This window comes from Pauljensenia sp. UMB1177 (assembly GCF_030217965.1).
GTDB lineage: Bacteria > Actinomycetota > Actinomycetes > Actinomycetales > Actinomycetaceae > Pauljensenia > Pauljensenia turicensis_A.
The window spans coordinates 1-57,671 of sequence record NZ_JASOOV010000007.1; the positions used below are offsets into that span (position 1 = coordinate 1).

The 57,671-nt window shown below is 56.7% G+C and carries 49 protein-coding genes and 1 tRNA gene (1 of these 50 running past the window's edge); 25 read left to right on the top strand and 25 right to left on the bottom strand.

All coding sequences use genetic code 11. The features are described from left to right. The coding region (locus QP442_RS08080) for a hypothetical protein (protein ID WP_285069767.1) at positions 1-344 on the top strand (344 nt) is incomplete at its 5' end. A gap of 61 nt (positions 345-405) precedes the next feature. Here QP442_RS08080 and QP442_RS08085 read toward each other — a convergent pair. Continuing rightward, complete coding sequence (locus QP442_RS08085) at positions 406-1,830, bottom strand: NAD(P)-dependent malic enzyme (RefSeq protein WP_006681802.1); 1,425 nt, start codon at positions 1,828-1,830, stop codon at positions 406-408. A 321-nt stretch (positions 1,831-2,151) separates the two neighbouring features. Continuing rightward, positions 2,152-3,354: a sugar ABC transporter permease gene (locus QP442_RS08090; protein WP_006681803.1), complete on the bottom strand. Its 1,203-nt coding sequence runs from the start codon at positions 3,352-3,354 to the stop codon at positions 2,152-2,154. Positions 3,355-3,505: 151 nt separating this feature from the next. Between QP442_RS08090 and QP442_RS08095 the strand changes: the two genes are divergently transcribed. Both QP442_RS08095 and QP442_RS08100 read left to right on the top strand, forming a co-directional pair. Further along, the gene (locus QP442_RS08095; protein ID WP_040318749.1) at positions 3,506-4,693 is read left to right on the top strand and encodes an ROK family transcriptional regulator; all 1,188 of its coding nucleotides are present in this window, start codon (positions 3,506-3,508) and stop codon (positions 4,691-4,693) included. Continuing rightward, a complete protein-coding gene (locus tag QP442_RS08100; RefSeq protein WP_006681805.1) occupies positions 4,690-5,439 on the top strand; it encodes an ATP-binding cassette domain-containing protein in 750 nt (249 codons plus the stop codon). The genes QP442_RS08095 and QP442_RS08100 overlap by 4 nt, the downstream gene beginning before the upstream one ends. A 182-nt stretch (positions 5,440-5,621) precedes the next feature. Here QP442_RS08100 and QP442_RS08105 read toward each other — a convergent pair whose 3' ends face one another. The 6 genes from QP442_RS08105 to gatC form a co-directional block, all read right to left on the bottom strand. Beyond that, a complete protein-coding gene (locus tag QP442_RS08105) occupies positions 5,622-6,749 on the bottom strand; it encodes a substrate-binding domain-containing protein (RefSeq protein ID WP_006681806.1) in 1,128 nt (375 codons plus the stop codon). A 156-nt stretch (positions 6,750-6,905) separates the two neighbouring features. Beyond that, positions 6,906-8,162, bottom strand: coding sequence for an ABC transporter permease subunit (locus QP442_RS08110; RefSeq protein WP_006681807.1), 1,257 nt, complete (start codon positions 8,160-8,162; stop codon positions 6,906-6,908). A gap of 17 nt (positions 8,163-8,179) precedes the next feature. Further along, positions 8,180-9,748 (bottom strand): sugar ABC transporter ATP-binding protein, encoded by a 1,569-nt coding sequence (locus QP442_RS08115; protein WP_103632418.1) that lies wholly within the window; start codon positions 9,746-9,748, stop codon positions 8,180-8,182. A gap of 343 nt (positions 9,749-10,091) precedes the next feature. Next, positions 10,092-11,588, bottom strand: a complete 1,497-nt coding sequence (gatB, locus tag QP442_RS08120; protein ID WP_103632417.1) for an Asp-tRNA(Asn)/Glu-tRNA(Gln) amidotransferase subunit GatB — start codon at positions 11,586-11,588, stop codon at positions 10,092-10,094. After that, positions 11,588-13,093 carry an Asp-tRNA(Asn)/Glu-tRNA(Gln) amidotransferase subunit GatA gene (gatA, locus tag QP442_RS08125; protein WP_103632416.1) on the bottom strand — a complete coding sequence of 502 codons (1,506 nt, stop codon included), beginning with the start codon at positions 13,091-13,093 and terminating at the stop codon, positions 11,588-11,590. Before gatA ends, gatB begins: the two co-directional genes overlap by 1 nt. Next, positions 13,093-13,389 carry an Asp-tRNA(Asn)/Glu-tRNA(Gln) amidotransferase subunit GatC gene (gatC, locus tag QP442_RS08130; protein WP_040318742.1) on the bottom strand — a complete coding sequence of 99 codons (297 nt, stop codon included), beginning with the start codon at positions 13,387-13,389 and terminating at the stop codon, positions 13,093-13,095. The genes gatA and gatC overlap by 1 nt, the downstream gene beginning before the upstream one ends. Before the next feature lie 129 nt (positions 13,390-13,518). Here gatC and QP442_RS08135 point away from each other — a divergent pair, with 129 nt between their 5' ends. Then, positions 13,519-14,736 carry a phospholipase D-like domain-containing protein gene (locus QP442_RS08135; protein ID WP_219810907.1) on the top strand — a complete coding sequence of 406 codons (1,218 nt, stop codon included), beginning with the start codon at positions 13,519-13,521 and terminating at the stop codon, positions 14,734-14,736. Positions 14,737-14,777: 41 nt separating this feature from the next. On the opposite strand, the gene QP442_RS08140 is transcribed toward QP442_RS08135, so the two are convergent. Next, a complete protein-coding gene (locus QP442_RS08140; protein ID WP_103632414.1) occupies positions 14,778-17,339 on the bottom strand; it encodes an NAD-dependent DNA ligase LigA in 2,562 nt (853 codons plus the stop codon). Positions 17,340-17,478: 139 nt separating this feature from the next. On the opposite strand from QP442_RS08140, the gene QP442_RS08145 reads away from it, so the two are divergent. Both QP442_RS08145 and QP442_RS08150 read left to right on the top strand, forming a co-directional pair. Continuing rightward, complete coding sequence (locus QP442_RS08145) at positions 17,479-20,646, top strand: FtsK/SpoIIIE domain-containing protein (protein ID WP_181002128.1); 3,168 nt, start codon at positions 17,479-17,481, stop codon at positions 20,644-20,646. A gap of 117 nt (positions 20,647-20,763) precedes the next feature. After that, positions 20,764-21,012, top strand: a complete 249-nt coding sequence (locus QP442_RS08150) for a WhiB family transcriptional regulator (protein ID WP_006681815.1) — start codon at positions 20,764-20,766, stop codon at positions 21,010-21,012. 92 nt (positions 21,013-21,104) lie between these two features. Here QP442_RS08150 and QP442_RS08155 read toward each other — a convergent pair whose 3' ends face one another. Next, positions 21,105-22,565: a sensor histidine kinase gene (locus QP442_RS08155; RefSeq protein WP_006681816.1), complete on the bottom strand. Its 1,461-nt coding sequence runs from the start codon at positions 22,563-22,565 to the stop codon at positions 21,105-21,107. Between the two features lie 44 nt (positions 22,566-22,609). Here QP442_RS08155 and QP442_RS08160 point away from each other — a divergent pair, with 44 nt between their 5' ends. The 7 genes from QP442_RS08160 to fumC all read left to right on the top strand — a co-directional run bounded on the left by QP442_RS08160 (position 22,610) and on the right by fumC (position 28,651). Next, positions 22,610-23,089, top strand: a complete 480-nt coding sequence (locus tag QP442_RS08160; protein WP_219585713.1) for a DUF2505 domain-containing protein — start codon at positions 22,610-22,612, stop codon at positions 23,087-23,089. A 121-nt stretch (positions 23,090-23,210) separates the two neighbouring features. Further along, positions 23,211-23,657 (top strand): OsmC family protein, encoded by a 447-nt coding sequence (locus tag QP442_RS08165; protein ID WP_103632423.1) that lies wholly within the window; start codon positions 23,211-23,213, stop codon positions 23,655-23,657. 1 nt (position 23,658) lies between these two features. Then, positions 23,659-24,408 carry a VPDSG-CTERM exosortase interaction domain protein gene (locus QP442_RS08170; RefSeq protein ID WP_285067983.1) on the top strand — a complete coding sequence of 250 codons (750 nt, stop codon included), beginning with the start codon at positions 23,659-23,661 and terminating at the stop codon, positions 24,406-24,408. Positions 24,409-24,618: 210 nt separating this feature from the next. Continuing rightward, positions 24,619-25,377, top strand: coding sequence for a thymidylate synthase (locus QP442_RS08175; protein WP_218840569.1), 759 nt, complete (start codon positions 24,619-24,621; stop codon positions 25,375-25,377). Then, complete coding sequence (locus tag QP442_RS08180) at positions 25,374-25,904, top strand: dihydrofolate reductase (RefSeq protein ID WP_285067982.1); 531 nt, start codon at positions 25,374-25,376, stop codon at positions 25,902-25,904. The genes QP442_RS08175 and QP442_RS08180 overlap by 4 nt, the downstream gene beginning before the upstream one ends. A 65-nt stretch (positions 25,905-25,969) precedes the next feature. After that, positions 25,970-27,196, top strand: coding sequence for an MFS transporter (locus QP442_RS08185; protein WP_285069772.1), 1,227 nt, complete (start codon positions 25,970-25,972; stop codon positions 27,194-27,196). A 48-nt stretch (positions 27,197-27,244) separates the two neighbouring features. Beyond that, on the top strand, positions 27,245-28,651 hold the full coding sequence (fumC, locus tag QP442_RS08190; RefSeq protein ID WP_103632409.1) for a class II fumarate hydratase: 1,407 nt from the start codon (positions 27,245-27,247) through the stop codon (positions 28,649-28,651). A 722-nt stretch (positions 28,652-29,373) separates the two neighbouring features. Here fumC and QP442_RS08195 read toward each other — a convergent pair. Further along, positions 29,374-29,565 carry a hypothetical protein gene (locus tag QP442_RS08195; protein ID WP_285069768.1) on the bottom strand — a complete coding sequence of 64 codons (192 nt, stop codon included), beginning with the start codon at positions 29,563-29,565 and terminating at the stop codon, positions 29,374-29,376. Between QP442_RS08195 and QP442_RS08665 the strand changes: the two genes are divergently transcribed. The 4 genes from QP442_RS08665 to QP442_RS08210 all read left to right on the top strand — a co-directional run bounded on the left by QP442_RS08665 (position 29,532) and on the right by QP442_RS08210 (position 33,559). Continuing rightward, positions 29,532-29,720 carry a DIP1984 family protein gene (locus QP442_RS08665; protein ID WP_336619956.1) on the top strand — a complete coding sequence of 63 codons (189 nt, stop codon included), beginning with the start codon at positions 29,532-29,534 and terminating at the stop codon, positions 29,718-29,720. The genes QP442_RS08195 and QP442_RS08665 overlap by 34 nt on opposite strands. Positions 29,721-30,100: 380 nt before the next feature. Beyond that, positions 30,101-31,768 carry a ribulokinase gene (locus QP442_RS08200; RefSeq protein WP_103632408.1) on the top strand — a complete coding sequence of 556 codons (1,668 nt, stop codon included), beginning with the start codon at positions 30,101-30,103 and terminating at the stop codon, positions 31,766-31,768. Positions 31,769-31,771: 3 nt separating this feature from the next. Continuing rightward, positions 31,772-32,470 (top strand): L-ribulose-5-phosphate 4-epimerase, encoded by a 699-nt coding sequence (locus QP442_RS08205; RefSeq protein ID WP_006681633.1) that lies wholly within the window; start codon positions 31,772-31,774, stop codon positions 32,468-32,470. Between the two features lie 27 nt (positions 32,471-32,497). Continuing rightward, positions 32,498-33,559, top strand: coding sequence for an NAD(P)H-dependent glycerol-3-phosphate dehydrogenase (locus QP442_RS08210; protein ID WP_285069769.1), 1,062 nt, complete (start codon positions 32,498-32,500; stop codon positions 33,557-33,559). Between the two features lie 226 nt (positions 33,560-33,785). Here the strand turns inward: QP442_RS08210 and QP442_RS08215 are convergent. Together QP442_RS08215 and QP442_RS08220 are read right to left on the bottom strand one after the other, a co-directional pair. Next, positions 33,786-33,862: transfer RNA gene (locus QP442_RS08215), tRNA-Met, on the bottom strand. Between the two features lie 121 nt (positions 33,863-33,983). Then, entirely contained in the window at positions 33,984-37,031 is a 3,048-nt protein-coding gene (locus tag QP442_RS08220) for a UPF0182 family membrane protein (RefSeq protein WP_442953380.1), read from the bottom strand. Positions 37,032-37,225: 194 nt separating this feature from the next. On the opposite strand from QP442_RS08220, the gene QP442_RS08225 reads away from it, so the two are divergent. Beyond that, positions 37,226-37,792 carry a PPA1309 family protein gene (locus QP442_RS08225; protein WP_219585709.1) on the top strand — a complete coding sequence of 189 codons (567 nt, stop codon included), beginning with the start codon at positions 37,226-37,228 and terminating at the stop codon, positions 37,790-37,792. Positions 37,793-37,808: 16 nt separating this feature from the next. Here QP442_RS08225 and QP442_RS08230 read toward each other — a convergent pair whose 3' ends face one another. Beyond that, a complete protein-coding gene (locus QP442_RS08230) occupies positions 37,809-39,020 on the bottom strand; it encodes a YlbL family protein (protein ID WP_285069770.1) in 1,212 nt (403 codons plus the stop codon). A gap of 132 nt (positions 39,021-39,152) precedes the next feature. Here QP442_RS08230 and QP442_RS08235 point away from each other — a divergent pair, with 132 nt between their 5' ends. Together QP442_RS08235 and QP442_RS08240 are read left to right on the top strand one after the other, a co-directional pair. After that, the gene (locus QP442_RS08235; RefSeq protein WP_103632403.1) at positions 39,153-40,685 is read left to right on the top strand and encodes a zinc-dependent metalloprotease; all 1,533 of its coding nucleotides are present in this window, start codon (positions 39,153-39,155) and stop codon (positions 40,683-40,685) included. A 140-nt stretch (positions 40,686-40,825) separates the two neighbouring features. Beyond that, positions 40,826-41,734: a hypothetical protein gene (locus QP442_RS08240; protein ID WP_103632402.1), complete on the top strand. Its 909-nt coding sequence runs from the start codon at positions 40,826-40,828 to the stop codon at positions 41,732-41,734. 15 nt (positions 41,735-41,749) lie between these two features. Here the strand turns inward: QP442_RS08240 and QP442_RS08245 are convergent, their stop codons facing one another. Together QP442_RS08245 and nudC are read right to left on the bottom strand one after the other, a co-directional pair. Beyond that, positions 41,750-43,786, bottom strand: coding sequence for an ATP-dependent DNA helicase UvrD2 (locus QP442_RS08245; RefSeq protein ID WP_103632401.1), 2,037 nt, complete (start codon positions 43,784-43,786; stop codon positions 41,750-41,752). A gap of 40 nt (positions 43,787-43,826) precedes the next feature. Further along, complete coding sequence (nudC, locus tag QP442_RS08250; protein WP_103632400.1) at positions 43,827-44,834, bottom strand: NAD(+) diphosphatase; 1,008 nt, start codon at positions 44,832-44,834, stop codon at positions 43,827-43,829. Between the two features lie 55 nt (positions 44,835-44,889). Between nudC and rph the strand changes: the two genes are divergently transcribed. After that, positions 44,890-45,657 (top strand): ribonuclease PH, encoded by a 768-nt coding sequence (gene rph, locus QP442_RS08255; protein WP_103632399.1) that lies wholly within the window; start codon positions 44,890-44,892, stop codon positions 45,655-45,657. Continuing rightward, the gene (gene rdgB, locus QP442_RS08260; protein WP_103632398.1) at positions 45,657-46,280 is read left to right on the top strand and encodes an RdgB/HAM1 family non-canonical purine NTP pyrophosphatase; all 624 of its coding nucleotides are present in this window, start codon (positions 45,657-45,659) and stop codon (positions 46,278-46,280) included. Before rph ends, rdgB begins: the two co-directional genes overlap by 1 nt. A gap of 123 nt (positions 46,281-46,403) precedes the next feature. On the opposite strand, the gene QP442_RS08265 is transcribed toward rdgB, so the two are convergent. Further along, on the bottom strand, positions 46,404-46,532 hold the full coding sequence (locus QP442_RS08265) for a hypothetical protein (RefSeq protein ID WP_006681843.1): 129 nt from the start codon (positions 46,530-46,532) through the stop codon (positions 46,404-46,406). 140 nt (positions 46,533-46,672) lie between these two features. On the opposite strand from QP442_RS08265, the gene QP442_RS08270 reads away from it, so the two are divergent. Beyond that, a complete protein-coding gene (locus tag QP442_RS08270; protein WP_103632397.1) occupies positions 46,673-47,605 on the top strand; it encodes a LysR family transcriptional regulator in 933 nt (310 codons plus the stop codon). A gap of 18 nt (positions 47,606-47,623) precedes the next feature. On the opposite strand, the gene QP442_RS08275 is transcribed toward QP442_RS08270, so the two are convergent. From QP442_RS08275 to clpS, 4 genes are read right to left on the bottom strand one after another with little or no spacing between them, the layout of a single operon-like run. Beyond that, positions 47,624-48,430, bottom strand: a complete 807-nt coding sequence (locus QP442_RS08275) for an MBL fold metallo-hydrolase (protein WP_006681845.1) — start codon at positions 48,428-48,430, stop codon at positions 47,624-47,626. After that, positions 48,427-49,263 (bottom strand): glutamate racemase, encoded by an 837-nt coding sequence (murI, locus tag QP442_RS08280; protein WP_006681846.1) that lies wholly within the window; start codon positions 49,261-49,263, stop codon positions 48,427-48,429. The genes QP442_RS08275 and murI overlap by 4 nt, the downstream gene beginning before the upstream one ends. 9 nt (positions 49,264-49,272) lie before the next feature. Then, positions 49,273-49,848, bottom strand: coding sequence for a DUF2017 family protein (locus QP442_RS08285; RefSeq protein ID WP_006681847.1), 576 nt, complete (start codon positions 49,846-49,848; stop codon positions 49,273-49,275). Beyond that, complete coding sequence (clpS, locus tag QP442_RS08290; protein ID WP_006681848.1) at positions 49,845-50,132, bottom strand: ATP-dependent Clp protease adapter ClpS; 288 nt, start codon at positions 50,130-50,132, stop codon at positions 49,845-49,847. The genes QP442_RS08285 and clpS overlap by 4 nt, the downstream gene beginning before the upstream one ends. Positions 50,133-50,213: 81 nt before the next feature. On the opposite strand from clpS, the gene QP442_RS08295 reads away from it, so the two are divergent. Beyond that, positions 50,214-51,554 (top strand): nicotinate phosphoribosyltransferase, encoded by a 1,341-nt coding sequence (locus QP442_RS08295; protein ID WP_006681849.1) that lies wholly within the window; start codon positions 50,214-50,216, stop codon positions 51,552-51,554. Positions 51,555-51,644: 90 nt separating this feature from the next. On the opposite strand, the gene QP442_RS08300 is transcribed toward QP442_RS08295, so the two are convergent. The 3 genes from QP442_RS08300 to QP442_RS08310 form a co-directional block, all read right to left on the bottom strand. After that, entirely contained in the window at positions 51,645-53,420 is a 1,776-nt protein-coding gene (locus QP442_RS08300; protein WP_424133820.1) for a DEAD/DEAH box helicase, read from the bottom strand. 35 nt (positions 53,421-53,455) lie between these two features. Beyond that, the gene (locus QP442_RS08305; protein WP_040318748.1) at positions 53,456-53,788 is read right to left on the bottom strand and encodes a DUF3039 domain-containing protein; all 333 of its coding nucleotides are present in this window, start codon (positions 53,786-53,788) and stop codon (positions 53,456-53,458) included. A 195-nt stretch (positions 53,789-53,983) separates the two neighbouring features. Continuing rightward, complete coding sequence (locus tag QP442_RS08310; protein WP_006681852.1) at positions 53,984-54,265, bottom strand: HU family DNA-binding protein; 282 nt, start codon at positions 54,263-54,265, stop codon at positions 53,984-53,986. A gap of 461 nt (positions 54,266-54,726) precedes the next feature. Here QP442_RS08310 and QP442_RS08315 point away from each other — a divergent pair, with 461 nt between their 5' ends. Beyond that, positions 54,727-56,691 (top strand): solute carrier family 23 protein, encoded by a 1,965-nt coding sequence (locus QP442_RS08315; RefSeq protein ID WP_103632396.1) that lies wholly within the window; start codon positions 54,727-54,729, stop codon positions 56,689-56,691. 331 nt (positions 56,692-57,022) lie between these two features. On the opposite strand, the gene QP442_RS08320 is transcribed toward QP442_RS08315, so the two are convergent. Continuing rightward, positions 57,023-57,671, bottom strand: the 3' portion of a protein-coding gene (locus QP442_RS08320) for a bile acid:sodium symporter family protein (protein WP_103632421.1). It continues 317 nt past the right edge of the window; 649 of the gene's 966 nt are visible here — the last part of the coding sequence; its start codon lies beyond the right edge, outside the window; the stop codon is at positions 57,023-57,025.

A 57,671-nucleotide genomic window follows, 5' to 3' on the forward strand; every position in this document is an offset into this window, starting at 1 on the left:
AGCTTGCAACCACTCGGCGCAACAACAGAAACAATACCCACCCCCCACCACACCGTCAAATCAGCGCAAGCTTCAATCCGAGCGACACCACACCGCAAAAAATCCCTAAATTTCAACGAATACAGGCCAGCACCAGCATCAAAACACTAAAATGTGACCTGCGTTTGTTTCGCAACACACAAGAATTCGGACAAAAAGCGACGCAGGTCTCGCCAGATTATCCGGTAATCTGCGCACGTCAGAGCAGGTTTATAGACGAAAACAATCCGGGTGGGCGCAGCCTTTATGTCTGCGCCCACCCGGACCTCGTCAATTATTCAGCGAACGCGCCGCGCACTACGTGACACGCACACCCACGTTGCAGCGCCTTGCTGTAGGCACGTTCAGCCGACAGGGTGCAGGCCCTCAAGCATCTATGTCCTCTTGGACGGGAATATTCAGCGTCGGCAGATCACGAACCGCGGTGCGGACCGCGCGCGAAACCGCTGGAGCAACACGTCCATCGAAAACGCCGGGGATGATGTAGCTGGATGACAGCTCTTCTTCCTCGATGACGTCAGCGATAGCAACTGCTGCGACGCGCAAAACCTCGGTGGTAATTTCCTTGACCTTTGCATCCAGCAGGCCTCGGAATAAACCTGGGAATGCCAGCACGTTGTTGATCTGGTTCGGGTAATCGGAGCGGCCCGTCGCAACAACCGCCGCGTACTCCCCCGCACCAATCGGGTCAACTTCGGGCGTCGGGTTGGCTAGGGCGAACACGATTGCCCCGTCAGCCATCGTGGCAATATCGCCGGGATCCAAAATGTCGCCGTGCGAGACACCGATGAAGACATCGGCATCCTTCAGACCTTCCTTCAGATTTCCGTGAACGAGGCGCGGATTCGTTGCCTCGGCAAGAGCCTTGCGCGAGGGGTGCATGCCCTCAGTATCGTCGGCGGCAAGTGCACCCGTGCGACCGTAACCGACGATGTCTTTAGCCCCCTGCGCCAGAAGTAGACGAATAATCGCATTGCCTGCAGCACCCACGCCGGACACCACGATGCGAACGTCTTCAATCTTCTTATTGACAATCTTCAGCGCGTTGATCAGTGCGGAAAGCACGACGATAGCGGTGCCATGCTGGTCATCGTGGAAGACCGGGATATCGAGTTCTGCACGCAGGCGTTCTTCGATTTCAAAGCAACGAGGCGCGGAGATGTCTTCAAGGTTGATACCACCGTATGCGGGGGCAATCGCCTTAACAATCGAAATGATTTCTTCAGTGTCCTTCGTGTCAAGAACGACCGGCCATGCGTCCACACCGCCGAATTCCTTAAACAGAGCCGCCTTACCTTCCATGACAGGAAGAGCCGCTTCCGGGCCAATATCTCCTAAGCCGAGGACCGCAGTGCCATCAGAAACGACAGCAACCGTATTCGCCTTGATCGTCAGAAGGTGAGCCTTCTGAGGAACGTCATGGATTGCGGTGCAGACGCGGGCCACGCCGGGCGTGTACGCACGAGACAGGTCGTCGCGATTACGGAGCGGAACCTTCGAGTTGATTTCGATCTTGCCACCGACGTGAGCAAGGAAAGTCTGGTCTGCAGTAGACGACAGTGTGACACCTACCAGCCCCTTCAGCAGATTGCGAACCTCGCGACGGTGCTCCGAATCGCGCAGGTCGCAGGTGAGGTCGAGAACCATTCGGCCTCGGTTGGAATCGGCGACGTCGAGGCCTCTCACCTGAGCACCGGTTTTTGATACCGCTTCGACAAGCGATCCAATAGATAGTTTCGCTTCGTCGATTTCAACGCGGTATGAGGCGGTGTATGACGGAGAAGTTCGCATGGTGCTCTCTCTTTTCGATCGGCGCTGGCCGTAGATCAATCGTTGTTCCCATAGTACGTACGTGCCGACAGAACGGATAGTGCGCATCACCAGGTGGACAATTGTCAACAATTAGCTACGTAACGCCAGCGTGATTTCCTACCTTCGCGATCGTCCCGTTTTAGTTGGGCGCTAAGGAGTTCCCACTGTTCCGCACGCACAACTCTCGATTCACGAGGCCGGGCACACCAACGAATCGATGACACCGACACGTGCCCGTTCATCGTTGCTCTTGGCAGAGATAGCAGGCGAGAAGGTGACAGAGGCATAAACGAACAGGCTCTAGAAGCTGAATTGCGTTCGCGAAAGCTCGTGGAGCGGAGACTGTTTCTTCCCGTAGACATCAAGGGTCACAGCAGCAAGAAGAACGATGCCCTTCACTACCTGAGCACGATCAGAGCCGAGTCCAACAAGCAACAGCCCGTTCGAAAGAACCGCCATCAGCGTGGCACCAAGGACAGCACCGAAAACCGACCCGCGACCACCGGCAACTGCCGCTCCGCCGATGAACACGGCAGCGATAGCTTCAAGCTCCCATAAGAGACCATCTTGAGGCCCCACAGCCGTCGCCCGGCCTGCGAACATCATGCCCGCGAGCGCCGACAGCATCCCCATATTCACCATGACAAGGCATTGAATCTTCGTCACGCGCACACCGGAAAGGGATGCCGCCTGAATGTTTCCGCCGACAGCTTGAAGATGGCGACCAAATTGGGTCCTCGTCAACATGAAGTGGTAGATGAAAATCAGAACAAGAACCACCACACCCGGAACGGGGAAAGATGTTCCTTCACGTCCCGTACCAAACAGCCAGGTGAAGACCCCCACCAGCACGACGACAATCGCGGACTTCACCCAGGGTCGATAATCAACTCCCCGCAGTCCTAGCCGAGCGCGCCGGCGAAAATAGGTACGAACAATCGAGGTAACCGCTACCACGGCAGTAATGACACCCACGATCACCGTTGCCGTATCGATGCCGAATATGCTCCCCCAAGAAGGCAGATAACCCGAACCTAGCGTTTGAAATCTGTGAGGAAGTGGCACCGACAATGCCTGAGATTCCCACTGGACTCCACCGCGCAGAATGATCATTCCACCAACGGTGACAATAAAAGCAGGCAAACCGACCTTCGCAACAAACAGGCCTTGAATCAAGCCAATAAAAGTTCCGATCAGCATGCCAAGAAGAAGGCCAACCCACCAGGGCAAGCCAAGATTGGCAATGATGATCGCCATGGACATTGATGAGAACGCCGCGACGGAGCCAACTGACAAATCCAGCTGACCGATCGTCACCACCAGGACCATGCCGATAGCGAGGACAAAGATATGAGCGTTACCGGTGACGATATTCTGCAAGTTCGCAGACGCCAGCATGTGCGATCCCGTGATGAACTGGAAGAAGATCATCAGGGCAAGAACGAGGATTCCCATGATTCCCGCTTGACCTAAGCGTGAAGCGTCAAAGGGTAGTCGGCTCACTTCGCTCTCCTCGTTGAGTGGAATATGAACGCACAAAGGCTCGTGTTGTTTTCCTATAGTGCACCATCTTGACAGTTCAACGCACATTTTTGAACCGATTCGCCCAGCGGGCATCCACGCATCAGCCCACTTCACTGACTATCCTAGAAACGTGCCACGTTTGAACGCCCGATCCGGATCTCAATCCTCGCTCCGCGAGGCAAATTCCGCGCGCGTTCTTGACGCGATCCGAAAGTACGGGCGTATCACCCAGGTCGAGCTATCGGCAGCAACAGGTCTTGCTCCCGCAACCATTTCGAACATCATTAAACAGCTCTCGGCACAAGGAAGCGTTGAACTCACGTCAACGATTCGTTCGGGCAGGCGCGCTCAACTGGTTTCGCTCACACAATCGTCAACTCTTACCGCGGGTATCTCAATCGGACGCAGAGCACTGGATATTTACATCTCCGACGAGTCCCGCACCAGCGAATTCACGAAAGTTCTGCCACTACCGGTCGACCATAAGGCTGATACGACGCTCGACCGAGCAACGCTTCTGGTTCTTGACCTTCTTGAACAGGCAGGGCAATCGCTGGATGATCTTGCTGGTATCGGTGTTGCTTTACCTGCCCCTATTAACCCGAAAACGGGCACTCTGACCCGAAAGGGAATCATGCGAGGCTGGGAAGACATCAACATTGCTGAGGTCTTCCAACGCAGACTTGGACGCGACACGATCGTGATGAACGACGCGAACGCTGCTGTTGCCGCTGAAAACCGATTTGGTTCGCTACGCGGGTTCTCATCGTGCGCCTATATCCGAGCCTCGTATCAAACCGGCGCGGGAATTTTGGTCGACGGAAAAGCCTATTCCGGTGCCACCGGTATTGCCGGGGAAATCGGGCACGTTATCGTTGATCCTCACGGTCCTATCTGCACGTGCGGTGCTCGTGGCTGTCTGAACACGGTTGTTGGGGCGGACTACCTTGTTGACCTTCTTCGCCTGTCACGAGGTCCCATGACACTGCGTGACCTACTGTCACACGCGAATGAAGGTGACCCCGGATGCCAGCAGGTTCTTTCTGACGCAGGAAGCGCAATCGGACGAGTCATCTCTGACCTTGTCACGGTATTCGATCTCGAAGCCGTCGCTGTCGGTGGTGAGCTGATGAATGCGGGAGACACATTCTTGTCCCCTATTCAAAACGCTCTCTTCGAACGCCCCTACCTGCGCGACGAAGGAATCACGGCCTATCCGTCGAAGCTCGGCGCTGATGCCGAAGCCATCGGCGCGATGATCCTTGCACAAGACGCTTTTGTTCCCAGCTATTCAACTCACCGCCAGGAGGACCAATGACGATCCAAGGCGCTCCCCTTCTTGAAGTACGGGGACTTACAAAAACGTTCGGCGGTGTTGAAGCACTCGTTAACGTTGATTTCATCGTGAACCGTCACGAAGTCGTTGCCCTTGTCGGCGACAATGCGGCAGGGAAGTCAACGCTCGCCCGCATGCTCTCAGGAGTTTTTCCTCCGGATGAGGGAACGATCGCGCTCGACGGGGAAGAAATCAGCATCGATTCCCCGCAGCACGCATTGAAACTCGGTATTGCCACCGTCTTCCAAGAAACTGCGCTCTGCGACAACTTGGACGTTGTATCGAATATTTTCCTTGGGCGTGAAGTGTTCTCGCACCGCGCCCTTGATGACGAGGGCATGGAACTCAAAGCACGCCAATATCTTGATCAGTTGGGTTCGCATATCCCCGACGTGCGAGTCCCCCTTTTCCAGCTCACCGCCGGACAGCGTCAATGCGTTGCAATCGCGCGCACCCTGGTGACTCACCCGCGTCTGGTGATCCTCGACGAGCCCACGGCCTCTATGTCCGTGGCACAAACTGCGGAAGTACTCATCCTGATTGAGCACCTGCGCGATATGGGAATGGGGGTCATCTACATTTCCCATAATCTGACCGACGTTCAAGCTAGTGCCGACAGGGTCGAAGTTCTCCGTCACGGACACAACAACGGTTCCTTCAACTCGCGTGATACCTCAACCGACGAACTCATAGCCGCTATCACTGGCGCTTCACATATCGCGCTGTAAACGCTCCCGGCCTCGTCACTTCTTTTCGGCGACCAACTGGCCGTTATACCCCTGTCACGGCGCGCAACGTGTTTGCGCGAACGACGCTTGAGCGCCTTGGCATACACGAGTTTCGCCCCCGCCGAAAAACCGACGAGGGCGAAACCAAAGGTGAGAAAACTAGGCGATACCTAGCGGGTCAATCACTTGGCAGCGTTGACGAGCTCCATGCGGTGCGAGTCATCCTTGTAGACGTCTGCAGCGTTGTCCTTGGTGACAATCTTCGGGGTCAGCAGGAAGGACTTGACCGGGTTGCCTTCCATCGACTCGTACTGGGAATCGTCGAGGGTTGCGCCGTCGACCTTCGGGGCTGCCTCGCCCTTGGCGAGCTGGATAGCAAGATCAACAGTTGCCTTCACCAGCGGACGAGTGTCCTTGAAGATGGTGGAGTACTGCTTGCCCTGGGTGACCCAGGTGACCGACTCGTCTTCGGAGTCCTGACCAGTCACAACCGGAACCGGCTTGCCGGCCTGCTCAACAGCGGTGATGATTGCGCGGCCAAGGGTGTCGTTCGGGGAAAGAACGCCATCCGGAACCGCGTCGCCCTGGTAGGTCGAGGTCAGCAGTGCTGCCATGCGGTCCTGAGCATTCTTCGGCAACCAGCCCTGGGTGGCGACCTGCGTGAATTCGGTCTGCCCGGACTTCACAACCAGCGTGCCATCATCAATCTTCGGTTGGAGGACGTCCATTGCGCCACCGAAGAACTTCAAGGAGTTCGAGTCATCCGGGGAGCCACCGAAGAGCTCGATATCCCACGGGCTCTCGCCAGCGTTGGCTTCGAGACCTTCAAGCAATGCCTTGCCCTGAAGCTGACCAACACCGAAGTTGTCGTAGGCGATGTAGTAGTCAAGGTCGGTCGTGTTCGTCAGCAGACGATCGTATGCGATGACCTTGATGCCGGCATCCTTGGCTGCCTTCAGCTGGGTACCCAGCTGCGAACCGTCGATTGCGCCGATCACCAGAACCTGCACGCCATTTTCGATCATGGCTGCAACCTGGTTCTGCTGCTCAGCAACGCCACCGTTTGCGAACTGAATGGTGCATTCAATGCCCTGCTCTTCGCAGCTGGCCTTGAACATGTCTTCAGCCTCAACCCAGTTCTGCGAGGTCTTCTGTGGCATTGCGATGCCGACCGACATCTTGTCAGCCGAGGCCGCTGCGCCGGACTGATCGCCCGATGAGCTACCCGTATCACGGGCACCACAAGCTGCCATAGAGAATGCCATCGCTGCCGCTGCGCTGATGGCAACCGCACTCTTCAGAGTCTTCATTGTCTCTTCTTTCGTGTGTTTGTTTGGTGATTCTTGATGATTCATTCGATGTTCCCCAGCTGGCTTGCTTGGGAATATCTACGCTTTGTGGATGACTCAACGTTTGTTGAGCCCGTTGTTGACATGGCGATACGGTTTCTCCTTACCGCCCGATCATCACTTGGAGGGAGTCTTTGTTTCGCTTTGCCGAACTGCCTTTTGATTACTCAAGGCATTTTGGAAGGTGCCAATGATGGAACGCTTGCCCTGGCGCTTCGAGTAGACGTCAACGGCGACTGCGATCAAGAGGACGAGGCCCTTAATGATCTGCGTCCAGTCGGAGCCCACGCCCATCAGCTGAAGGCCATTGTTCAGGAAGGCCATGACAAGTGCGCCAACCATGGTGCCCATGATCGTGCCAACACCACCGGAAACGGCGGCACCGCCGATGAACACGGCGGCAATGGCGTCGAGTTCCCATGCATTACCGTCAGCAGGACCCGAGGCCGTCGAACGGCCGATGAACAGCATTCCCGCAACTGCGGCGAGGAATGCGGAGTTGCAGATGACGAAGAAGTTCGTTTTGATGACCTTCACACCGGTCAGTTCTGCAGCAGCCTTGTTGCCACCGATGGCGTAAATCGAGCGACCGAGGACCGTGCGGTCAGCGATGAACGAGTAGATCAGAGCCAGGATGACGACGATAACACCGGGGATTGGGAACGAGGTGCCGGGGCGACCCGTTGCAAAGATCCAGGCGACGATCAGGATTGCGCCACCGAGGACAACCATGCGAACAATCGGAACCCACATCGGGGCCGGCTCAGCTTCGAACTGCTGACGAGCCTTCACGCCGGAGATTTCCTTCCAGACGATCGCTAGGACTGCGATGACAGCCAGGATCATGGTCGGCAGGTTGAAGGGAATAACATCCGGAGCGATATCGGGCAGGTAGCCAGCGCCGAGGGTCTGGAACAGTTCGGGAACCGGGACCGTCAAAGACTTGCCGATCAGCTGGTTAGTACCGCGGAAGAGGAGCATGCCACCCAGGGTCACGATGAAGGCGGGGATTCCCCACTTTGCAACCCAGAAGCCTTGCCAGATGCCGATGAGCAGACCGACGCCGATACCCAAAACGATGGCCAAGACGGGGCTGAGGGCCCAATCACGCATAGCAACGGCAACGACGATGCCGACGGTTGCTGCGACAGAACCGACTGACAGGTCAATGTGGCCGGCAATGATGACCAGAACCATGCCGATGGCGAGAACGAGGACGTAGGTATTACCCATGACCAGGTTCATCAAGTTCTGTGCTTGGAAGACCTTGCCGTCCGTCTTGAACTGGAAGAACAGGGCAATCGCCGCCAGAGCAGCGATCATTCCGATTTGTCGGAAGTCTCCTCCGAATAGTGCTGTGAGATTCTTCTTCATTGAAGTGCCTTTAGCTTTCAGTTTTCGTTGCTGCCAGTGGGAGTGGATGAGGTGGACGTCATCAGGTGCATCAGGCTTTCCTGATCTGCCTGCTCGGTGGGCACGCACCCCGTCACTTCGCCTTCGAAAATGGTGTAGATGCGGTCTGTGATGCCCAGAAGCTCAGGGAGTTCGGACGAGATCACCAGAACAGCCTTTCCTTGAGCGGCAAGCTCCTGGATGAACGTGTAGATCTCGTACTTCGCACCGACGTCAATGCCGCGGGTTGGCTCATCCAAGATGAGAACCTCGGGGTCAGTGAACATCCACTTTGCAAGGACGACTTTCTGCTGGTTACCTCCGGAAAGCGTTCCCACGCCCGTCATCACTGAGGGCGCTTTAATACGCAGGTTCTGACGGGATTCTTCAGCGAATTTCTTGCCCTCTTCGATGTTCAACGCGCCGTGGTGGCGGATCTTCGAAAGCTTGGCTGAAACAACCGACTGGTGGATCAGTTCCAGAAGGTTGAGACCCAGCATCTTGCGGTCTTCAGAAAGGTAAGCAATGCCAGCGTCGATAGCTTCAGGGACGGAGTTCGCTTTCACCTTCTTGCCGTCGATAAAGACTTCGCCGCCCTCGTGGATACCGTAGGAATGACCGAAGACGGAACGAGCCAGCTCTGTACGACCGGCACCCATCAGACCCGCAAGGCCGACCACTTCACCGGCACGGACGTTGATGGACGAGCCCTTGCAGACGAAACGCTCGGAGTTCAGCGGATGGCGTACCCACCAGTCCTTGACCTCGAACTTCACTTCGCCCGGATGCGACTTCTTGTCCGGGTAGCGGTTTTCAAGGGAACGACCGACCATCAGGCGAATGATCTCGTCCTGGTCGATCTTTTCCTTGTCGGCGTCCATCCAGCCGACCGTCTTGCCGTCACGAATAACCGTGATGGCATCAGAGACGGCAGCAACTTCGTCGAGCTTGTGCGAGATCATGATCATCGCGACGCCGCGTTCGCGCTGCTTGCGCATCAGGTCGAGAAGGTGGGCTGATTCTTCCTCGTTGAGTGCCGAAGTGGGCTCGTCGAGGATCAGGAGCTTGACGTCCTTTGCAAGTGCCTTGGCAATTTCAACAAGCTGCTGCTTACCGACACCCATGTCTTTAATCAGAGTGTCTGGGTTTTCATCCAATCCAACTTCGGCCATGTACGTAAGGGCGCGTTGCTTGGTTTCGTTCCAATCGATGACGCCGTGTTTCTTGACCTCGTTGCCCATGAACATGTTCTCAGCGACGCTGAGCTGCGGGATAAGAGCAAGTTCCTGGTGAATGATGACGATGCCGGCTTTTTCAGAGTCGCGAATGTTCGAGAATCGAACTTCGTTGCCTTCGTAGAAAATGTCGCCCGTGTAAGTGCCGTGCGGGTGCACGCCCGACAGCACTTTCATCAGGGTCGACTTGCCAGCACCATTCTCGCCACAGATCGCGTGGATCTCAGCGTTGCGTACCTGGAGGTTGACGTCATCAAGTGCGACGACACCCGGGAAGACCTTCGTGATGTTGCGCATCTCCAGGACGATGCGCTCACGACGTGTGTTGGTCATTGGTTCTCCGCTGAACTGTTGACAGATAGTTGTGTGATGGAAAGTCACCACCGTTGGCGCATTTCCATGACTCATAGTGTGCACTGTGCGGAGGGCGAAAAAGCCTTATCTACACGAACTGTAACTAAACCGTTATATTGAATTCACGACATAAACTCAATGACTGCACGATATCTATCTCCCGCAGAAATCCAGGGTTTTCACCAAATTACAGCCATGTCATTCGTGCGCCATACGCTCAGTTTTCGCCATCAACGAGGCCACTCACGGGCCTGAGGGAATAGAAAGCTGGGCGGTGGATTATCATCCACCGCCCAGCGACACTTCAATCAAGCGCGACGCTTCAGGCTCCCACCATCTCCATGATGAGTTCACGCACGCGAGCTGCGTCCGCCTGACCACGTGTCGCCTTCATGACAGCCCCCACAAGTGCGCCAGCAGCTGCGACCTTGCCACCCTTGATCTTCTCGACCACATCAGGATTGGCATCCAGCGCATCCTGAACAGCCTTCGAAAGCGCACCGTCGTCAGAAACAACCTCAAGACCGCGAGCCTCGACAACCTCGGTCGGCGAGCCTTCACCAGCCAAAACGCCTTCCAGCGCCTGACGAGCAAGCTTGTCATTGATGCGACCAGAATCGATCAAGCCCTGCAACTCAGCAATCTGAGCGGGCGTGACAGGCATATCTTCGAGCGACAGTTCGCGTTCCTTCGCGCGACGGCTGAGTTCGCCCATCCACCACTTACGAGCGGACGCAGGATCGACACCAGCCTCAACGGTGGCCTCGATAATCTCCAACGCACCAGCGTTGATGACATCGCGCATCTCCATATCGGCATAGCCCCACTCTTCGCGCAAGCGACGACGCTTCGCAACAGGAAGCTCAGGAAGCGAGGCACGCAGTTCCTCAACCCACTGGCGCGAAGGAGCAACAGGAACCAGGTCCGGCTCGGGGAAGTAACGGTAGTCTTCAGCATCCGACTTATCGCGGCCCTGCGAGGTGGAACCGTCTTCCTCGTGGAAGTGACGGGTTTCCTGGTTCACCGACCCACCGGCAGAAAGGATCGCACCCTGACGCTGCATCTCGTAGCGAACAGCGCTAGCGATACCGCGGAACGAGTTCACATTCTTCGTTTCCGTACGAACACCCAGAGGAGATTCCGGAGTATCGCGAAGAGAAACGTTGATATCTGCTCGAACATTACCGCGCTCCATACGAGCCTCGGACACACCGAGCGCACGGAAAATATCACGCAGAGTCTGAACGTAGGCAGCAGCCACCTCAGGAGCACGCTCCCCTGCACCTTCGATCGGGCGGGTCACGATCTCCACCAGCGGAACGCCCGCACGGTTGTAGTCAACCAGCGAGTGATCGGCTCCGTGAATACGACCCTCAGCACCACCGACATGCGTGTTCTTACCTGCGTCTTCTTCCATGTGTGCGCGCTCAATCTGAACGCGGAACAGACTACCGTCTTCAAGCTCGACATCCACGTAACCATCGTGAGCAATCGGCTCATCAAACTGCGACGTCTGGAATGCCTTCGTCAAGTCCGGGTAGAAGTAGTTCTTACGCGCAAAACGGCAGTACTCTGCGATTTCACAGTTCAGCGCAAGACCGATCTTGATCGCGTATTCAACTGCAGTGTGGTTCACAACCGGAAGACACCCGGGAAGACCCAGCGAAACCGGAGTAACGTAGGTGTTCGGGTCTCCACCAAAGGCATTCGGCGCCGCATCGAACATCTTCGTCTTCGTACCGAGCTCAACGTGAACCTCGATGCCAAGAACCGGATCAAAGTTCGCGGTCACATCCGCGTAATCCATGAGTTCACTCATCAGTTTTCCTCCCAAGAGCTCGCCGGGCAAGCGCCCGCCACATCATCACTGAGCGCTTCAACCAAAGCAGCAGCTTGGTACATCTTCAGATCGTGGTGCGCAGGCGCAATAATCTGGAAGCCGATCGGCAGTCCTTCGGACGAAAGCGCATTCGGAACACTCATCGCGGGGACACCGGCGAGGTTCGCCGGGATCGTCGCAATGTCATTGAGGTACATCGCCATCGGGTCGTCAATCTTGTCGCCGAACTTGAACGCCGTCGTCGGAGCGGTCGGCGAAACAAGAACGTCGACCTCTTCGAAAACACGCGCAAAGTCGCGCTGGATCAGGGTACGAACCTTCTGAGCGCTGCCGTAGTAGGCGTCGTAGTAGCCGGCCGACAGGACGTGCGTGCCGAGGATGATACGACGCTTGACCTCGTCGCCGAAGCCAGCTTCACGGGTTGCAGCCATCACGCGCTCAGCAGTCACGGGCCCCTCGGAGGGCTCAACGCGAATGCCGTAACGCATACCATCGAAGCGAGCAAGGTTCGAAGAAACCTCAGCCGGCATGATCAGGTAGTAGGCCGCGAGCGCATAGTCGAAGCTCGGGCACGACACCTCTTTCACCTCTGCGCCAGATTCTTCAAGCTTCTTCACGGTCGCGTTGAAGGCTTTAAGAACGTCGGCTTCGTAGCCTTCGCCCGACAGTTCCTTCACCACGCCTACCTTCAGGCCAGCCATGGACTTGGTGCCTGCGACAGTTTCAACGCCGTCGACGAGGTTCCCAACAGGCTCGTTGAGAGACGTGGAATCGAGCGGATCATAGCCACCCACAAGCTCGGTCAGAACTGCAGCGTCAGCGACGGTGCGGGTAACCGGACCAATCTGATCAAGCGACGAGGCCATGGCAATCAGGCCGTAACGCGAAACAGCACCATAGGTCGGCTTCGCACCAACCGTGCCCGTCACTGCACCCGGCTGGCGGATCGAACCACCGGTGTCAGAGCCCAGCGCCAGCGGAACCATGTAAGCAGCAACCGCAGCAGCGGAACCGCCACCAGAACCACCGGGAATACGCTCGATATCCCACGGGTTCAGGGTCGGACCGAACGCGGAGTGCTCGGTCGACGAGCCCATTGCGAACTCATCCATATTCGTCTTACCAACGACCGGCAGACCAGCTTCGTGGATCTTCTTCACGATCGTTGCGTCATACGGAGGACGCCAATCGCCCAGAATCTTCGACGCACACGTCGTCGGGATTCCACGGGTCACCATGTTGTCCTTCAAAGCAATCGGAATACCCGCAAGGCGGTGCAGTTCCTCGCCGGCCTGGCGCTTCGCATCAACCTCGGCCGCGGTCTTCAGAGCGCCCTCGCGGTCGATGAAAAGGAAAGCATTGATCTTAGGATTCAGTGCCTCAATACGGTCCAAGCACGCAGTTGTCAGTTCAACCGACGTGATCTGACCTGCGGCCAGCATGTCAGCCAGCTCAAGCGCGGACTTCTTCAGCAGTTCGTTCATCATTCCTCCCCCAGGATCTGCGGAACAAGGAACATCCCATCTTCGCTTGCAGGCGCCTGCGAAAGAACTTCATCACGGTCAAGAGTTTCTGTGACCACATCTTCACGCCAGACATTCGTCAGCGGAATCGGGTGAGAGGTTGCGGGAACATCCGGGGTCGCGACCTCGGACACCTTAGCAACTGAAGTAGCGATAACGTCGAGCTCCCCAGCAATACGTTCAATTTCGCCTGGAGTCAATGCGATTCGGGCCAGCTCCGCGACGCGGGCGACCTCGTCAGTACTGATTCGTGACATAGTTGCAATCTTAGCGCCTAGCACTAATAAGCGGGATTCGCGCCCACGCCGTAATCCACACGAGGCCGTAGAATCAGCTTCATGAGATTCCCGCGTAAAAGACTCATCAGCGCCGAAACCTTAGGACTGATGAAGAAGACGGCGATCGGCATCACCATCGCACAGGCAACCGCCATCGTCACCGTCCACGCCGTCGACCATATGCGTAAGCAACGTGTCCCCGGTGGCCGACACGGATTCCCGACCCTCGAACCAGCTGACATACAAATCCCACGTGGCATGGTGCGAACCTATACGGAGGGGCATTCCCTATACGCGGATATGCTCCACGCAATCCAGAACGCGACAGACCATATTTACTTTGAATCATTCATTTGGCGCGCAGACGAATGGGGCCAGCGTTTTAAAGACGCGCTCATCGCAGCAGCCCGACGTGGAGTCAACGTCTACTGCGTGTACGACGGTTTTGGAGTTCTCAATCAAGATCCACGCTTCTATTTCTTCCCCGATATTCCACACCTATGGGTTCGTCGCTTCCCCGCGATTCGTTCTGGTCTCTTGACTTTGAATCTGCGGAACACGGGCCAGGACCATCGCAAGATCCTCGTTGTTGATTCCACCGTTGGATTCGTCGGTGGCTACAACATTGGCAACCCCTTCGCCAACGAATGGCGCGATACCCACGTTCGCGTGACTGGCGATGCCGTGTGGGAGCTAGAAAACGGGTTCGTCGATTTCTGGAATCACTTCAAACCCCATCGTGCGCCCCAGTTGCCCGACACCGGAGCGAAGAAGTGGCATGCAGAAGTCACCGCCGCATTCAATGCACCCCAGCGAATCCTCTACCCGATTCGTGGAATGTACATCGACGCGATCGAGCGCGCGACCAGCCACATTCTGATTACCACCGCCTACTTCATCCCCGATAAAGAGATTCTTCAAGCCCTGATCGCAGCAGCAAAACGCGGAGTGAAGGTCAAGGTTCTGATCCCCGAATACTCCAACCACATCATGGCTGACTGGGTAGCACGCCCCTACTACGGCTCCCTGCTTCGCGAAGGCATCGAGATCTGGCTCTACCAGCACGCCATGGTTCACTCCAAGACGATGAGCATCGACGGCATGTGGTCAACGATCGGTACTGCCAACATCGACCGCCTCTCCATGCGAGGCAACCACGAAGTCAATATGCAATTCCATTCGCGCGAGCTTGCCCAGCACATGGAAGAAATCTTCGACAACGACCTCACCACCGCTCGTCAATACACGATCGGCGAATGGGAAGGCCGGAATATGCTCACTCGTATCACCGAGTATCTTCTGCATCCCTTTGAATTCATGGTCTAAAACCCATCTGAGCTACCGGCCGGCAACGCTCAGACACGTTTTCATCCGAGATTCAAGGCTTCAAGCCCACCGTTCAGCAGGTCATTAAAGCGTGTCTCATCGATCACGGGCACCCCCAGAGCCTCGGCCTTTGTAGCCTTTGACCCTGCGCCCGGACCTGCGACGACCAACGATGTCTTCTTCGAAACAGAACCGGCTGCCTTACCACCGCGCGCCACGATTGCCTCCTTCGCGCCTTCACGGTCATAACCGGGCATCGTTCCCGAGACAACAATCGTGAGCCCGGCAAGAACCTGCGACACCTGCTGCGGTGGCTGATCAGCCATCTTCACACCAGCGTGACTCCATTGCTCAACGAGTTCCTGATGCCAATCGACACTAAACCAATCAATCAGGGCCCCGCCGATGACCGGTCCGACGCCCTCGATTCCTGATAGTTCATCAAGTGAGGCGTTGCGAACGGCATCCATCGAACCGAAATGATCTGCAATTGCACGGGCAGCCGTCGGACCGACGTGGCGAATCGACAGGGCAACAAGAACTCGCATCAGCGGAGCGGACTTTGCTTTTTCTAGCTCGTCAAGAAGGGCAAGAGTTCCCTTCGAGGCTTCCGTTTCACGAGGTACATACGTTGTGTCCCCGTCCTTGTCCTTTTTGGCAATGAATGCTTTTGTCCAGAAGAAGCGAACCTGCTTGTAGTGTGACACATCGGAGTCATCGTCTTTAACAGCCCTCCATACGAACACGTCACGAAGGTCTTCGGCCTTGAGGTCAAAGATTTGCGCTTCGCCGTGGAGCACCGGAGTCTGCGGGGCTGGCAGAAGAGCTTCCGCGCTGGCCAGTTGATCCGCCGGAGAAAGATCGTCAGCATTATCAAGACGCAGTCGCGTTCCATCTTCTAAGAACACATCGTGGCCCGCTACAAGTGCGGAAGCAACATCTTCTCTGAGGTTTTCAGGTTGGGTCAGAGCCATCGCAACTTCCCCACCCAAACCTTCAATATCCAACGCGGAACGAGCACCCAAGTGGGCAACTCGTTCGGTCAGCTGAGCAGGACAGTGTGCCTTATTCAGACATCGAAGGTCCACATCCCCGTCCTTCTCAGCTAAAAGCGGGCTACCGCACGAAGGGCACGCGGTCGGCATGACGAAAGCGCGTTCTTCCCCTGTTCGCGCAGCCAACACCGGGCCTAAGATTTCCGGAATGATATCCCCCGCTTTACGCAGGACAACGATATCGCCGATCAGAACGCCCTTACGTTGAACTTCCTCGGCGTTGTGGAGCGTTGCTCGCGAAACATTGGAACCGTCAACCAGTACTGTTTCCATGACGCCAAACGGAGTCACCCTGCCGGTGCGCCCAACCTGGACACGGATATCGAGGAGCCTAGTGTGGACCTCTTCGGGCGGGAACTTGTACGCGACCGCCCACCTGGGTGCGCGCGACGTGAACCCCATGCTTTCTTGAAGGGCAACATCGTTCACTTTCATGACGACACCGTCGATGCCGTAGTCCATCTGAGAGCGTTGCTTCCCTAACTCGCCGATACGGGCAACAATCTGATCGAGCCCCGTCAGCAGACGCGTCTGATCTGGAACCGTGAAACCCCATTCTTTGAGCTGAAGGTATCGTTCCCACTGAGTGGTAGGCGCCGAGAAACTATCCCCCTCTTCAACGAATCCGATACCGTGCGCAAGCATGGACAACGATGAAACACGTTGGTCTTGCAACGCGCGTGCGCGTAGCTGAATCTCGTAGTCGGGGCCCTGTGTGACCTCGTCGGCGGATGTTTCTTTCAAACGAAGGGTGCCAGCCGCCGCGTTACGCGGATTCACGAACGTGGAAAGCATCGGCAAGGGACGCTGACGCTTCTTCTTTTCAAGTAGCGGAGTCTGAAACCCGCCAAGGGCATCCTTGTTCTGCGCGCGAATCTCTCTGTTCTTTCGGGCGATCTGCGCGTTATCCGCATCCAGGGTTGCGTTGGCGACTTCACGGCGACCGTTCTCGGCGATACGCCAGGCATTTTCGGCTTCGATATCAGCATTCAGTTTTTCAAAATCAGCGATCGGGATGTAGACCTCTCCGCGGATTTCAATGCGGTGCGGAATATTTTTCCCCTGCATTGACTGCGGAATAGTCGCGATCTTGTCAGCGTTTGAGCGCACGTCTTCACCGACGAACCCGTCGCCCCTGGTGGCCGCGCTGACGAGTTTGCCGTCTACGTATGTCAGGTTGATGGCAAGACCGTCAATCTTGACCTCGGTTGTCATCTGAACTTCATCGAGCCCAGAATCTGCCCGCATCCGAGCTTCCCATTCGCCGAGTTCTTCGAAAGAAAAGACGTCGTTAATGGACGTCATCTGAGCCAGGTGACGGATCGTGGTTGTTGTCTGGTCGGCGGTGCCGCCAACACTCGCGGCGGGAGAATCCGGGGTGACAAGTTCGGGGTGGTCGCGTTCGAGTTCCTCGAGCTCGCGGAAAATAATGTCGTAGTCAGCATCTGACATTTCGGGTGAGTCAGAGTCGTAGTAGGCGGCATTCGCCCGTTGGATGACCCGGACAAGGCCGTCGTGACGTTTCTTTAGAGACTCTGTTTCACTCATGGATTCATTGTTCCATTAGCCATGGAGGAATGTCTTTGCAGGCATGCCTGTGGATACTTTTCAAGTTATCCACAATTCGTCTCTTTTGCGTTTGTTTCCCTGCTTCTTCCCTCGCCACACTGACACTGAAGGAGGAATGATGAGTGACATCGCGCTACAAGCCATGGCATCTCCCATGCATTTAGCCTGTGTGCGCGGAGTGGACGCTGGTCTCGTTTTCCCTCTTCCGTCTTCCGTGGGACGAGGCCGCGATCATTTCATCGTCGACCAGCAGATATCGCGCGATCACGCGAACATCATTCGGGCAAAGAAAGGGTTTCGTCTTTACGATACGGGCTCAACAAATGGAACCCTGTTGACCTTGGGACTACTGCGTCGTCGGGTACAAGGGAAGCCTCGAAAGTTCCGGCGACGGATGGTCCTGCATTTAGGACGCGATACATTCGTCCTGCGTGGCAGGCCTCGAAAATACACATGGCAGGAAAGCCGAAAAGTGTCCATGCGCACTTTCCTTGCTTTCTTCCCCTTCATCACAATGGCGCTATTCTTAGGCGTCCGGCTGGGATCTTTCCGTTACGTTACATACGGACTAGGAGCTTTGGCCGTCGGACTCGTCCTGGTGACGCTGGGAATTCGTCTGCGACGAAAGAAACAGCACGTTCGACTCGACCCAGCTGGGCTTGCCATCATGCTGGCTTTTCTTCAAGCGCAAGGACAATCTGCACGTGGCGGACACACCGCTAGGCAACGCTCGCATCCTGATCGCTGGCAACGCAGAACGAACAGGACACCTCAAGATACATATCCAATCAATCAAAGAGTGCGCGTTTCTTTCCCCGGCTCCCTCCGTCGACTCACGCTCCGGCTCGATTCGCCCTGTGCAATCGCGTGTATCGGAGACGACGCACGCGCCACCGCATCGTGGATTGCTGGCAACATCATCGCAGTATCTCGTGGCGGATACGTCATCACAGACTCCTCAGAGGAATACGCGTTTGGCAACGGCGGACCAACAATCCACATCATGCGTGGCCACCAGTGTCCCCACTGCATGGCGTCCTTGGATACTGCGCCCGCCTCTCTGAGCGATCGGGAACGCGATGACAATCCTTGGCACGTTGCCATTGGCATGGGATTAGAAGATGTTCCGCCCTGGTGCACCCTCAACGTTGAAAAACGAATGTCATGCGCTCCACGCTGGTGGGAGCAGTTTGAACCCGTATCCACCGGCTCATCCTTGCCCACCAGCGTCGATTTGTGTTCATTGCTTGCACACACCACCGGCAATTCCAGCCACGATGGAACACATTTAAGCATCCCCATCGGAGTCAATGACGCCGGCACCCTCACCATTGACCTCGTCAATGATGGACCGCACGCGTTGCTGGCAGGCACAACGGGATCGGGGAAGTCAGAAGCCCTCATCACCTGGATTCAAGCCTTAATCAGCACATACACGCCAGCAGAAATACGCATGATCCTGATTGATTACAAGGGAGGAGCAACCTTTCACCGCTTCGAGTCGGCTCCACACGTCGACCGAGTGTTCACTGACCTCGATCCCGCCCAGACGCGAAGGGCTCTCAGAGGATTAACATCGCTACTTCTGCGACGCGAACAAGAGTTCTCGCACCTTGGTTTCCCCGACTATGCAACCTGGGCCCGCGCTCATCGTGACGGTACCGCCACCTGTCCACCGCCCAGAATTATCATCGTCATCGACGAATTCAGAGTCCTCGTCGACGCACACAAAGATGGAAGCGTCATCATCAACCGACTTACAGCCCAAGGACGCTCACTGGGCGTGCATTTGATTATCGCTACACAACGTCCCGGCGGAGCCGTCAGCTCTGCCATGCGAGCAAACATCGATATCCGCATTGCGCTTCGTTGCCTGTCGGATTCAGATTCAATCGACGTGATTGGCGATGCGAGGGCCTCTCACCTCGAACGGATTCCCGGAAGAGCAATCTGGGCTGATCGCGGGCTTTTTCAATGCGCATGGAGCCCCAACAGCACGACCGCTGCGCAACGCGCAGATCCACACTGTGCGCCGAAGAGTTGCGACACATCAATACCGCGCACGACGACTCAGAACGAACAGTGGAAACCATTGGCGTGGGCTCCATTCCTTCCTCCGTCCATCACTTGGGAAGAGCTCGACCTCCTTTCGAAAGAAGCTCCACACGTTGCAGGAGTACCGCTTGGGCTGGGCGATGGTGTCGATTCTGGAGCACATACACCCGTGAGATGGAAAAGCGGGAACATCATCGTCCGCGCCCCAGCACATCACACAACCGAAACTGGCTCACTTGTTCGCCAGATAGCAACTCGGATTTCAACCCACTCATCGTGGGAGATCGACCTGATTGATGCTCAGGCACCCCCCTCGCCCACTACCCGTGGACTAACGATCCGGGAAGGTCAAGATATTGCCACCCTGTTCGAGCAAGCGAAACACCATACTCCTCGAATCATTGCAATCACTGACATCGCGGCCTCTCGCCACGAACTTGAACGAATCTACGGACTTGTTGTTGCCGAAGAGATCTGGACGAACGGAATCGAAGAATGTACCCAACGTGGCGTTGTCTTCATCATGGGAAGCCTCGATACTCACCCTCTTACTCGCTTCGATCGTTCACTGGCTTCGCTCCTCATTGAACGACCCGATACGTCCGAACCTCACTATCGCGCCTCGTCCGCGACCGAGGAGCCGTGCGAACCTGGCCAGTGGTGGGTTGAAGCGGATCATCAGCGAACCCTGGCTCTTTTTCCTTCAACAGACCTCGCGAAGAAAAACCGGGGAGCGGAGGCATCGCTTGTTGCACCGACCAAAGATTGCTACGGAGGTTTCACCCACCCAGATAGTGCTCAGCTATTGATTGGCCCCGGGTGGGAGGACTTCGACGTCTACGTCTGCACACACCTATTCACTGCGCACACCCAGCCTGAACAGAACAAGAGGCTTTCGGATTGGATAATTATGCATAACGAGTCGCAGGTAATTCAGACAATTTTGAGACACAACCTCACTTCACTCGGCATTAACAATCCACACATTGAGACTCTGAGTCCTACTCAATGGCCTCGTCTGGCTATCCAAGAGCAAACGAACCTTCTCATCATTGATCCGCCACCAGATTTCATACGATCTTTCAAACACTCGACAAATCGGCTCCAAACCTCACTTTTTGCCCGACGGTGGAAGGAAAACACAGGCATTATTCGTGTCGCTGGACACTTCGATCGAGTTGCATTGAGTTGCTCTGAGCACCGACGTGACAACTTGCACACCAAATTTTGATGGGTTATGCCCTGCACCTCTTGCCCCCGCACATTTATTCACCGACACTTATCAATGGAATTCGGCGCGCCAATGGGCGCAGTCGAAAATGCGTGAACGAATCCAAGGAGCTGTGAAATGGACTGGCGGAGTAAGGCTGCCTGCTTGAGTGTTGACCCCGAACTGTTTTTCCCGATCGGAAATACAGGTCCGGCAATTGCTCAGGCCGCGGAAGCCAAAGCCGTGTGCCACAGCTGCTCAGTCGAAGCGACCTGTCTGCAGTGGGCAATCGAAAACAACCAGGATTCTGGTGTGTGGGGTGGCTTGAGCGAAGAGGAACGTCGTTCGCTCAAGCGTCGTGCAGCACGTGCACGACGCGCATCCTGATTTAAACGTTCAGCGTGTGGGGGTCGCTCTTGAGAGCCGACCCCCACACGCTTTTAACGCCCCTTACCTACTAGGCACACATCCGTTCGGAATCAGACCTCATCCAAGTGAATCTTCAAGGTGACAACCGTTCCACCTTCGGGGCGCAACGACCAGTCAATCGAACCATTCAGGTCACCACGCACCATCTGCTTGACAATTTGAGTTCCCAGACCACTCATCGGGGTTCCCGGTTCAAAACCGACGCCGTCATCAGCGACCTTGACCGTCATCGTTTCACCCTCGCGTTGAACGGACACGACAATCGTTCCATCACGTTCTGCCAGACCGTGTTCAACAGAGTTTGTGACCAGTTCGTTCAAAACGGTTGCTAGAGCTTGAGCTTGATCAGCGGCAATAACCCCGAAGGAACCGTCGGTAATAACTTCCACGCTTCGATCAGTAACAGCGACCGCACCCGCAAGACGCAGAACCGAGCGCGCGACCTCGTCAAAGTCAACAGTTTCATCGACGTTCTGAGATAGGGCCGCGTGGACCGTTGCGATTGCCTGAACTCGACGTTCTGCCTCCGCGAGCGCATCCTTGACATCTTGGCGTTCCGAGCGACGCGATTGCAGTCGAAGCAGAGCCGAAACGGTCTGCAGATTGTTCTTCACGCGGTGGTGGATCTCGCGGATCGTCGCATCTTTCGTCATGAGTTCCTGTTCACGACGTCGAACTTCAGAAATGTCGCGCGTCAGAATGACGGCTCCAAGACGCGTACGGCCTTCCGTGAGGGGGAGAGCGCGCATCGTAATGGTGGAAGCATGGCTTGAGATTTCGGTTCGCCACGAGGCACGTCCCATGACGACAACCGCCATGGATTCTTCGATCATGGATTCGTCGGCGATCACGTTGGTGATCTCTTGGGCGAGGATCTTGCCTCGCACTGCGTTGCGGATACCGAGGCGTCGCAAACACGAGGTGGCGTTCGGCGTTGTTTCGAGGACCTTGCCGTCGGGGTCGATCAGGATGACACCATCGAGGACACGCGGGACGCCACGAGCAGTCACCGCGGGGGTCGTGTCATAGGGATATTCACCGCGCGAGATCATCTGGCAGAGGTTGTCTGAGACCTGGGCTGCCCACGAGTCAAAGCCTAGGGAGAATCGCGGTGAAGAAAGGTTGGATTCGCGGGTGACAACTGCGATGACGCGCCCATCGTGAAGGACGGGGATGCAGGTTTCCATCATCGAGTAGGTGCCTGCCCAGCGTGCAGCCGGGGATTTAACGACTTGTCCGGTTGCGATCGCGCGACGGAATTCGATTTCGCGCGCTACGGGTAGGTGGAGGCCGATGATGTCATCGATGTGAACGGTTGTTGATGTTGCCGGTCGAGAGTGGGCAACTGCGATGAAACGTTCATCGTCGGTGGGAAGCCAGAGAACAAGGTCTGCTGCGCTCAAGTCTGCAAGGACTTGCCAGTCTGCGAGGAGCAGGTGGAGCCACTCAATGTCCTTCTCGGTCAGGGCATCGCTCGAGGCTACCTCTGCCAGTTGTGTCAGGCTTCTCATAGGATTGATAGTAGCCGTTGGAAAACGTGAAGAGATGAGTGCCCATGGAGTTTTCAAAGTCGTTGACGTATCCGGTGCCCCTTGCCGACTTTCAAGCAATGAGCGTTGACCCCGATTTTGTCCGTGGGCGTTTCGCGCATTTTTGTCAGGATCTTCAGGTTGAACACTTCGCCTCGGGCGTTCGAGCTCACGGCAGTGTTGATCCTGGTGTTCTGCCAGCTCAAGTGCGTCAGATGATTCGCGGAGAGTTGCGCCTTGCGTTGAGTGAAGAGTTTGTTCACGAGGCCGCGCTCACTGCCTCGACGCAGCTCTCATTTGAGGGCGCGCCCGTCGCAGTCACTATGACCTCGCATTTTTCTGGGTCGAGCGAAACGCTTCGCCAGGTTGAAGGTGAAGTGAAAGTGGCAATTCCCTTCTTTGGCGCTCGCATTGAAAGTGAAGTGTTGAAGCACGTCGATGAGATTCTCGATGAAGAGCTGAAGCTCGCTTCCGCCTGGCTTCAGCGCGGAAGTAGCGAAGTCTGACCTGCCCCGTCAACTGGGAAGGTAAAAACGCGACGAAAACGGATTTATTCCACTTTTTCTCGTGATATCTTCATCGCCTTCTCAACGCGCACGGATGCGAATAATCGGTGAGAATAATGGCATGAGTGAAACACAAGAGACCCCTGTTTTGTCCCCCGCCCTCTACTTGCAGCGTGAAGGCATCCGCCAGTACTCGGCGACTAATCCTCGTGGCGCCCAAGTTCTGGTTGGTGAGGGCCCCGGCCGTTTCTCTCCCGGTGAACTTCTGAAAATTGCGGTCGCAGGCTGTAACGCAATGTCGTCCGACAAGCGTCTGACCGATCGCCTTGGCGAAGACTTTGAGCAGGTCGTGGCTGTCTCCGCGCAGTACCTCGAAGGCGAAGATCGCTTCACCCACTTTGATGTGGAACTGATCCAGGACCTCTCAAGCGTGGATGAGGAAGAGCGCGAGAAGATGATTCGTCGCGCATCGGGCGCCATCGAGCGTAACTGCACCATCGGTCACACCGTGACCAAGGGTGCCACCTATGAAAAGACCTTCACGAACGAATCCCTTTCAGAGGACTGACATGTCTGTGCGTCACCGGGCAGTCGATGTGTGGCAGCGCGCGCTTGATGTGCCCTATGCGTCGACTGCCCGTAGTGCGCAAAAACTGCGCGATACTCACCCGGGAGCGACCCCCAGCGAACTGGTTGAGATTGCCAACCAGCGTTTCAAAGCGCGCGTGAAACGTGAGTCTGGGGCTGCCGGGGCTTTCTCAGCGTGGCCCGGAATTGGCACTGCGCTCAGCCTTGGTGCCTCCGGTCTGCAATTCGGCACGTTCCTGACTGAAGCCGCACACCACTGCATGGTCGTCGCGCACCTGTACGGGATTGACGTGAAGGATCCCGCGAAGCGTAACGCGCTGGTATTGGCTGCAATTACGGGGCAAGAAGGGGCTGAAGCAATCACGGCAACCGTCGGTATTCAGGCAGCATCGTGGTTCGCGTCTTCCTTTGTTGGCATTCGTTCTCAGGCAGCGACCCAGTTCAATCAGATGATGGTCAAGTGGGCGAAGCGTAAGCTTGCAAAACACGCTGCACTGTCTTCTGTCGGACGTTTAGTCCCCTTCGGAATCGGCGCGGTCGTCGGATGGAAGGCCGGCGCAGCATTGGCGAATAAGACGATCGAGGGGCTGGAGATTGCGCTGGGAACGCCTCCCGCTGATTTCTCGCACACTCGCATTATTGATGTTTCATTGAATGGCGATGCACAAAAGTCTGATGCTTTCGCTCACCTGGCACTGCCGATGGATGATAAGGCAAGCGTCCTCGACTGACTTCACCATCATTTTTGGCTGATCTCCCCATAGCGTCGTCGCCTGTGCGACAGTACGCACGCGATAATAAGGACAAGCAGCTGGCCTGCGCACTTTCCGTTGCACGTTAAAAGACAGACAATAGGAAGCAACAAGATATGGTGATGACCTTTAAGGAGACAACTGACTGTGACTATTGATCGTCAGTATGAGGATCTGCTTGCGCGGATTATGGAAGAGGGAACTCTCAAAGGGGATCGCACCGGTACAGGCACGCGTTCCCTGTTTGGTGGCCAGCTTCGCTACGACCTGTCCAGGGGATTCCCGCTGATCACGACGAAGCGCGTTCATCTGAAGTCGGTTGTCGGCGAGCTTCTCTGGTTCCTTTCCGGCGATTCGAACGTGCACTGGCTTCAGGAAAACGGCATCCGTATTTGGAACGAATGGGCGGATGAGAACGGCGATCTCGGCCCGGTCTACGGAGTGCAGTGGCGCAAATGGGGCACCGCTCAGGGCCAGACGATCGATCAGATTTCTTCGGTTCTTGAAACGTTGAAGACAAACCCCGATTCCAGGCGCATGATCGTGTCCGCATGGAACGTGGGCGAACTAGAGAAGATGGCGCTGGAACCCTGCCACGCATTCTTCCAGCTCTACGTTGCCGACGGTCGCCTGTCCCTGCAGCTCTACCAGCGCAGCGCCGACATGTTCCTCGGTGTTCCGTTTAATATCGCGTCCTATTCGCTTCTCACTCACATGTTTGCTCAGCAGGCAGGCCTTGAGGTGGGCGAATTCATCTGGACCGGCGGCGACTGTCATATCTACTCCAACCACGTGGAACAGGTGACTGAACAGCTGTCGCGCACCCCTTACGAGTTCCCGACTTTGAAGCTGAATAAGGCTCCGTCAATGTTCGACTACACCTTCGATGACGTGATCGTTGAAGGCTACGAACACCATCCGACGATTAAGGCTCCGGTGGCAGTGTGACAACCGTTGCTTCGATCTGGGCGCAGGACAAGAATGGCGTTCTTGGAACTGGAACGTCAATGGTGTGGCACGTGCCCGCAGACTTCGCACATTTCAAGGCTTCCACGTTGGGATGCCCGATCATCATGGGACGTCGTTCCTTCGAGGCATTGGGCGCTCCCCTGCCGGGACGAACCAACATTGTGATTACGCGTTCACACCTGTACGAGGCCGACGGCATCGACTTGGTGTATTCCATCGAGGCTGCCTTAAAGCACGCGCAGGACAAGGCTGAAGCAGACGAGGCTCCCTACATTTGGATCACCGGTGGAGCACATCTGTATGCCCAGACGACGGATCTGGTAGATGAACTGGTTGTCACCGACCTTGACCTTGATATTGAGGCCTCGAATCCTGATACTCCGCTGGTTCATGCGCCAGCAATTGACCCGACCGTGTGGGCCGTTGACCCTCAGCGCTCCGATTCTGAATGGAACGACAAGTCTGGCGACGCCCGCTGGAAGGTTACGACCTACGTTCGACGCTAGAACCAGAAGAAGAGATTGAAAACGTGGTGGTAGCCTCGTCAACTAAAAAACCCAGAGCCTCGTCGGTGCTTGCCCACCCGACACTGCGCGCGCTACTTGCGATCGCCCTGTTTACGTACACGGCGCAGAACATGATCAACGTGTCGATCGCGCCTCTGGCGAGGGCGATGAGTATTCCGGAATGGATCGTCGGCGCCGCGGTATCGCTGGCAGCAGTTGCGGTTGCGATGCTCAGCCAGTTCTGGGGTCGTCGCTCGATCGCGTGGGGACGCAGGCGAGTTCTGCTGACCGCCCTCTTCCTCGCATTCATTGCGGGCACGTTGTTCTCCGGCGTTGTCGCTCTGCGCGCAGCCGGTATCGCCGGCACGGTTTTGACTGCCTCGATCATTCTGCTGGCACGAGGCCCCTTCTTCGGCTCCGCAGTCGCAGCGATTCCGCCGACCGGACAAGCTCTCATTGCTGAGAACACTCCTGACGAAGCGTCGCGTGTGCGTGGTATGTCAGCGTTCTCTGGAGCAATCAACCTATCGATCATGATCGGCTCCCTGATTTCGTCGGCGCTTGGCACGTGGTGGATTTACGCGCCCGTGCACGCCACGCCGTGGTTCATCGCGATCGCGCTGATCATCGCGCTTGTTGCAGTACCAAAGGATGCGCCTGCCACCAAGGACCCGGACGAGGAGACCCCGGAACCCGTGGTGCTTCCCCCTCGCGTGAAGTGGAATGACTCGCGCATCCTGCCGTGGATTACCGGCATCTTCGGTATTTTCTTTGCCAGTGGCGTCGTTCAGATCACGATGGGCTTCATTGTTCAGGATCGCCTGCATCTTGACCCAGCGCACGCGGTCTCCGTGACGGCATTGATGCTACTGGCGAATGCTGCCGGCGCAATGCTCATGCAGCTCTTGGTCGTCCCACGGCTGTCTCTTCCGCCGGTTATTCTGCTACGCACCGGCATGACCTTGGGCTTTATCGCGCTAGCGACACTGACATTTGCGTCCCACGGACCGACCATCTCAATCGCAACTTTCGCGCTCGGCGCCTCCAGCGGTCTGGCAAGCCCAGGCTTTAGCGCGGGTGCCTCACTGGCGGTCAGTGACGAGGAACAGGGTGGCGTTGCTGGCATCATCAACGCGACCGGCGCCGTCACCTGGATTTTTGCTCCGGTGAGTGCAACTGCACTCTACGGATGGCACCCGATTGTTCCTTTCGTCCTAGCCCTGGCTCTCGTCGCAGTTTCTGTCAGTTTTGCGTGGTTCCACCCGCGTCTTCAGGTAGCACAAACCCATTAGGTTCGCCTAACCTGAAGCAGTACGTTTCTTCAAAGGAGAACAACCCACATGACAACAACGCGCACTGAATCTGACTCAATGGGCACCGTCGAGGTCGCCACCGACCGCTACTGGGGCGCCCAGACCGAGCGTTCCCTGCACAACTTCGACATCGGCCGTAACACTTTCGTGTGGGGCCGTCCCATGGTTCACGCTCTGGGTGTCCTGAAGAAGTCTGCTGCACTAGCCAATGCTGAGCTCGGCGAACTCCCCCAGGAGATCGCTGACCTGATCGCCAAGGCCGGCGACGAAGTCATCGAAGGCAAGCTCGACGATCACTTCCCACTGGTTGTTTTCCAGACCGGTTCTGGTACGCAGTCGAACATGAACTCCAACGAGGTCATCTCCAACCGCGCCATCGAACTCGCCGGTGGCGAGATGGGCACCAAGACCCCCGTTCACCCGAACGATCACGTGAACCGTGGGCAATCCTCGAACGACACCTTCCCCACCGCCATGCACATCGCAGTCGTCTGCGAATTGCAGGCCATGTACCCGCGCGTCATGCAGCTACGCGACACCCTGGCCAAGAAGGCTGAAGACTTCAAAGACATCGTCATGGTCGGTCGCACCCATCTGCAGGACGCCACCCCGATCACCCTTGGTCAGGTCATTTCCGGCTGGGTTGCTCAGATTGATTTCGCCCTCGACGGCATCCGCTACGCAGATTCACGTGCACGCGAGCTCGCCATCGGTGGCACCGCGGTCGGCACCGGCCTGAATGCCCACCCGGCATTCGGCAAGCTCTGCGCCACGAAGATTTCCGAGGAAACCGGCATTGAGTTCAAGCAGGCAGACAACCTGTTCGCAGCCCTTGGCGCACACGACGCACTGGTCCTGGTCTCCGGTGCCCTGCGTGTCCTGGCTGATGCCCTGATGAAGATCGCCAATGACGTCCGTTGGTACGCTTCTGGCCCGCGTAACGGCATCGGCGAACTGATCATTCCCGAGAACGAGCCCGGTTCGTCCATCATGCCCGGCAAGGTCAACCCAACCCAGTGCGAGGCCATGACCATGGTCGCCGTTCAGGTCTTCGGCAATGACGCAACCGTCGGTTTCGCTGGCTCGCAGGGCAACTTCCAGTTGAACGTTTTTAAGCCGGTCATGGCATGGAACGTTCTGGAGTCCATCCGCCTGCTCGGCGATGCGTGCGTTTCCTTCGACACGAACTGCGCATACGGCATCGAACCGAACTACGAGAAGATCCAGCACAACTTGGACATCAACCTCATGCAGGTGACCGCTCTCAACCGCCACATCGGCTACGACAAGGCATCGAAGATTGCGAAGAATGCTCACCACAAGGGCCTGTCGCTGCGCGAGTCCGCCTTGGAGCTCGGCTTTGTCACCGACGCTGAGTTCGATGCCTGGGTTGTTCCGGTTGACATGACGCACCCGAGCGCCGCCGACGAGTGAGCCTAACGCTGATGTCAGACTCTGACCTGCTCGGCCAGAAGTCGACACCAGCGACGTTCAGCCAGTTGGGTGTGGTTCTCGTTTCTGATTGACGAGGCCACGACCGTGGTAGCGAAGGGGTCGGTGGGATTTGATTCCCACCGACCCCTTCGGCCTCTATTGAACAGTTGCTATAGCTTCGTTGCTATAGCTTCGGCAGATTCTTATAGACATCCTGGCGATGACTCGCGCGCACAATATGGATCTCACGCACCTCGTCCTTAAGTGTGCCAAGAATCCGATACGTTCCAACTCGCCAACACCATCCATTATTTGTTCTCTGAAGAGGCTTCCCATCGCCCCACGAGACGACCAGCGTTATAACACCCGAGACATCCAACCCACGCGCGGGGACGAACCACAGAAACGACGGAACAAGACATCTTGACCTCCAAGTAGACGGAGGTCGCCCCGGGTAGCCGATTTTCGGGTACGGCGCACACATGCAGGGTACGCTGTCCCGGTTATTACCGAGACCACACCCTCAGTCACCACCACGACAACGCCCTCATCCTGCGTGCAGTCCTCGGCCCGGACGCCACGACTCCCGACCCCAGTGAAAGGTAGGGAATAACCTAGGGAATCGGGCTTATAGGACAAATTGTGTTGATGGGTTAGTTCGGGGTGGAGTTCCATGGGGTGGTGTGGTGGAGTTCTGCCCAGACGATCTCGTCGCTCTCTCCTTAAGTGGCATCAACTTTTGCCTGAGCTTCTTTAACTGCCTGTTCTGCTTTGCCCTGGGCCTCGGCCGCTTCTTTGCTTGCCGTAGTTGCCCTCTGCACTGCTTCGTCAGCCTGAACTTTGGCGGCATTAGCCGAAATCAAATCCTGCTGGGCGGCTTTTGCGTCTGCTCGCCGAGACGGCCGATGCGGCAAGCACCCGTCAAGACGTCTATTCGCGCTCCGAGGTGCGTTACGCCTCTTCCGTGGACGTGCCCAAGCTACGCGCCCAGGCCGAGGAGGCGGCCAAGAAATACCGCCTTCTGGATACGAAAATCCAGCAGCTGAACTGGCTGACCGAACTTAACTAAAAAGACTCGTTGGTAGTCTCGCGATTTTGGCGAGCGTCACCGTGGCCGACGGTTTCGGCCACATGGCAGTCCGACATAAGCCAGGACTAGGGCGTTCATGCCGCCCCAAATCACTCAGGGCTTATGCGCGGCGCACAAGAGCACTACGCGAGAGCCTGGCATGGCTCACTGATTTACTACCGGACGCTGAAAAATCGCGAGGCGAGGGTGGGGTCGGGGATCTGTCTTTTAACTTTTAGATTGAAGACCAAGCTATGGTGAAAGCAGTTTCGTGTAAAGTTGCAAAGTATCAGTGATTCAGTTCAAGGAGGGGCTGGGTCATCGCTTTGTTAACTAGCAAAAACTCCTCGTATTGAGGAACCGAGTACGGAAAAGCGAAGATGCCAGAAACTAAGTATCTAGTCGGTATTGACTTTGGAACACTATCTGGGCGTGCTGTTGTGGTTCGCGCAGACAATGGTGAAATGCTTGGCACTGCTGTTGCCGAGTACCCGCACGGCGTCATGGACGAGACGCTGGATAGTGCTGATGGTCAGGCGCTGCCACCTGGCTACGCGTTGCAGGATCCGGGCGATTATGAGTACGTTCTTCGCCGTGTAGTTATTGGAGCCGTCAAGGACGCCGGAATCGATCCCACTCGTGTGGTCGGAATTGGCGTGGACTGCACGTCGGCAACCATCTTGGTAACGGATAAATACGGCGTGCCGCTTTGCAAGAAGCCCAAGTATGCGAATAATCCGCATTCTTGGATCAAGCTGTGGAAGCATCACGGTGCGCAGGAACAGGCAGACCGTCTGGTTGCCGTTGCTAAGGAGCGTAACGAGCCTTGGCTGGCCCGTTACGGTGGAGTCCTTTCTTCCGAGCTGCTGCTGCCGAAGGTTCTGGAGACCTACGAGAAGGCCCGCGATGTTTACGACGGAGCTTCTTACTTCGTCAACTTGATGGACTGGCTGACCTGGAAGCTGACAGGAAAATTGACTTACGCGGCTGGCGACTCAGGCTACAAGCGCATGTACCAGGATGGCCATTACCCTTCGCAGGAATACCTGGAATCGGTTTCTAAGGGCTTCGGTACTGTTTTCGAGGACAAGATGTCTGGCCCGATCCTGCCGCTGGGAGCCAAAGTTGGTGGTTTGCATAGCGAACCTGCAGCAATTCTGGGACTGCCTGAAGGAATTGCAGTCGCTTCTGGCAATATTGACGCGCACGTTGTTGTTGCTGGTGCTAACGCCGTCAAGCCTGGTCAGTTGACCGCCATCATGGGCACCTCCAGCTGCTACGTAGTTAACGATAAGGAGCTACACGAGGTTCCTGGCGTCTTCGGAATTGTCGACGGCGGTGCTGTCGATGGTGCTTGGGGTTACGAGGCAGGCCAGACGGCAGTTGGCGACATTTTCGCGTGGTACACCGAGAACTGCATCCCTGTAAGGTACGAGGATCTCGCCAAGGAGAAGGGCGTTTCCGTCCACGAGCTGCTCGGCGAACTAGCCATGCAGCAGAAGATTGGCGAACACGGTCTAATCGCGCTGGATTGGCATAACGGCAACCGTTCAATTCTTTCTGACTCGCGCCTTTCGGGCACGATCATGGGCTTGACCCTAGTTACAAAACCAGAAGAGATCTACCGAGCACTACTCGAATCGACCTGCTTCGGTGCGCGCGTGATTATCGAAAACTTTGAGCAGTACGGCGTCAAGATCGACGAGATTGTTGCCGCAGGTGGTCTGCTGAAGAACGAGTTCTACATGCAGATGCTCGCGGACATCACCCGCAAGCCAATCACGATTTCGACGGCTCCGCAGACTGGCTCCTTGGGTGCTTGCGTCTTCGCTGCCACTGCCGCCGGTATCTACCCATCGGTATTCGAAGCTGCTGAGGCAATGTCCCAGACCGAGCAGTACAAGTACAAGCCGAACGAGCCCAGCTCCAAGGAGTACGACGTGGTCTTCAGCTTCTACAAGGAACTGCACGATCACTTCGGGCGTGGCGAGACCGACATCATGGCAAGGATGAAAGCATTCCAGAGCGAGCAGAAGGAAAAGAAGTAGTAAATGCACATTTCTGATTTTTCGTCTGATATCCGCGACCGCATTCAGTGGACTCGCGAGAAGGTGGCAAAGCTACACGCCGAACTGCCGGCAAACCAGTTGGTTGTATGGACGGCGGGCAATGTCTCCGAGCGCGTTGAGGGCGAGGACCTGTTCGTCATCAAGCCTTCGGGTGTCCGCTACGACGAGCTAGAGCCCGGCAAGATGGTGGTCTGCGACCTTGACGGCAACAAGATCGACGACGACACCTCGAAGGGTCTGAACCCGTCGTCGGACACTGCCGCTCACGCATATGTCTACCGCCACATGAGCGAGGTGGGCGGGGTTGTACACACGCACTCGCCGTACGCCACCGCTTTTTCTGCCGTGCGCAAGCCCATCTCGTGCGTGCTGACCATGATCGCCGACGAGTTCGGCGGTGAGATCCCTGTTGGGCCGTTCGCGATCATCGGTGACGACTCGATTGGCAGGGGAATCGTCGAGACGCTCAAGTCTTCGCGTTCCCCAGCCGTGCTGATGGCAAACCACGGCCCCTTCACTGTGGGCCAGGACGCAACCGCAGCCGTGAAGGCGGCGGTGATGGTGGAGGAGGTCGCCAAGACCGTGGCGATCGCTAATTCCTTGGGCGGGGCGGTGCCGGTTGAGTCCGATGCCATCGACAAGCTCTGGGAGCGCTACCAAAACGTCTACGGCCAGAACTAAAGCTTCAATCAATAGGAAGGATTTGTTATGGCAACGATGGTTGTTTTGGGTAGTGGAATTATGGCCACCGCTCTATCGTTCCCGGTCACTGAGAACGGCCACGAGGTTCGCCTTGTCGGCACGCATCTTGACCGCGAGATCATCGATTCAATCCAGAAGACCGGGGTGCACCCGAATCTTGGCCTGAAGGTCAACGAGAACATCAAGGCTTACCAGCTTGAGGACGTCGCCGAGGCATTCGAGGGTGCCGACGTCGTCATGTGTGGCGTTAACTCGTTTGGTATCGAGTGGATCGCCGAGCAGTTCAAGACCCTGCTGAAGCCGGGTCAGAAGCTGCTTTGCGTGACTAAGGGCATGCGCGCAGACGAGGACGGCACCTTGCATCTGCTGCCAACCATTATCCAGAACGCGCTACCCAAGGAACTTGTAGATCAGGTTTCTTGGAACGCGATTGTTGGCCCGTCGATTGCTGGCGAGGTTGCCGTTCATCACGACACTTGCGTCGTGTTCTGTGGCCACGATCAGGACGATCTGGATTATCTGGCTGACATGTTCCGTACGGATTACTACCACGTGTGGACGTCTCTGGATTTCGTCGGCCACGAGACCGGCGCTGCAACCAAGAACATCTACGCGTTCGCTGCCGGCTTCGCCAAGGGCATGCTTGAGGCGGCAGGCAAGGAGAACGACAAGTACGTCATGTACAACTACTCCTCGGCGGTGTTTGCCCAGGGCGCTAAGGAGCTGATCCACTTCATCAAGCTGATGGGCGGCGATCCGAATACAGGCATCGGTCTGGGTGGCGTTGGCGACATGTTCGTCACCTCCATGGGCGGACGCAACGTGAAGGCCGGCACTTTCGTCGGCCAGGGCGTGCCGTTCTCTGAGGTGCGTAGCGTCCACATGAAGGGCGTGACGCTGGAGGGCGTTGCCGCCATTTCGGTGGTTGGTAAGGCACTGCGTGCGCTGACAAAGCGTGGTGTGATCAAGGAAGAGGACTTCCCGCTCTGCCGCTTCCTCTACTCGGTTGTTGAAGAGGATCATCCACTGGAAATGCCATGGGATAAGTTCTTTGCGAACCTCACGTGAGTTAAGCTCTAGTCAATAAAAGGCTGCCCCGCCAAACTGGAGGGCAACCTTTGTCTGTCTAGCGCCATTCGAGCAGAAAATCGATGATGTTCTTGTGCGCTATTCCGTCCCCGCTCATATCAGGCTTATAAGCCAAAAGGTAGGGAATAACCTAGGGAATCGGCCTCATCGAGACAAAACAAAGCCCGGCATCTCAGCGACTTTTCGTTGAGATACCGGGCTTTTCTGGTAGCGGGGGCCAGATTTGAACTGACGACCTCCGGGTTATGAGCCCGGCGAGCTACCGAACTGCTCCACCCCGCGTCGGTAGTTACTACCCTAGCGCGCTCGCGACAGAGCTTCAAACGGAGGGCGGTGAGCTTCGTCTCGTAGAAGCTCACCGCCCGGGTTTCGTCAAGGATAGGGCTGAGTACGCGGGGAAGGATCAGCCGTTTGACTGCGTTGCGTCAGCGCCCGGAGAGCCGAGGGTCGAACCGGATTGTGGCGTATCGGTGGAGCCGGATGTGACGCCAGTGGACTGTCCAAGCTCTTCTTGTGCGGCAAGGGCTCGCGCCAATGCGTCATTGAGCTTCTTCTGGGATTCGCCGTACGCGCTCCAATCTCCGCTACTCAACGCTGTTTGGCCGGCTTGCATGGCCGCTGAGGCGTCGGTCAGTGCTTGATTCAAGCGCTGTTGAGCAGTTTGGGTGACGGTGTTTGAAGTATCGTCACCTTCTGCGGTTTCTCCACCTGCGTTGTTCGCGACTGTCGCGGCCGAGTCACCGCCGAAGGTCTGATCCAAGGATTCTTCTAGAGTCGGCGCGAAACCGACCTGATTACCGAAGGCAGTCAGGACTGAACGCAGAACCGGGTAGGACGCTGAGCCGGTGCCCTGGACGTAGACAGGCTGGACGTAAAGCAGACCGCCACCAACGGGCAGAGTCAAGAGGTTGCCTCGAATAACCTGCGAATCCGCTTGATTCAACAAGTTGAGCTGGCGCGCGATAGTCTCATTCGAGTCGTATGCGTTCTGCACCTGGCCGGGGCCGGGCACGGTAGTCGATGACGGCAAGGCTAGCAACCGGAGTTTTCCGTACCCATCGCGGATCTTTCCGGCCTCGTTCCCTGTCTCTGAATCGACGGCGAGGAAGCCTGCCATTGCTTCACGTTTGGATTCACCACCGGGAACAAACACGGAGGTCAGTGAGAACTCCGCGGTTTCCTGGGTCGGCATCTGCATTGTCAGGTAGTAGGCAGGCTGAGCCGTCACTCCAGACGAGACTCCGCCCGACTGCGATGCGTTCGAGGATGCGGACACTGCGGTTGATGTTTCTTCGGCGAGGCGCCAACGGTCACCACCGGCGTAAAAGTCGGATGCATTGGTGACGTGGTAGCTGGTAAGAAGCTCACGCTGGACCTTAAACATGTCCTCCGGGTAGCGCATGTGACTCATCAAGTCACCGCTGATTCCACTCAGGGGTTCGACACGATCCGGGTAGATCTTCATCCACGTCGAGAGGATCGGGTCTTCCTGATCCCACTGGTAGAGGTGAACGGACCCGTCGTATGCGTCAACGACGGCCTTCACTGAGTTGCGCATGTAGTTAATCGTCTCCGCGCGTACATATTCGCCGACTTGCGAGGATCGGGAGTCAACGGTTGAGCTGGACAGGGACTGGTGTTGCGAGTAGGGGTAGGAGTCTGTTGTCGTGTAGGCATCAACAATCCACACCAGGCGCTTCTCGGTTGACGGGTCCCCATCCATGTCGACGACAGCCGGGTAGGCTTCCTGTTCCAAAGTCAGGAACGGGGCGACCTTTGCGACGCGGTCCAACGGATCACGGTTGTAGAGGATCTGCGAAGCAGAGTTGGTCTGAGACGAGAAGAAGATGTCGGTGGAACCAAACTTGATCGAGTAGAGGAGCTTGTTCCAAACGTTGCCGACGCTTGGGCCACCGTCGCCAGTGAAGGTTGTGGCAACCTGACCGCCTTGGACGTTGTCATCCGGGTAGTCGAGTTCTTGCGGATCGCTACCTTCCGGAGCACCGACGATCGAGTAATAGGGGGCGTTCGGGGAGAAGTAAACGCGTTCTTCGTAGTCCCCCATTTCGCCGACTGAGGGCACCGACTGCTCCCAGTATGAGGGCAGGCCATCAGAGTTCAGCGAATTACCGTAGGCGGCGACAACACCGTAGCCGTGCGTATATACGGTGTGTGTATTCACCCAGGTCTGTTGTTCCGCAGACAAACCGGCGAGGTTCATTTCGCGCACTGCAATGACCGTGTCTCGACGCTCATCACCGACCGTGTAACGGTCCACGGACATTCCCGAATCGAAACCATAGTAGGGACGCGACTGTTGCAGTTGCTGGACGGTCTTCGTGATCACCTGCGGGTCAAGCAGACGAATCTGCGACGTTGATTCAGAGTCTTCGCGCAACTGTCCGGGCTGAGCGCTGGTTGCGGCGTCGTAGTTGGTGTATTCCAGATCATCGAGGCCGTATGCTGCGAGGGTGGCATCAATGTTGTGCTGAATGTATTCAGATTCTAGGGCTCGTTCGTTCGGGGTGACGCGGAACTGCTGGATGAGCGCGGGGTACGCGCCACCGATGATGACAGCAGAAATCACGGTCACGGCGACACCGATCGTGGGCAGACGCCAGGAGCCCCTGAACGCTGCGACAAGGAAAAGCAGAGCTATCAGGAACGAGATAACGGCCAGGATCGAATGAGCTGGAAGCGTTGCGTGGATATCGGAGTAGAGGGCGCCATCAATATTGGCGCCGTCTTGAGTGAGCAGGTCATAGCGGCCGAGCCAATAGTTCGCTCCGATGAAGAAGGAAACCAGTGCAGCGAAGACGCCCGTCTGTAGACGAGCGGGCTTTGACGCGTGAGGACGCGGAAGCAGGCGAACGGTGCCGTACACGTAGGAGACAACGAATGCTGCAATCAAGCAGAGGATCGAGATTTTCAGCAGGAATCCGACGACTAGTTTCAGCATCGGCATTGTGAAGACGAAGAAGGCGATATCGAAACCAAACTGAGGATCCGTCTTCCCGAAGGGCGTCTGATTCACGAATTGCAGAACCGTCTGCCAATCATTCGCGAGATTGGCACCGTTCGTGAAACCGAGGAACAGTGCGACCACCCAGAACGCGATACGACGAACCGGGTCCAGTGCCTTCTGGTATTCGCGAAGAGTTGCGGACGCTTGACCTCGCGTGGAGGCTTCGCGATGCTTATACGCATAGTTGAGCGACCAGAGAATCAGGCCGGTCACGACAAGGAAACCAATGACGAAGAGGCCGGCGTGAGCAATCCATTGGGTCAGCACGATACGCACTGAATGCATCTGGCGGAACCAGAGGATCTCGGTCCATACGACTGAGGCCGCATAGATGATCGCGCCAATTCCAACCAGAATCAGCAGCGTCAGAGTCATTGGGCCCAAACGCGGACGGTCAGTGTTGTTCCCTCCCCTCTGTGGCTTCATTGACTGAGGTTCGGGCATGGGAAAGGCGCTCACAGCGTCACTCCTCTACGTTGATTATCGTGCCCTCATCCTACCCGCGGTGCGCGTGAGAGTGCGCGACGAGGCTCCTGTTGGAACGCTAGCCTTGACTGGCATTCATCAGAACTCACAATTCGGTGACACCTTTGCGTGCTCGACGTGAGAACATACATTCCATGACTATCGAAGAACCTCAGATGCCGAGCGCGCGTCAGATTGCACTTGCGAATGTTGTTGTCGACATTGAACGTAGCGCTGCACGAATCGGTTGGGATCATGCCCCCTCGCTCTATGCGCTTGTCCACACGTCCCAGCTTCTTGCCCAGCCGGACTTGCCCGAGGATATTGCTCAGCAGATCCGCAAGGGGTGGGATGGGAGCGAAGAACACCTGTCTGCCGTGATTCAGGAAGATCTTCGGGAAGACGACCTCGAAGAGGTGCTCGGACATCTTGGCTGGCCAGAGCAGGTTGCTGGTGCTGCGATTACGGTTGAGCGTCTTGTCGTACCCCCGGAGGTTGAAGATCAGGCTCCCGAAGATCCCGAAGAAGCCATCCAGTTCATTTCGAACCACCCGTCACGCGCGGATGTTCGTCTTGCTGTTGGCGCGCTTCGCACCGGCGAATCCTGGTGTGCTCTGCGCACGAAAGCATTCGACTCCGACGACAAGGTTGGTCAGGGAACAAACCTTATTCCGAACCTCGTCGATGCTCTTCTCGCATCACTCGAACCGGACGTCGGCTGACGGCCATTTCCGAACATCACTCGCAGGTCGGCAGGGTATCCCCCTGGCCGGCCGCGATTGTTTCTACGGCACTTCTGGCTTCTGACAGGGTCGAGACAGAGACGACACTGAGGCCTTCGGGGACGTTTCCGACAACTTCATCGCAGTTCGAAGAGGGGGCAAGGAACCACGAAGCCCCGTCGCGCTTGGCTCCCCACATCTTCTGCACGATGCCACCGATCGCACCCACTTCACCGTCGTAGGACACAGTCCCTGTTCCGGCAATGCTCTCAGTTCCTGCGAGGGCACCAGGGGTCATGCGGTCGATAATTCCAAGCGCAAACATCATGCCTGCGCTGGGACCGCCCACGTCTTTCAGATTGAACTGAATATCAAGCGGAAACGTGGCTTCAACAGACAGGTAAACGCCTAGGCGGGAGCCTTGCTGTCCTTCGGGAGCGGCCACCGTCGTGATCGGAATATCGACCTGTTCCCCGTTGCGTTCAACGGTCAATGTCAGTGTTGTGCCAGCGGGGATAGTCTTGACCAGCGCAAAAACAGTTGAGGCTCGATCAATCGGATGGACGACTCCTTGGGCATCAGTGAGTGACACAAGCAAGTCGCCCGATTGAACGCTACCCTCTGCGTTTGTTCCTTTGACCGCTTGGACGACACGCACTGATGCGGGCACGTCCCAGCCAAGCGATTCCAGAGCCGCAACTTCCGCGGTCGACTGCGAATTCGACATCATCGCTGATTGGGCTTGGTCAACCTCTTCTTGGCTGACATCTGAGGGATATGCCTCGTCGTAGGGAACAAGGACGGACTTTGAATCGAAGTAGCCCATGATCAGCTCAGCAAGATTCAAACGGGCGCTCGGCCCACCTCGTTGAGACACTGTCACCATCCGAAGCTGTCCGACACCGTCCTCACTTTCCGTCGAAGGTTCAACAGCGACGGACTGTCCCGAATCAGGGTCGGTGCCGGAGATTGTGATCAGGTCGGTGCCTCGATATGACCCAACGACGTTGAACGTCGGTCCCGGCGATTCCAGTACATACGGCATTGGTAGAGCGAATAGTGTGACTCCTAGAATCACGCCACCGGCGATCGCGGCGATGGTGGGACGACTCGGCATCCATTTCTTTACCCGCTGGCTGGGGGTGTCGGCCGTGTTTTCTGACCGCACCGTGGCGTCTTCAAGCTCGCCGGTTAGGAGGCTGTGATCCTGCTGTTCATCAATACTCACCGGATCATTGTCGCCCATGGTTTGCCCCGAGGGCACGCTGGGATGCCTATTTCAGTGTTTTCCAATTCCTCTTTCAGCGCACGCCCATGGTTCATCGCGCGATTCTACAGGTGGCGCGGGTAGGCTCGCAGTATGAACGAGGACGAAACGTTCCCCCAGGACAATCCATTCGAAGACTTTCTGCGCAATATGCTCGGTGCCAACGCAGCGGAAGAAGCAATGCGGGCGTTGAACGCACAAGGGTTCGATCCTTCAATGTTGCCCCCGGAGGTTCAGAATCCAAACACTTTGAACGCCGCATTGAAGCAGATGCAGTTCTTTATGAATACGTCCACTGGTCCCGTTGATTGGCGAATCGTGAATGATTCTGCACGGCAACAGATCTACTCCGCGGGCGATCCAGCTGTGAGTGCAGCCCAGGCGGGGCGCGCACGTCAAGCGTTGAGCGTTGCTGACTTGTGGCTTGATACTGTCACCGATTTTGCCCCCGGACAGGTCGAGCGCGCGGCGTGGAGTCGCATTGAGTGGACCGAGGTCACCCTTGAGCAGTGGAAACGAATCTGCGAACCAATTGCGCTGAATGTTTCTCGTGCGCTCACGTCTGTGATTGAAAACCAGATGGGCGGGATCTCAGGTGATCCTTCGCTTCTTTCTGAGGGCTTTGCCTCTATGGCAAGCCAAATGAAGAGCCTGACTCCGAAGCTGGCGACAATGATGTTTTCTTCCCAGCTTGGAATGGCACTGACCGCGCTTGCGCGCGAAACGTTCGGCACGAATGACGTGGGTATTCCCCTCTTGACGAAGCCGACAACTGGTCTGGTGGTGTCGAACGTTGAGGATTTCGCAGACGGGCTGGATATTCCTTTCGAAGAGGTTCTACAGTTCGTTGCTGTTCGTGAGTGCGCTCATCGTCGTCTTTTTGCTTCAGTTCCGTGGCTTGAGGGCGATCTGATGCGAGCCGTCGAAAACTACGCGACTCATATCGAGATCGACATGGAAGCTCTTTCTGACGTTGCCCGCACGTTGGATCCGACGGATCAGCAGTCGATCGAGGAAGCCCTGTCGGGTGGCGTGTTTGCGATGAATATTTCGCCCGAGCAGAAGCGTAGTTTGGAGCGTCTTGAAACGATGCTTGCGCTGATCGAAGGCTGGGTTGAAGTTGTGACGGCTCAAGCGACCGCCCCGTATCTTCCTCACGCCGATCAGTTGCGCGAAATGATCCGTCGTCGTCGCGCTACCGGCGGCCCAGCCGAGCAGGTGCTGGGTCAGTTGATCGGATTGCAGATGCGTCCGCGTCGTGCACGAGGCGCCGCATCGATCTTCGGTCTTGTCGCAGCCGATGGTGGGAGGGAAGCTCGCGACAACCTCTGGTCACATCCTGACATGGTGCCGACGCAGGCAGAGCTTGATTCTCCCGACACCTTCTTGACGATCCGCCAGGCGGCTCGTGAACAGGACGCGGATATCGATGCTGCTCTCAATGCCCTGTTGGACGGCACGATGGGGTGGGCTGAAGGGCTTTCTCCGGAGAGTGATCCCGAGAGTGAAACGTTGGCGCGGGCAGGATTTGCTCCGGACGATCAGGCCGAGGATCAGTTCAATGATTCTGCTGACGGTTCTGAAGACAAGGATTCTGATCCTTCTTCGGGGGATACTCAGGCCTAACGATGAAGCCCCTCGTCACCTCCGCGCTGATGCTTGTGGATAACTTTTTCGCGCGAGCACGCTCGGCCTGTGGATAAACGCTGAGCCGGGTTGAAGGCTGGCATACTCATCGCCATCGAGTTCTCACGAAGAGGTGTGCGATGAAGTTGAAGCCCGGTGTCACGGTGTTGAGGGTTGGGGATCATTCGGTCCAGGTTGGAACAGATCACGGTCACCACATGGTCCTTCGTGGCCTGCATGATCGTCAGATCAATGCCTTGATCGCGTGCAGTCATCATTCTGTGTCTTTGGATGCCGATCAAGATGATCCTTTGCCGAGCACTTTGCCGATTCGTCTTCGGATGCGCCTGCAACACGCTGGATTCTTAGAAGATGTCACTCTGCCCCAACACCTCGCGTTGACGTTCACCGTCTTCGATGACGTATCCGCGCGAGTTTTGGATCTGGTGAAAAATGACTTCTATCTTGAGGTCATTCCTCTGCAACCACGTCGGGTTGATGACCGGATTGCCAGGGTGATTGGTGAAGGCTTTCTAGGGTTGCCACTGAAACGGTCACTATCAAATCGCTATGACTTACTCCCCCGCTATGTACCTCATACTCATGGTCAAAATGAGGCTTTAACGATTGTGTCCTCTCAGCGGTTTCCCGCGTTCGAAGACTCCTGGATGCTCGTGAAAGAAGATATCCCCCACCTTCTGGTCACTGAACTGGAAGACGGCTATGACGTCGGGCCTCTTGTCATCCCAGGACTCAGTGCGTGTGGAGCATGTTTACTCTCCCAAGAAAACGCTAGAGATCCTGATTTTCTTGATCACCGTAAGACAGCGATGCGGACACCATTGGTTGCTCCCACCCCTCTTGCCACCCATGGCGCAGCCTGGTCGATTGCCAGGTTTATCCAGACTTTTATGGGGAATGATCACCTGATGGCATCAAGCATTCACCATATTGATGCTCACGGTGGCTTCTCGATACGACAAGCTGTACCTGAAGCGAACTGCGGGTGTAAGGAGAACAGTCTAAGCGAGCGTACTTCCGATCGATAGTACGAAGAGAACGTATTAAAGAAGATCGTCCTTAGTCACTTCAACTGTTTCGCCGTCCAGGATCGCTAAAACGGATGATCCGAACGCATCTGCTTTGATCTCGCCGATTCCGGAAATTCCAAGAAGCTCACGATGGTTCTTCGGACGCCTTGTCGCAAGCTCACGAAGCGTGACATCCGAAAAAACCGTATAGGGAGGCTTACCAGCGAGCTTTGCAACATCACTTCGCCACGAGCGGAGGGCTTCGAAAAGATCGAGGGTCTCTTTCGACGCTGTTGCTTGGAACTCGCGTGTCGCTTGCTTCGATGATGATGCGTGAGCGTGAGCGGGCTTCTTCGTCTTTATCGAGGGGCTCTGCGGCCACACGCTGTTCAGCAGACGACTACGTTTACGCTTCGAACGATCCCCATCACGCCGGCTTCGCGCCCACGACACTTCAAGAATGTCCCGCGCACGAGTGATACCAACGTAGAGAAGGCGACGTTCTTCTTCGATTGCTTCGGGGGTCTGAGCGTAGGAAATAGGGAGCAGACCTTCGCTGAGCCCCGGCATAAAAACAGCTGACCATTCCAGCCCCTTCGCCGAGTGAAGAGTCATGACTTCCACGCCCTCTTTATTTGGCTCTTCTGCTACCTTGCGCTTGTGTGTGAGCTCTTCAATGAACCCAGCAAGATCCGGAGCAGATGAATCAGTAGCCAATGCGATCAGCGTATTGAGGTTATTCCAGCGTTCAAGCGCATTTGCTCCATTGGGAGCTTGAGGCGTCCAGCCGATGGCTCCCAAGTGTTCTTCTATGTGGTCGCGCAGAGAGCCAGGGGAATCCTGGCCAGACTTCGACACCGCGATCAGATGGCTGACTGCACGGCGAACTGATTCTCTATCAAAGAATGGGGTCTGGTCTTGAAGAGCAATCGGGATCTGACGCGCTGAAAACACTTCTTCGTAGAGTTCGGATTGAGCGTTGATACGAAGGAGGACAGCGATATCGTGGGCAGGTGTTCCACGATGTATGAGCTCTTGAATCTTCGACGCGATGGCTTCAGCTTCTTCCCTATCTGACGAATAGCTTGCGAATTCAACATGCGCACCCGAAGGTCGTTGAGAGCTGAGCGTGACAGCGCCACTGGTTTTTCCTGCCCCCAGCATGACCGAGTTAGCGACATCAACAATTTGAGGGGTCGACCGATAATCTCTGGTCAGTTCAAGGACGTGCGCGCCCTTGAATTTCTTTGGGAAATCGACAAGAAATGATGATTGAGCACCTGCAAATGAATAAATTGTCTGGGCAACATCGCCAACGACACACACGTCGTGACGATCACCGATCCATAGATCCAACAACGACTGTTGCAGGCGTGACACATCCTGGAATTCATCAACCACGAAGTTCTGGTACTGATTACGCACTTGCCTAGCAACGTCAGGACGATCCTGCATGATGGCGGCCATCAAAATAAGGACGTCTTCAAAATCGATCGCACCACGTTCGCGCTTAGCGTCCTCATACAGGCGAAGTATCGTTGCCATCTCATCAGCGCTTAAGCCATCTGGAACAGGGTGTCCGTCGCGCACTACTTCGCCGTAGCGCTCTGCGTTAACCATCGACACTTTCGCCCATTCAATTTCGGCAACAACATCGCGGAATTCAACATTTCCCTGCGCTATTCCAAGGCGGGACATCACGGGATAAACAAGCGATGATTTACTGGGGATGAGCTCTGGAATCTGACCACCAATTGCTGTTGGCCAGAAGAATTTCAGCTGACTGAGTGCAGCCGAATGGAAGGTTCGAGCAGGAACTCCGGGAACGCCAAGCTGGGTAAGTCTTTGCCCCATTTCAAAAGCAGCGCGACGCGTGAACGTCACTGCAAGAACCGAATGTGGCGTGAACGCACCCGTTGCCACACCGTACGCAATGCGATAGGTGATCGCACGCGTTTTCCCTGTCCCTGCGCCAGCAAGAACAGCCAATGGCCCTTTCACTTGCAGGGCAACAGCGCGCTGATCCGGGTCAAGCGCGTCAAGAAGAGCATTCGGGTCTGGCAAATTCATAGAACGATTGTCCCACTGACCATGGAGAAACCAATGTGCATCATGGGCGCCGAAGCGGGTCAAGCGAGCTTGGGCTCTCAGGCAAGTCGCTTCCGTACCAATCCGCAAGCAGGGCATACGCAATGGATGTTGGGCCCGGCGCACTCACTTCACCGCTGTGAAGAGCATCGCGCAATTCACTCCGGCTAAAGAACCGCGCCCATTCGATCTCTTCCCCATCGGGAATCGGCACAACCGGTGTTCCAACAGCTACTCGCGCGGTGTACCCAATCATCTGCGAACGAGGGAACGGCCAGGGTTGCGTCGCCTGATATTCAACGCTGGCCACATCCAGACCAACTTCTTCTTTAACTTCGCGAATAACTGCATGTTCAGGCGATTCTCCGGCCTCGACAAAGCCGGCGATCAGAGAACACATTGTGGTGCGCCACGCCGTATTGTGCGCAAGCAACACACGATCCTCATCATCGTGGATGCGCACGATAACTGCCGGGTCCTGTCGCGGATATTCCACGTGCCCACACCCGGAACACTCCGTCGCCCAGCCACTCAGAATCGAGCGAACAGGCTTCCCACAACGAGCGCAGAAACGGTAGGAGGCATGCCAAGTAGCAAGAGACACACCCACTATCGCAACCCCAGAATCCGAAGCACTCAACATATGCCCGCCCCATCGCAGGTGAACCCACTGCACGCCCGGAAGCTCAGCGTCATTGTCAAGGCAGAGCACAATCTGCCCCGCCCCATCATCAGTGGCACCGACGAAATAGGCGGGGGCGGCCTCGTCGATCAGAGAGAGGGCGACCGGGGTGGAAATCGTTGCCAACTCAATCTCTGCACAGGCATCGCGAACTGGAATAACGCCGATCGCGCCATTTGGCTTTACTACAACTGCGCGGACGGACGACAGCCCTGCGCGATCCTCTTCACTCACCCCTGCACCCAAAGCCTTTACGCCGCGTTCAAGGAGCGCGCGTGGGCTGACATTCTCACGCACGGAAACCAGGGCGCGAGGAGTTAGCCGGACAAGGGGAAGGTGAAGTGTCATACCTCAACGCTAACCCTCCTGGGGTTCGCTTCGCGAAGTGAACTAGGCTGGAGGCATGACTCATGATGTATCTCGCGCCGATGGGCGCTCATTCGACCAGCTCCGTCCCATTTCCATGACCCGCGGTTGGGCGGGCGTCGGTGAAGGCTCCGTCCTTGTCGAGTTCGGAAATACTCGCGTCCTCTGCGTCGCCTCGCTGACAGAGGGGGTTCCGCGCTGGCGTAAAGGGAGCGGAGAAGGTTGGGTCACCGCCGAATACTCGATGCTGCCACGCGCAACCGCTGAACGCTCACAGCGCGAATCTATCAAGGGCAAGGTCGGTGGACGCACGCAGGAAATCTCACGCCTCATTGGTCGAAGCCTGCGCGCAATCATTGACGTGACAGCTCTGGGCGAAAACACAATTGTCCTCGACTGCGACGTTCTGCGTGCAGACGGTGGCACTCGCACCGCGTCCGTGACCGGAGCCTACGTTGCGCTGGCTGAAGCTGTCCGCTGGGGCACCGAAAAAGGTCTCATCACACCCAAGGCTGGCACGTCCGTGCTGACCGACTCCGTGTCAGCGATCTCCGTTGGCATTATCGACAGCACCCCGATGCTCGACCTCCCCTACGTTGAAGACGTCCGTGCAGAAACTGACATGAACATCGTTCAGACCGGCAACGGCAACTTCATCGAGGTTCAGGGCACTGCCGAGCACGCGCCCTTCAACCGTGATGAACTGGGCGACCTGCTTGACCTGGCAGCGATCGGCAACGCGCAGCTGGCCGATCTGCAACGTCGTTGTTTGACCGCTGGCGAACTTGAGACGGTCACCCTCTGATGACGACCCCCAAACTGGTTTTCGCCACCGGCAACGCCCACAAAATCGCGGAGTTGGAAGCAATTCTGGCCCCCGCATACGCAGGGTACGAGGCCGGGATCATTGCCAAGATGAGTGACTTTGATGCGCCCGAACCGGTAGAAGACGGTGCCTCTTTCGAAGAAAACTCTCTGATCAAAGCTCGTTCTTTGGTGAAGCTGACCGGGTTGCCGGCGATCGCGGACGATTCCGGTTTGTGCGTTGACATTCTGGGTGGAGCGCCCGGCATTTTCTCTGCTCGCTGGTGTGGCCACCACGGTGACGATGCAGCAAACCTCGATTTGCTCCTTGCTCAGTTGGCCGATGTGCCTGATGCGCTACGAGGTGCCGCATTCGTCTCTGCTGCTGTATTGGTTCTGCCTGACGGGCGCGAGTTCGTTCAGCGCGGAGAGGTTCGTGGTACTTTGCTTCACGAGCGCCGTGGTAGTGGCGGATTTGGCTACGACCCGATCTTCGTTGCCGATGGCTTTAACGTGACGACAGCGGAAATGACGCCCCAGCAGAAGAATGCGATCAGCCATCGAGGCATTGCATTCCGCGCCCTCACTGGCGCGGTTGTCGACGCGCTCCAACAGAGCCAGTGATCTCAATTCATCCTTGTTTCAGTAAGCAGGCATGACAAGAGAGGCGATGCCACCGGTGGCATCGCCTCTCTTATCTATTAAGTTGTCACGCTAGCGAGAGCGGTGTTTATCACCAAGCCGGATTCAGCGGGCGACCAGATTGCCGTAAATCGGGCGATCCATGCAGAACTGCAGTTCATCACGCTGCTGTCTGCGATAGCGAGTGACATAGGAACGGAAGCGGTCTAGCTGACGACGGACCAATGACATCATGACGTTTCTCCATTCAACTCTGTGTCGTATGCCTCACTGTTCACGACTCGATACATATAAGTATGCACGCCACTCACATACAGTTCAATTGAACTATTCTTTTTTGTAATTTAAGTTTTACTTAAGCAATAGGAGCTCCGATGCATCTCGATCCAAAACGACTCCAAGTTCTTCTTGAAGTTCACCGAGAAGGTGGAATCGTCGCCGCGTCAGACTACCTGGGGGTCTCTGCATCAGCGGTGTCACAACAAATCAAAAAACTCGAGGAAGAAGTCGGTCTGGACCTCGTCGATCGCAACCCAGCCGGCGCTCTTCTTACCCCCGCAGGGCGCATTCTTGTCAACGGCGCCGAACGCATCGAGAATGACCTTAACGACATTGCCCGAAATCTTCGCCCCATCGCCGGACACCTGACCGGTGTCGTACACATCGGCGCTTTTCACACGGTTATTCGTAACGTCCTCCTCCCCCTCACCTCCCAGCTGGAACAAGAGCTTCCCGGCGTCGAAATCCACATCGATGAATCCGGCGAAGGCCCGGGCATGACGAAGATGCGTTCAGGCAAGTTCGACCTGCTCATGCTGGAACGTGACACCGCCCCCGGCAACGCGCCACGCGGCTTCACCGATGTCCAATTTATCGACGAACCCTGGGTACTGGTCAGCCCCTCCAACGCCCCGCTAGTGGGATCCGAACGCGACCTTGCCGACGTCCAATGGCTCCGGGTCGCACCGGACACGATCGGCGCACTCCCCATGCAACGTGTGGCAGCTGCAACGTCACACATCCACTGGGTGCCCTACTCGTACATCAACTACGAGGCGGCGCACGCCCTTGTTCGCGCCGGTAAAGGCTCAACGATCATGCCCTACATGGCTATCCAAGGAATTGCACTGGGAGGTATGCGTGTCACAACTCTGCCAGCACTGGGCTTCAGGCGCATTTTGGTGCGTCACCGCAACGGAGAAGATTCACCGAACACTGCAACCGGCCAGGTCCTTGCTGCCCTCTTCCAGTGGGTTGCAACCCACCACAATGACTGGCGTGGCAACACATACGAGACCACTCAGTAGCAGTCCCAGCGATGAGCGCTACGTGTCACCCACCACGAACGAAGATCCAAGGCAGGCGAAATCAACGGGACCAGACCAGGTCTGACGCAGTTCAGCAAGCACCTGTTCAGTTTCTGTCCACGGTTGAATGTGCGTCGCAACCAGTCGACCAACATGTGCTCGCGTCGCAAAGCTACCTGCGCGCACCCCATCCATGTGGATTCCACGAACTGAATCTTCACGAGTGAAACCAACTTCACTCAGAAGAAGATCCACATTCATAGCTCCAGCATCGATACGAGGGCTTTCATCCGTATCGCCGGTAAAGAACATCGACACCGCGGTCGACGGATCTGACTGACTCGGCCCCTCAATGCGCGTTCCGAACGAGGGAATTGTGTGGATACCCTTGAACGATGTCAGAGTCATCGGACCAATCTGATAGGACTGGCCATCTTCAACGGTTCGAATATTGAATTCGTTCGCATACAGCTCTTCTTCGACGACGCCGTCGATCTGGCGGATACGTTCCAACAGACCTTCGGGACCGACAACCATCAGCGGAGGCAAATCAGAGCCGGGGCCCCACTTGCGGTACACCTGTAGCGAGATGATGTCAGCCATATGGTCAGCGTGGCAGTGCGAAAGGACCACCGCATCAATATCGCGGGGGCTAATCCAACGCCAGAGAGCACCGAAAGAACCGGGGCCCATCTCGAGAACCACGTTCCACACGCGATCCTCACCGGTGCTCGGATCAACGCCGTTCGCTTGAACCAAGTAGCACGAGGCCGGAGACTTCGGACCGGACATGGAACCGGTGCACCCGATCGTTGTCAGTTTCATTGGGCACTGGCTCCTGACGCAATCGAGATTTCTTGCACGTTGCCAACTTCGGGGCCAAGAAAACGTCGGGCCAGACGTGGGAACGTATCGCCGGAGTCGGTTGTCATGAACTGGTGATGGGGACCGTCACCTTCCGCCCATGGTTCATGTAAGAGATCGCGGTCGGTCAGTTCGTTGTACGTCACGTTGGCAGTCGCTTCTGACGAGGTCACAAGGGACACTCCTTCGCCCATGACACGGCCGATAACGCCGGTCAACAACGGGTAGTGCGTGCATCCCAGGATAAGAGTGTCGACGCCATCGTCCTTGAGTGGCTGAAGATACTCGCGCGCGACAGCTTCCAGTTCAACTCCGGTTGTCACACCACGCTCAACAAAGGGAACAAAATCAGGGCACGCCTGCTGTGAGACATGGAGACCTGGAACGGCCGCAAGCGCGTTTCGATATGCTTCCGACTGGATGGTTGCCTGCGTACCAATCACGCCAATACGACGATTCCTCGTGGTCGCGACAGCCTGCTTGGCGGCCGGAGTGATGACCTCAATGACGGGGATATGCGCGTCAATCCAGTAGCGTTCGCGCGCATCTGAAAGGGCTGCAGCCGTTGCCGTATTACAGGCGATCACCAGCGCTTTCACACCACGGAAAGCGAGTTCATCCAAGCATTCCAATGTGAAGCGACGCGCTTCTGCAATTGCACGAGGCCCGTAGGGGGTGTGGGCGGTGTCGCCGAGGTAGAGGATTTCCTCGTCCGGCAATTTATCAATGACGGCACGCGCGACGGTCAGGCCACCGAGGCCAGAATCAAAAATACCGATAGGCGCGTTATCCATGCTTTGACCCTAGTTGCTACCGCCTTGGGAATTCAGGGCTAACACCAGTGAGTCTTGCCACCAGGTAAGGAGCATGTAGATAGCGCTTGCCGACTGCTGACGGGTCCCATTCGGTTTTTCGCTTGCAATCTTCGCGATTTGCTCCACGTCATCATCGGAAGCGATCTGAAGTTCACCGGCAAGTCCGAGACGAACATCATTAAGCGCACCAAGCCAATCCCAGACCTCGTCAGCATCGAAACTGACTTCTTGAATACCGAGGGCTTCGGCGCGCTCAATATGCGCGCACACTTTACGCAGTCGAGCAGACTTTTCTGCCCGCAAAAAATCTTCCGTCAGCGCACGCAAACCCGTTGCGTCCTGAGGGTCAGAGCTCATCGCTGGAAGTAAATAGTCCAGGGAGTGTTCTTCTGGAGCCTCGCGATGATTCTCCAACGAGGTTGCCGCCGCAACGAACGCTGGCATATCCCCTGGATCATCAAGGACAACAAGAATCTCACGCATCAGCTGCGCAATCAACGTCGAATACGGGGGGTGCAATTCGGCGCTGAAAGCGCCGGCCTCGTATACAAAAGGACCAATCACGAGTCAAGTTCCAACGTCGCGTGCAAACCGTACCCGTGCATCGCCACAACATCGGCTTCCATGCGTTCGCGAAGTCCCGTAGATACGGTTGCTTTGCCGAGCACGTGGACCTCACGCATCAGGGAATCAGCGCGATCGTGCGAATAGCCGAAGTGACGGACAAACACGTTGGTCACATACGACATCAGATTGACCGGGTCGTCCCAAACGACAGTACGCCACTGCGCGAGCCCAGCTAAGGTGGGGGCAGGGCGTTCAAGTGGCGTCGATGAAGTCGTTGGCATGTTTCAAGCCTAAGCAACGATTTCGTACCATGGTGTGGTTTCAACACGCGAACTTGTGGTATATCGCGCTAGGTTTGTCATATGCCCTCATCAATTTCAACGTCACTGCTGACGGACATGTATGAACTGACCATGTTTGATGCTGCTTTGAAAGCCGGCACCGCATGGCGCACATCCACTTTCGAGGTTTTCGGGCGTCGTCTTCCCGCAACCCGACGCTTCGGTGTTGTCGCAGGTATTGGTCGCATTCTCGAAGCGCTCGAACGCTTCGAATTCGAGCCCGCTCAGATCGATTGGCTTCACGCCGAGAAAATCGTCTCCGATGACGCACTTGATTATCTGAAGAATTTCCACTTCACCGGTTCGATTCGTGGCTACGCCGAAGGCGAATGCTATTTCCCAGGCTCTCCTCTGCTGACCGTCGAGGGAACCTTCGCCGAGTGCACGATGCTCGAGACGCTTCTTCTGTCGATCCTGAACCATGACTGCGCGATCGCGTCGGCCGCGTCACGTATGACAATCGCCGCCCACGGTCGCCCGTGCATGGATATGGGAGCTCGACGAGGCCACGAACGAGCCGCTGTTTCCGCAGCGCGCGCAGCAATCATCGGCGGCTTTGCTGGAACCAGCGATCTGGAAGCAGCCAAGCGCTACGGAATCCGCGCGATTGGCACCGCAGCCCACTCTTTCACACTCCTGCACGATTCGGAACGCGAAGCATTCGACGCTCAGATTGCACTGCTTGGCCCATCGACGACACTGCTCGTTGACACCTACGACGTCGAACAGGGCGTCATCAACGCTGTTGAGGCCGCACGCGCTGCCGGCGGTGAACTAGGCGCCGTTCGTTTGGACTCTGGCGACCTTGTTGCCACCGCCTTCAAGGTTCGCGGTCAGCTTGATGCTCTCGGTGCAACGACCACGAAGATCACGGTCACCAACGATCTGGATGAGTACGCTATCGCAGCCCTAGGCGCCGCGCCGATCGACTCCTATGGGGTTGGAACGAAGCTGGTCACCGGTTCGGGCGTGCCCACAGCGGCCCTCGTGTACAAACTCGTGTCCCGCGAAGACGAGAACGGCAATCCGAAACCTGTTGCGAAGAAATCGGAATCCAAGTCGACGGTCGGTGGCAAGAAGTTCGCTGGTCGTGTCATCGACGAAGACGGATACGCAGCCGAAGAGATCCTGGTTGTCACCGATTCTGAAGCCGATGCGAAGGCTGAACTTGCCAAGCGGGGCGCACGCGAACTTCAAATTCCGCTGATCACTAACGGCACAATCGATTCTTCCCTCTGGGGAGACGACGCATTAGAGAAAGCACAAGCAACGCACGTGCGCTCGCGTAACGAACTTCCCTATCAGGCCTGGCGCCTGTCCGAGGGCGAGGTCGCGATCCCGACACGCTATGTGAAGCTCTGAATCGCTGAGAGACGCGACGGCGCTCGCGCACCTTGGGTGCAGGAGCGCCACGTTGTATCAGCTCATCATTCACATTCAGCTGCGTCAGGCCTAGTGTTTTCCAACGAACCACTGACGAAGCAAAGCAATGCGCGCTTCAATCTGTTCCGTGGTTGCACGGGCGATCTCTGGGCCGCCACAGCGTTGACGCAGCTGAGCGTGAACCATCGCGTGCGGTTCGCCGCTACGACGCGACCAGGACGAGACCAGGTGTGAGAGTTCCTTACGCTTTGCGGCGCGGAGACGGTGGTCTGAGACTCCAGCGTTCGCCTCACGCATCTTCGCTGCGATCTTCGACTTCTTTTGAGCTGCAACCTGTTCAGCTTGGCGCGCCCTCAAAAGAGTAGTCACTTGATCTGCATCAAGCAGGCCGGGAATCCCCAAGTATTCCTGTTCTTCGACTGAACCAACCTGAGCGCCTTGCCCCCAGGCAGCACCGTCGAAGAGCACGCCATCAAACTCTGCGTCTGCACCCAAGGCCTCGTACTGATTGAGCAAATCCGACGATGCTGACTCACTCACATTTGCCTGGGCGACCATGGCGTCTTCAGGATTCCACATGGCGTCTTCGTCATCAGCTGACTTCGGACGGTCAAGCGCGTGGTCGCGTTCAGCTTCCATCTGTGAAGCAAGCTCCAGCAGTGGAACGACCGAAGGAACGAAGACTGTCGCTGTCTCACCGCGTTTGCGGGCACGGACAAAACGTCCAACGGCCTGGGCAAAGAACAGCGGGGTGGACGTGTTTGTCGCGTAGACGCCCACCGATAGACGAGGCACATCCACGCCTTCCGACACCATTCGGACGGCAACCATCCAACGGTCATCCGATTCTCGGAACGCATCAATGCGATCCGAGGCGTCAGCATCGTCGGACAGGACGATCGTCGCCTTCTTACCCGTGATCTCGTACAGATGACGCGCATAGGCCCGCGCCTGCGTCTGATTAGAGGCGATCACCAGACCACCGGCATCAGGGATCTGACGACGCACTTCTGCAAGACGCAGATCGGCGGCACGAAGAACGGCAGGAATCCACTCACCCTTCGGATCAAGAGCCGTGCGCCAGGCCTGCTTCATCATGTCTTTCGTCAGAGGTTCACCCAGGCGAGCGCTCATTTCATCGCCGGTCGAGGTACGCCATGACATCTGACCCGAATAGGACATGAACAGGACCGGGCGAACAACCATGTCTCGCAGAGCATCGCCGTAGCCGTAGCTGTAGTCGGCGTGAGAGCGACGAATACCATCGGCATCTTCCACGTAGCGAACAAACGGGATCGGCGACGTATCAGAGCGGAAAGGAGTGCCTGTCAGAGCAAGACGGCGCGTTGCATCGCCGAACGCTTGGCGCACACCGTCACCCCACGACAGCGAGTCACCAGCGTGGTGGATCTCGTCCAAGATGACGAGGGTCCGATAGTCGCGTGTACGCATTTCATGGACCGCAGGATTAGCGCCGACCTGCGCATACGTAACGGCAACACCATCAAAATGCGAGCCCGCACGGCCCTGAGCATTCGTAAACGACGGGTCAATATGAATACCGACTCGCGCAGCAGCATCGGCCCACTGGCCTTTCAAATGTTCAGTCGGGCAGACGACGGTGACCTTATCGACGATGCCCTGCCCCATCAGCTCCACAGCAATACGGAGAGCAAAGGTCGTTTTACCCGCACCGGGAGTTGCAACCGCAAGGAAGTCACGCGGTGCCTCAGCCATGTATTGCTCAAGAGCAGCTGCCTGCCATGCGCGAAGTGAACCCGCTGTTCCTCTTCTGGCACGCGCAGGAAACGAGGGAGACAGCGAGCGAGCGGCAGCAGGTGAGATGCGGGATGGATAGAGATGACGATCCTTGGAGGAGCTCACTTATCCGAGCCACCATTCCCGTCTGAGAACGGCCAGTTCCGTCCGTTCTTCCCCATCGAGTCACGAAGTTCCTTGCATGTCGGACACACCGGGTAGCGTGAAGCATCACGCGTCGGAATCCAGACTTTGCCGCATAAGGCAACGACAGGCTGTCCCGTCATCATTGATGAATCAGCTTTATCCCTACGCACGAAGTGCGCGAATCGATCGCCATCGCCGGGAGCCTTTTCGCGTTCAACCTCAGTTCGTTCAAGCAAGCCGGTCGACGATTGAGTCGAGGGAGCAGAGGGCGACGAGGGCCCTTGGGGTTCATTGAGGGAGTTACGCATGCCTCCCATTGTAGGACCGCTAGCGCGGTCTCTCTTGGTGAGAAAGTGAGCTGAACGCGAAAGAAAACCGCTTCATTCAGCAACAAAACAGGCGCTAGGGGCAAAGGAAGAGGAAAAGGCAGAGAAGTTTCACACACGAGTGCGGGGCGGAAACCAGTGGTTTCCGCCCCGCACTCGAAGAGTTTGATCAGATGATCACTTGGCAACAGCCTTCTTCAGGGTGGAGCCAGCGGAGAGCTTCACGCCGAAGCCAGCCGGGATCTGAATCTCTTCGCCCGTGCGCGGGTTGCGACCGGTGCGTGCTGCACGCTCGACGCGCTCTACGGAGAACAGGCCGGTGATCTTCACGGCTTCACCCTTACCAAGGGACTCAACCAGGACGTCCTGGAAAGCGCCAAGAGCTGCATCTGCTTCGACCTTGGTCAGGTTTGCGCGCTCTGCGATCTGCGCAACGAGCTCGGTGCGATTGATGGGCATGAGAACCTCATTCCTATTGTTACTATCAGCTGTCACGGCGACAGCCACTGGGGAAACAGTACGAAAAAACTGAGCCATTTGTCAGTTCGTTACGGCATTTTTCGCAATTTATGGCTTATTTCTCGCATTTTGGATCCCCATAGAGCATGAGCGACCACCTAAAAAGCCATTTTTATTGACTTGGGTCACATTTCTTTGGTTACCTTTGCTGATAGAACAAAGTAATCAAACGAGGTTCGAATAACTCAACAGGTCTTTCAAAGCCATGAACGAAAGACCACATCATCACGCACACACAACCACGTGTCCAGCGCACCAAGGGGATAGCTTACTCCCTTGTTTCCCCTCCTCGAACACTCGTCCAAACCGGGTGCGAGATAGGCCACGCGATGCAGGAAACACCCGCGCGCGAGAGGAAGATTGGAAGAGCCCAACAACCTCTTAGAGTTCCAGGAGAATCCATGGCTCTCGGACGAAATGAAACGGCTACCGAAACCGGCAAGACCGTTCATCCCGTTGACCAAGTCCCATCCTTTGGCAAACTTTCAGTTCTTGGCATTCAGCACGTGTTGGCTTTCTACGCTGGCGCCGTCGTTGTTCCTCTTGTTATCGCATCCGGTCTCGGCCTCGATAACGAAACCCTGATCCACCTGATCAACGCCGACCTGTTCACCTGCGGTATCGCCTCGATCATTCAGTCGGCCGGCCTCGGCCCGAAGATCGGAGTGAGGCTGCCCCTTATCCAGGGCGTCACCTTCACTGCAGTTTCGCCCCTTATCGCAATCGGTATCGCCGCCACTCCAGCCGGTGCCGATCCGAAGACCGGCCTTGCCACCATGTATGGCTCCATCATTGCGGCCGGCCTCGCCACTTTCTTCGTGGCACCTTTCTTCGCGAAACTCCTTCGCTTCTTCCCACCCGTCGTCACCGGCACACTTCTGACCGTCATGGGTATCACGCTCATCTCCGTCTCCGCTGGCGACATCGTGTCGTGGGGCACCTACGCGGCAGAGGGGCAGGACGCTGGCGCACTCACTCTGCGCGGCCTCGCCTACGCATTCGGCACCCTGGTAATCATCGTTGCCATCCAGCGCATCTTTAAAGGCTTTATGTCGACCATCTCGGTCCTCGTCGGCCTGGTTGTCATGACCGCTATCGCATTCGCCCTTGGCGACGCCAACTTCTCTGATATCGGTCAGTCGGCATGGGTTGGCGTGACCACCCCGTTCTTCTTCGGCATTCCGAAGTTCAACATCGCCGCAATCATTTCAATGCTCATCGTCATGGCAGTAACCATGGTTGAAACCACCGGCGATGTTTTCGCAACCGGCGAGGTCGTCGGCAAGCGCATCACGCCGAAGCACGTTGCAAACGCTCTTCGCGCAGATGGTCTATCCACCCTCCTCGGTGGCGTCTTCAACTCGTTCCCCTACACCTGCTTCGCCCAGAACGTCGGTCTGGTTCGACTGACCCGCGTGAAGTCCCGCTGGGTTGTCACTGCAGCCGGCATCATTATGATCATCCTCGGCATCCTGCCGAAGGCTGGCGCAGTGGTTGCCTCGATTCCCGGGCCGGTCATCGGTGGCGCATCTCTGGCCATGTTCGCGAACGTTGCCGTTGTCGGTATCCAGACCTTGTCCAAGGTCGACATGCGCGATCACCGCAATGCCGTCATCGTTTCGACCTCCATTGGTCTGGCCATGCTGGTCACCCTGAAGCCCGATCTTGCATCCCTGATGCCGTCATGGTTGCAGATCATCTTCGGTTCCGGCGTGACCATCGGTGCGCTGATAGCTTTCATTCTGAACCTGCTCTTCTTCCACGTTGGCAAGCAGGATGGCCCGGATGTTGCAATCGTTGACGGTCGTCCCGTGGACCTCGATCAGGTCAATGCGATGGATCGCGAGACCTTCGTTGAAGCCTTCAAGAGCATGTACGACGGTGACGTCTGGCCCGTCGAACGCGCATGGGAGCAGCGTCCGTTCACCGATGCAACCGAGCTCCGTAAGGCATTCGAGGACGAGGTCCTCGGTGCATCTGCTGATGAACAGGAAGCTTTGATCAGCGCCTACGTTGACATCGCCGACTTGGCCTCCAACCAGGATGCCAACGAGCAGGCGCATGCTGACACCGCAGCCCTCGCTCTTGGCGAATTCAACGATGCTGAACTCAAGGAGCTGCAGGCAGCATCGGCTGCCTACCGCGAGAAGTTTAATCGCCCGCTGGTTGTCTGCGTGACCAATCTTGCCGATCGCGAACAGCTGATTGCTTCGGCATGGAAGCGCGTCGAGTCTTCGCAGACGCGTGAAGCACGCTTCGCACTCGGTGAGGTCATCGACATTGCCGACGAGCGTTTCAACATTCTGGTTGCTGATGCGAACCCGATCCGCACCGCGTGGGGTCGCAACTTTGACCAGGTCGACTGACCGATCCTGATTCGTTGAAACTCCGTTGGGGGGCTGGCACACGCCAGCCCCCCCAGCGCTTTTCTCCCCCGAATTGTCAGCGCCTACTCATCCCGGCCTACCTGCACCACGGCCTGAACTCTATCTTCTGGTGCGACGTTATCGGCATCAACGACAGTGGTGACTTCCTCGGGGGCTTTCACACACGATGGGCCCACGGTCTGGTTTTCACACCGGATCGTGGGCCCATTCGTTATGCGCGCAAGGCGCTGAAGTGAAGAAAGGTAGAAGTTCTGCGGGTGCCTCGTCCCCCAACGAGAAACAGAAGGAGCAACTCTGGCGAAACTGTGGATTACTTGTCCAGTGGGCGACGCTGGAAGAACGCCGCCAGCGCGGAGCCGGACACGTTGTGCCAGACAGAGAAGATTGCGCCGGGGACGGCTGCTTCGGGGGTAAAGTACTGGGCACCGAGACCCGCTGCTAGACCGGAGTTCTGCATACCAACTTCGATGGCAGTCGTGCGAGCTGCACGCTCACCGACACCGGTCAGCCGGGCAAAACCGTAGCCGAGGCCCAAGCCAAGCGCATTGTGCACGATGACGACGGCAAGAACCAGCAGGCCACCCGACAGTATGCGCTCAGACGAGGCGCCAACCAACCCGAGGACCGCATAGGAGATGCCAAGGACACTCATCCAGGGCAGGGCGGGAAGAACCGTGGCAACGAAGCGTGGCATCAGGCGATGAACAATCAGGCCAAGGACCACGGGGATGAAGACGATCATCATGATCGACTTTGCCATCGCGGGCGCGTCGACGGGCATGTACTGGCCGGCCAAATACTTGGTCAAAATCGGCGTGACCAGCGGAGAAAGCAGTGTGGAAACGGAGGTCATCGCAACCGACAGGGCAACGTCACCCTTCGCAAGGTAGGCGACGACGTTCGATGCGGTTCCACCGGGCGCACAACCGACAAGGATGACGCCAACTGCGAGCGCCGGA

Bases quoted from the DNA above. Each gene is read 5' to 3' on its own strand.
- murI (WP_006681846.1), bottom strand. From the start codon at position 49,263: ATGGATAACGCGCCTATCGGTATTTTTGATTCTGGCCTCGGTGGCCTG.
- QP442_RS08205 (WP_006681633.1), top strand. From the start codon at position 31,772: ATGCACATTTCTGATTTTTCGTCTGATATCCGCGACCGCATTCAGTGG.
- rph (WP_103632399.1), top strand. From the start codon at position 44,890: ATGACTCATGATGTATCTCGCGCCGATGGGCGCTCATTCGACCAGCTC.
- QP442_RS08305 (WP_040318748.1), bottom strand. From the start codon at position 53,788: ATGCGTAACTCCCTCAATGAACCCCAAGGGCCCTCGTCGCCCTCTGCT.
- QP442_RS08270 (WP_103632397.1), top strand. From the start codon at position 46,673: ATGCATCTCGATCCAAAACGACTCCAAGTTCTTCTTGAAGTTCACCGA.
- fumC (WP_103632409.1), top strand. From the start codon at position 27,245: ATGACAACAACGCGCACTGAATCTGACTCAATGGGCACCGTCGAGGTC.
- QP442_RS08135 (WP_219810907.1), top strand. From the start codon at position 13,519: ATGAAGAAGACGGCGATCGGCATCACCATCGCACAGGCAACCGCCATC.
- QP442_RS08225 (WP_219585709.1), top strand. From the start codon at position 37,226: ATGACTATCGAAGAACCTCAGATGCCGAGCGCGCGTCAGATTGCACTT.
- QP442_RS08245 (WP_103632401.1), bottom strand. From the start codon at position 43,786: ATGAATTTGCCAGACCCGAATGCTCTTCTTGACGCGCTTGACCCGGAT.
- QP442_RS08100 (WP_006681805.1), top strand. From the start codon at position 4,690: ATGACGATCCAAGGCGCTCCCCTTCTTGAAGTACGGGGACTTACAAAA.
- QP442_RS08315 (WP_103632396.1), top strand. From the start codon at position 54,727: ATGGCTCTCGGACGAAATGAAACGGCTACCGAAACCGGCAAGACCGTT.
- QP442_RS08295 (WP_006681849.1), top strand. From the start codon at position 50,214: ATGCCCTCATCAATTTCAACGTCACTGCTGACGGACATGTATGAACTG.
- QP442_RS08110 (WP_006681807.1), bottom strand. From the start codon at position 8,162: ATGAAGAAGAATCTCACAGCACTATTCGGAGGAGACTTCCGACAAATC.
- QP442_RS08275 (WP_006681845.1), bottom strand. From the start codon at position 48,430: ATGAAACTGACAACGATCGGGTGCACCGGTTCCATGTCCGGTCCGAAG.
- QP442_RS08175 (WP_218840569.1), top strand. From the start codon at position 24,619: ATGGAAGAGGGAACTCTCAAAGGGGATCGCACCGGTACAGGCACGCGT.
- clpS (WP_006681848.1), bottom strand. From the start codon at position 50,132: ATGCCAACGACTTCATCGACGCCACTTGAACGCCCTGCCCCCACCTTA.
- QP442_RS08265 (WP_006681843.1), bottom strand. From the start codon at position 46,532: ATGATGTCATTGGTCCGTCGTCAGCTAGACCGCTTCCGTTCCTATGTC.
- gatC (WP_040318742.1), bottom strand. From the start codon at position 13,389: ATGTCACGAATCAGTACTGACGAGGTCGCCCGCGTCGCGGAGCTGGCC.
- QP442_RS08155 (WP_006681816.1), bottom strand. From the start codon at position 22,565: ATGAGAAGCCTGACACAACTGGCAGAGGTAGCCTCGAGCGATGCCCTG.
- QP442_RS08115 (WP_103632418.1), bottom strand. From the start codon at position 9,748: ATGACCAACACACGTCGTGAGCGCATCGTCCTGGAGATGCGCAACATC.
- rdgB (WP_103632398.1), top strand. From the start codon at position 45,657: ATGACGACCCCCAAACTGGTTTTCGCCACCGGCAACGCCCACAAAATC.
- QP442_RS08145 (WP_181002128.1), top strand. From the start codon at position 17,479: ATGAGTGACATCGCGCTACAAGCCATGGCATCTCCCATGCATTTAGCC.
- QP442_RS08220 (WP_442953380.1), bottom strand. From the start codon at position 37,031: ATGAAGCCACAGAGGGGAGGGAACAACACTGACCGTCCGCGTTTGGGC.
- QP442_RS08165 (WP_103632423.1), top strand. From the start codon at position 23,211: ATGAGTGAAACACAAGAGACCCCTGTTTTGTCCCCCGCCCTCTACTTG.
- QP442_RS08235 (WP_103632403.1), top strand. From the start codon at position 39,153: ATGAACGAGGACGAAACGTTCCCCCAGGACAATCCATTCGAAGACTTT.
- gatA (WP_103632416.1), bottom strand. From the start codon at position 13,093: ATGAACGAACTGCTGAAGAAGTCCGCGCTTGAGCTGGCTGACATGCTG.
- QP442_RS08085 (WP_006681802.1), bottom strand. From the start codon at position 1,830: ATGCGAACTTCTCCGTCATACACCGCCTCATACCGCGTTGAAATCGAC.
- gatB (WP_103632417.1), bottom strand. From the start codon at position 11,588: ATGAGTGAACTCATGGATTACGCGGATGTGACCGCGAACTTTGATCCG.
- QP442_RS08105 (WP_006681806.1), bottom strand. From the start codon at position 6,749: ATGAAGACTCTGAAGAGTGCGGTTGCCATCAGCGCAGCGGCAGCGATG.
- QP442_RS08310 (WP_006681852.1), bottom strand. From the start codon at position 54,265: ATGCCCATCAATCGCACCGAGCTCGTTGCGCAGATCGCAGAGCGCGCA.
- QP442_RS08210 (WP_285069769.1), top strand. From the start codon at position 32,498: ATGGCAACGATGGTTGTTTTGGGTAGTGGAATTATGGCCACCGCTCTA.
- QP442_RS08170 (WP_285067983.1), top strand. From the start codon at position 23,659: ATGTCTGTGCGTCACCGGGCAGTCGATGTGTGGCAGCGCGCGCTTGAT.
- QP442_RS08200 (WP_103632408.1), top strand. From the start codon at position 30,101: ATGCCAGAAACTAAGTATCTAGTCGGTATTGACTTTGGAACACTATCT.
- nudC (WP_103632400.1), bottom strand. From the start codon at position 44,834: ATGACACTTCACCTTCCCCTTGTCCGGCTAACTCCTCGCGCCCTGGTT.
- QP442_RS08160 (WP_219585713.1), top strand. From the start codon at position 22,610: ATGGAGTTTTCAAAGTCGTTGACGTATCCGGTGCCCCTTGCCGACTTT.
- QP442_RS08240 (WP_103632402.1), top strand. From the start codon at position 40,826: ATGAAGTTGAAGCCCGGTGTCACGGTGTTGAGGGTTGGGGATCATTCG.
- QP442_RS08150 (WP_006681815.1), top strand. From the start codon at position 20,764: ATGGACTGGCGGAGTAAGGCTGCCTGCTTGAGTGTTGACCCCGAACTG.
- QP442_RS08140 (WP_103632414.1), bottom strand. From the start codon at position 17,339: ATGAGTGAAACAGAGTCTCTAAAGAAACGTCACGACGGCCTTGTCCGG.